Origin of the sequence: Shinella zoogloeoides, assembly GCF_033705735.1 — a bacterium.
GTDB classification, from domain to species: domain Bacteria; phylum Pseudomonadota; class Alphaproteobacteria; order Rhizobiales; family Rhizobiaceae; genus Shinella; species Shinella zoogloeoides_A.
In genome coordinates, this window is sequence record NZ_CP131130.1 from 375001 (window position 1) to 429634 (window position 54634).

Annotated in this window: 49 protein-coding genes, 1 tRNA gene, 2 rRNA genes and 9 pseudogenes (2 of these 61 running past the window's edge); 30 read left to right on the forward strand and 31 right to left on the reverse strand. The window is 64.1% G+C overall.

All coding sequences use genetic code 11. The annotated features are described in order from the left end of the window. The 3 genes from ShzoTeo12_RS01845 to ShzoTeo12_RS01855 all read left to right on the forward strand — a co-directional run. Positions 1-1818 (forward strand): 23S ribosomal RNA (locus ShzoTeo12_RS01845) (it extends 979 nt beyond the left edge of the window). Between the two features lie 120 nt (positions 1819-1938). Beyond that, positions 1939-2053, forward strand: a 5S ribosomal RNA gene (gene rrf, locus ShzoTeo12_RS01850). Positions 2054-2147: 94 nt separating this feature from the next. Then, positions 2148-2224: transfer RNA gene (locus ShzoTeo12_RS01855), tRNA-Met, on the forward strand. A gap of 451 nt (positions 2225-2675) precedes the next feature. Here the strand turns inward: ShzoTeo12_RS01855 and ShzoTeo12_RS01860 are convergent. The 3 genes and pseudogenes from ShzoTeo12_RS01860 to ShzoTeo12_RS01870 all read right to left on the reverse strand — a co-directional run. Continuing rightward, positions 2676-3014, reverse strand: a pseudogene (locus ShzoTeo12_RS01860) (transposase); the annotation flags it as partial. Between the two features lie 47 nt (positions 3015-3061). After that, positions 3062-3256: a hypothetical protein gene (locus ShzoTeo12_RS01865; RefSeq protein WP_318911055.1), complete on the reverse strand. Its 195-nt coding sequence runs from the start codon at positions 3254-3256 to the stop codon at positions 3062-3064. A 35-nt stretch (positions 3257-3291) separates the two neighbouring features. Then, positions 3292-3681, reverse strand: a complete 390-nt coding sequence (locus ShzoTeo12_RS01870; protein WP_318911057.1) for a hypothetical protein — start codon at positions 3679-3681, stop codon at positions 3292-3294. A 204-nt stretch (positions 3682-3885) separates the two neighbouring features. On the opposite strand from ShzoTeo12_RS01870, the gene ShzoTeo12_RS01875 reads away from it, so the two are divergent. Then, positions 3886-4395, forward strand: a complete 510-nt coding sequence (locus ShzoTeo12_RS01875) for a methylated-DNA--[protein]-cysteine S-methyltransferase (protein WP_318911058.1) — start codon at positions 3886-3888, stop codon at positions 4393-4395. Continuing rightward, on the forward strand, positions 4396-5019 hold the full coding sequence (locus ShzoTeo12_RS01880) for a hypothetical protein (RefSeq protein WP_318911059.1): 624 nt from the start codon (positions 4396-4398) through the stop codon (positions 5017-5019). It abuts the gene before it with no gap. 51 nt (positions 5020-5070) lie between these two features. Here ShzoTeo12_RS01880 and ShzoTeo12_RS01885 read toward each other — a convergent pair whose 3' ends face one another. Continuing rightward, positions 5071-5514: a hypothetical protein gene (locus tag ShzoTeo12_RS01885; RefSeq protein WP_318911060.1), complete on the reverse strand. Its 444-nt coding sequence runs from the start codon at positions 5512-5514 to the stop codon at positions 5071-5073. Between the two features lie 196 nt (positions 5515-5710). On the opposite strand from ShzoTeo12_RS01885, the gene ShzoTeo12_RS01890 reads away from it, so the two are divergent. Then, complete coding sequence (locus ShzoTeo12_RS01890) at positions 5711-6166, forward strand: ester cyclase (RefSeq protein WP_318911062.1); 456 nt, start codon at positions 5711-5713, stop codon at positions 6164-6166. A 205-nt stretch (positions 6167-6371) separates the two neighbouring features. Beyond that, entirely contained in the window at positions 6372-6761 is a 390-nt protein-coding gene (locus ShzoTeo12_RS01895) for an adenylyltransferase/cytidyltransferase family protein (RefSeq protein ID WP_318911063.1), read from the forward strand. On the opposite strand, the pseudogene ShzoTeo12_RS01900 reads toward ShzoTeo12_RS01895, so the two are convergent. The 3 genes and pseudogenes from ShzoTeo12_RS01900 to ShzoTeo12_RS01910 form a co-directional block, all read right to left on the reverse strand. Beyond that, positions 6758-7916, reverse strand: a pseudogene (locus ShzoTeo12_RS01900) (IS3 family transposase). The gene ShzoTeo12_RS01895 and the pseudogene ShzoTeo12_RS01900 sit on opposite strands and share 4 nt — an antisense overlap. A 66-nt stretch (positions 7917-7982) precedes the next feature. Continuing rightward, positions 7983-8363, reverse strand: a pseudogene (locus ShzoTeo12_RS01905) (TolC family protein); the annotation flags it as partial. 177 nt (positions 8364-8540) lie between these two features. Continuing rightward, complete coding sequence (locus tag ShzoTeo12_RS01910) at positions 8541-9173, reverse strand: L,D-transpeptidase (protein ID WP_318911065.1); 633 nt, start codon at positions 9171-9173, stop codon at positions 8541-8543. A 333-nt stretch (positions 9174-9506) separates the two neighbouring features. On the opposite strand from ShzoTeo12_RS01910, the pseudogene ShzoTeo12_RS28185 reads away from it, so the two are divergent. From ShzoTeo12_RS28185 to ShzoTeo12_RS01950, 8 genes and pseudogenes are all read left to right on the forward strand, one after another. Then, positions 9507-9821, forward strand: a pseudogene (locus ShzoTeo12_RS28185) (GGDEF domain-containing protein); the annotation flags it as partial. Positions 9822-9840: 19 nt separating this feature from the next. Then, a complete protein-coding gene (locus ShzoTeo12_RS01920) occupies positions 9841-10083 on the forward strand; it encodes a hypothetical protein (RefSeq protein ID WP_318911068.1) in 243 nt (80 codons plus the stop codon). Between the two features lie 194 nt (positions 10084-10277). Continuing rightward, the gene (locus ShzoTeo12_RS01925; RefSeq protein ID WP_318911069.1) at positions 10278-11075 is read left to right on the forward strand and encodes a hypothetical protein; all 798 of its coding nucleotides are present in this window, start codon (positions 10278-10280) and stop codon (positions 11073-11075) included. A 2-nt stretch (positions 11076-11077) separates the two neighbouring features. After that, positions 11078-12430, forward strand: a complete 1353-nt coding sequence (locus tag ShzoTeo12_RS01930; protein ID WP_318911071.1) for a DUF5801 repeats-in-toxin domain-containing protein — start codon at positions 11078-11080, stop codon at positions 12428-12430. Further along, complete coding sequence (locus tag ShzoTeo12_RS01935; RefSeq protein ID WP_318911072.1) at positions 12427-15954, forward strand: type I secretion C-terminal target domain-containing protein; 3528 nt, start codon at positions 12427-12429, stop codon at positions 15952-15954. The genes ShzoTeo12_RS01930 and ShzoTeo12_RS01935 overlap by 4 nt, the downstream gene beginning before the upstream one ends. A 113-nt stretch (positions 15955-16067) precedes the next feature. Then, entirely contained in the window at positions 16068-16418 is a 351-nt protein-coding gene (locus tag ShzoTeo12_RS01940; protein WP_413251134.1) for a hypothetical protein, read from the forward strand. A 3-nt stretch (positions 16419-16421) separates the two neighbouring features. After that, the gene (locus tag ShzoTeo12_RS01945; RefSeq protein ID WP_318911075.1) at positions 16422-17204 is read left to right on the forward strand and encodes a hypothetical protein; all 783 of its coding nucleotides are present in this window, start codon (positions 16422-16424) and stop codon (positions 17202-17204) included. A gap of 36 nt (positions 17205-17240) precedes the next feature. Then, positions 17241-17537, forward strand: coding sequence for a hypothetical protein (locus ShzoTeo12_RS01950; RefSeq protein ID WP_318911077.1), 297 nt, complete (start codon positions 17241-17243; stop codon positions 17535-17537). 151 nt (positions 17538-17688) lie between these two features. Here the strand turns inward: ShzoTeo12_RS01950 and ShzoTeo12_RS01955 are convergent, their stop codons facing one another. The 3 genes and pseudogenes from ShzoTeo12_RS01955 to ShzoTeo12_RS01970 form a co-directional block, all read right to left on the reverse strand. Then, positions 17689-18387 (reverse strand): GntR family transcriptional regulator, encoded by a 699-nt coding sequence (locus tag ShzoTeo12_RS01955; protein WP_318911079.1) that lies wholly within the window; start codon positions 18385-18387, stop codon positions 17689-17691. A gap of 139 nt (positions 18388-18526) precedes the next feature. After that, positions 18527-19575 (reverse strand): annotated as a pseudogene (locus tag ShzoTeo12_RS28190) (Ldh family oxidoreductase). Between the two features lie 157 nt (positions 19576-19732). Then, positions 19733-20650, reverse strand: a complete 918-nt coding sequence (locus ShzoTeo12_RS01970; RefSeq protein ID WP_318911081.1) for a LysR family transcriptional regulator — start codon at positions 20648-20650, stop codon at positions 19733-19735. 131 nt (positions 20651-20781) lie between these two features. Here ShzoTeo12_RS01970 and ShzoTeo12_RS01975 point away from each other — a divergent pair, with 131 nt between their 5' ends. Next, the gene (locus ShzoTeo12_RS01975; protein ID WP_318911083.1) at positions 20782-21423 is read left to right on the forward strand and encodes an NAD(P)H-binding protein; all 642 of its coding nucleotides are present in this window, start codon (positions 20782-20784) and stop codon (positions 21421-21423) included. Between the two features lie 60 nt (positions 21424-21483). Further along, positions 21484-22407, forward strand: a pseudogene (locus ShzoTeo12_RS01980) (alpha/beta hydrolase). Here the strand turns inward: ShzoTeo12_RS01980 and ShzoTeo12_RS01985 are convergent. Continuing rightward, positions 22379-23351 (reverse strand): annotated as a pseudogene (locus ShzoTeo12_RS01985) (LysR family transcriptional regulator). The pseudogenes ShzoTeo12_RS01980 and ShzoTeo12_RS01985 overlap by 29 nt on opposite strands. Before the next feature lie 248 nt (positions 23352-23599). Between ShzoTeo12_RS01985 and ShzoTeo12_RS01990 the strand changes: the two are divergent. Further along, the gene (locus tag ShzoTeo12_RS01990) at positions 23600-24796 is read left to right on the forward strand and encodes an MFS transporter (protein ID WP_318912348.1); all 1197 of its coding nucleotides are present in this window, start codon (positions 23600-23602) and stop codon (positions 24794-24796) included. Between the two features lie 36 nt (positions 24797-24832). Here the strand turns inward: ShzoTeo12_RS01990 and gcvA are convergent, their stop codons facing one another. Further along, positions 24833-25741: a transcriptional regulator GcvA gene (gene gcvA, locus ShzoTeo12_RS01995; RefSeq protein WP_119258221.1), complete on the reverse strand. Its 909-nt coding sequence runs from the start codon at positions 25739-25741 to the stop codon at positions 24833-24835. Between the two features lie 187 nt (positions 25742-25928). On the opposite strand from gcvA, the gene ShzoTeo12_RS02000 reads away from it, so the two are divergent. Continuing rightward, positions 25929-26807: a DMT family transporter gene (locus ShzoTeo12_RS02000; protein ID WP_318911084.1), complete on the forward strand. Its 879-nt coding sequence runs from the start codon at positions 25929-25931 to the stop codon at positions 26805-26807. Between the two features lie 152 nt (positions 26808-26959). Here the strand turns inward: ShzoTeo12_RS02000 and phnX are convergent, their stop codons facing one another. From phnX to ShzoTeo12_RS02090, 17 genes and pseudogenes are all read right to left on the reverse strand, one after another. Then, complete coding sequence (gene phnX, locus ShzoTeo12_RS02005) at positions 26960-27760, reverse strand: phosphonoacetaldehyde hydrolase (protein WP_318911085.1); 801 nt, start codon at positions 27758-27760, stop codon at positions 26960-26962. Positions 27761-27769: 9 nt separating this feature from the next. Next, a complete protein-coding gene (locus ShzoTeo12_RS02010; protein ID WP_318912478.1) occupies positions 27770-28501 on the reverse strand; it encodes an FAD-dependent oxidoreductase in 732 nt (243 codons plus the stop codon). A gap of 137 nt (positions 28502-28638) precedes the next feature. After that, positions 28639-28899, reverse strand: a pseudogene (locus ShzoTeo12_RS02015) (FAD-dependent oxidoreductase); the annotation flags it as partial. A gap of 14 nt (positions 28900-28913) precedes the next feature. After that, positions 28914-30940, reverse strand: a pseudogene (locus tag ShzoTeo12_RS02020) (putative 2-aminoethylphosphonate ABC transporter permease subunit). Between the two features lie 63 nt (positions 30941-31003). After that, on the reverse strand, positions 31004-32092 hold the full coding sequence (locus ShzoTeo12_RS02030) for a putative 2-aminoethylphosphonate ABC transporter ATP-binding protein (protein WP_318911088.1): 1089 nt from the start codon (positions 32090-32092) through the stop codon (positions 31004-31006). Positions 32093-32214: 122 nt separating this feature from the next. Then, a complete protein-coding gene (locus ShzoTeo12_RS02035; RefSeq protein WP_318911089.1) occupies positions 32215-33234 on the reverse strand; it encodes a putative 2-aminoethylphosphonate ABC transporter substrate-binding protein in 1020 nt (339 codons plus the stop codon). A gap of 81 nt (positions 33235-33315) precedes the next feature. Beyond that, complete coding sequence (locus tag ShzoTeo12_RS02040; RefSeq protein ID WP_318911090.1) at positions 33316-34245, reverse strand: LysR family transcriptional regulator; 930 nt, start codon at positions 34243-34245, stop codon at positions 33316-33318. A 76-nt stretch (positions 34246-34321) separates the two neighbouring features. After that, complete coding sequence (locus ShzoTeo12_RS02045) at positions 34322-34816, reverse strand: group III truncated hemoglobin (protein ID WP_318911091.1); 495 nt, start codon at positions 34814-34816, stop codon at positions 34322-34324. Beyond that, positions 34813-35598, reverse strand: coding sequence for a DUF2189 domain-containing protein (locus tag ShzoTeo12_RS02050; RefSeq protein ID WP_318911092.1), 786 nt, complete (start codon positions 35596-35598; stop codon positions 34813-34815). Before ShzoTeo12_RS02050 ends, ShzoTeo12_RS02045 begins: the two co-directional genes overlap by 4 nt. A 14-nt stretch (positions 35599-35612) precedes the next feature. Continuing rightward, on the reverse strand, positions 35613-35810 hold the full coding sequence (locus ShzoTeo12_RS02055; RefSeq protein ID WP_119258081.1) for a hypothetical protein: 198 nt from the start codon (positions 35808-35810) through the stop codon (positions 35613-35615). Beyond that, positions 35807-36685, reverse strand: coding sequence for a cytochrome-c oxidase, cbb3-type subunit III (gene ccoP, locus ShzoTeo12_RS02060; protein ID WP_318911093.1), 879 nt, complete (start codon positions 36683-36685; stop codon positions 35807-35809). The genes ShzoTeo12_RS02055 and ccoP overlap by 4 nt, the downstream gene beginning before the upstream one ends. Before the next feature lie 3 nt (positions 36686-36688). Then, positions 36689-36859, reverse strand: a complete 171-nt coding sequence (locus tag ShzoTeo12_RS02065; RefSeq protein WP_119258083.1) for a cbb3-type cytochrome c oxidase subunit 3 — start codon at positions 36857-36859, stop codon at positions 36689-36691. Between the two features lies 1 nt (position 36860). Beyond that, complete coding sequence (gene ccoO, locus ShzoTeo12_RS02070; RefSeq protein ID WP_318911095.1) at positions 36861-37595, reverse strand: cytochrome-c oxidase, cbb3-type subunit II; 735 nt, start codon at positions 37593-37595, stop codon at positions 36861-36863. Positions 37596-37597: 2 nt separating this feature from the next. Then, on the reverse strand, positions 37598-39241 hold the full coding sequence (ccoN, locus tag ShzoTeo12_RS02075; protein ID WP_318911097.1) for a cytochrome-c oxidase, cbb3-type subunit I: 1644 nt from the start codon (positions 39239-39241) through the stop codon (positions 37598-37600). 141 nt (positions 39242-39382) lie between these two features. Then, a complete protein-coding gene (locus ShzoTeo12_RS02080; protein ID WP_318911098.1) occupies positions 39383-39703 on the reverse strand; it encodes an Rrf2 family transcriptional regulator in 321 nt (106 codons plus the stop codon). Between the two features lie 152 nt (positions 39704-39855). Then, complete coding sequence (locus ShzoTeo12_RS02085; RefSeq protein ID WP_318911100.1) at positions 39856-40017, reverse strand: hypothetical protein; 162 nt, start codon at positions 40015-40017, stop codon at positions 39856-39858. After that, positions 40014-40955: a hypothetical protein gene (locus ShzoTeo12_RS02090; protein ID WP_318911101.1), complete on the reverse strand. Its 942-nt coding sequence runs from the start codon at positions 40953-40955 to the stop codon at positions 40014-40016. The genes ShzoTeo12_RS02085 and ShzoTeo12_RS02090 overlap by 4 nt, the downstream gene beginning before the upstream one ends. Between ShzoTeo12_RS02090 and ShzoTeo12_RS02095 the strand changes: the two genes are divergently transcribed. The 11 genes from ShzoTeo12_RS02095 to ShzoTeo12_RS02145 all read left to right on the forward strand — a co-directional run bounded on the left by ShzoTeo12_RS02095 (position 40942) and on the right by ShzoTeo12_RS02145 (position 52535). Beyond that, positions 40942-41130, forward strand: coding sequence for a hypothetical protein (locus tag ShzoTeo12_RS02095; RefSeq protein ID WP_318911103.1), 189 nt, complete (start codon positions 40942-40944; stop codon positions 41128-41130). The genes ShzoTeo12_RS02090 and ShzoTeo12_RS02095 overlap by 14 nt on opposite strands. Further along, the gene (locus ShzoTeo12_RS02100) at positions 41127-41951 is read left to right on the forward strand and encodes a hypothetical protein (protein ID WP_318911104.1); all 825 of its coding nucleotides are present in this window, start codon (positions 41127-41129) and stop codon (positions 41949-41951) included. The genes ShzoTeo12_RS02095 and ShzoTeo12_RS02100 overlap by 4 nt, the downstream gene beginning before the upstream one ends. Positions 41952-42258: 307 nt before the next feature. Further along, positions 42259-43359, forward strand: a complete 1101-nt coding sequence (locus tag ShzoTeo12_RS02105) for an FMN-binding protein (RefSeq protein WP_318911105.1) — start codon at positions 42259-42261, stop codon at positions 43357-43359. Between the two features lie 8 nt (positions 43360-43367). Next, the gene (locus ShzoTeo12_RS02110; RefSeq protein ID WP_318911106.1) at positions 43368-44255 is read left to right on the forward strand and encodes a 4Fe-4S binding protein; all 888 of its coding nucleotides are present in this window, start codon (positions 43368-43370) and stop codon (positions 44253-44255) included. Between the two features lie 19 nt (positions 44256-44274). Continuing rightward, positions 44275-46203, forward strand: a complete 1929-nt coding sequence (nosZ, locus tag ShzoTeo12_RS02115) for a TAT-dependent nitrous-oxide reductase (RefSeq protein WP_318911108.1) — start codon at positions 44275-44277, stop codon at positions 46201-46203. Positions 46204-46206: 3 nt separating this feature from the next. Next, on the forward strand, positions 46207-47535 hold the full coding sequence (locus tag ShzoTeo12_RS02120; RefSeq protein WP_318911110.1) for a nitrous oxide reductase family maturation protein NosD: 1329 nt from the start codon (positions 46207-46209) through the stop codon (positions 47533-47535). Continuing rightward, on the forward strand, positions 47501-48343 hold the full coding sequence (locus ShzoTeo12_RS02125) for an ABC transporter ATP-binding protein (protein ID WP_318911111.1): 843 nt from the start codon (positions 47501-47503) through the stop codon (positions 48341-48343). Before ShzoTeo12_RS02120 ends, ShzoTeo12_RS02125 begins: the two co-directional genes overlap by 35 nt. Positions 48344-48395: 52 nt before the next feature. Beyond that, a complete protein-coding gene (locus tag ShzoTeo12_RS02130; protein ID WP_318911112.1) occupies positions 48396-49217 on the forward strand; it encodes an ABC transporter permease in 822 nt (273 codons plus the stop codon). Then, positions 49214-49795: a nitrous oxide reductase accessory protein NosL gene (locus ShzoTeo12_RS02135; protein ID WP_318911114.1), complete on the forward strand. Its 582-nt coding sequence runs from the start codon at positions 49214-49216 to the stop codon at positions 49793-49795. Before ShzoTeo12_RS02130 ends, ShzoTeo12_RS02135 begins: the two co-directional genes overlap by 4 nt. A 4-nt stretch (positions 49796-49799) precedes the next feature. Then, entirely contained in the window at positions 49800-50717 is a 918-nt protein-coding gene (locus tag ShzoTeo12_RS02140) for an FAD:protein FMN transferase (RefSeq protein ID WP_318911116.1), read from the forward strand. 309 nt (positions 50718-51026) lie between these two features. Continuing rightward, positions 51027-52535, forward strand: coding sequence for a globin-coupled sensor protein (locus tag ShzoTeo12_RS02145; RefSeq protein WP_318911118.1), 1509 nt, complete (start codon positions 51027-51029; stop codon positions 52533-52535). A 21-nt stretch (positions 52536-52556) separates the two neighbouring features. On the opposite strand, the gene ShzoTeo12_RS02150 is transcribed toward ShzoTeo12_RS02145, so the two are convergent. Together ShzoTeo12_RS02150 and ShzoTeo12_RS02155 are read right to left on the reverse strand one after the other, a co-directional pair. Continuing rightward, a complete protein-coding gene (locus tag ShzoTeo12_RS02150) occupies positions 52557-53225 on the reverse strand; it encodes a hypothetical protein (protein ID WP_318911119.1) in 669 nt (222 codons plus the stop codon). Between the two features lie 157 nt (positions 53226-53382). Next, positions 53383-54634: the 3' portion of a metal-dependent hydrolase family protein gene (locus ShzoTeo12_RS02155; RefSeq protein WP_318911120.1), read on the reverse strand. It continues 200 nt past the right edge of the window; 1252 of the gene's 1452 nt are visible here — the last part of the coding sequence; its start codon lies beyond the right edge, outside the window; it ends in the stop codon at positions 53383-53385.

The window sequence follows — 54634 nt, forward strand, 5'->3', positions numbered from 1 at the left end:
CACACGGCGGGTGCTAACGTCCGTCGTGAAAAGGGCAACAACCCTGACCTCCAGCTAAGGTCCCCAAGTCATGGCTAAGTGGGAAAGGATGTGAGACTCCCAAAACAACCAGGATGTTGGCTTAGAAGCAGCCATCATTTAAAGAAAGCGTAACAGCTCACTGGTCTAATTAAGGGGTTTTGCGCCGAAAATGTAACGGGGCTAAAGCCATGCACCGAAGCTGAGGATTGGACGCAAGTCCAGTGGTAGCGGAGCGTTCCGTAAGCCTGCGAAGGAGGACCCGTGAGGGCCTCTGGAGGTATCGGAAGTGCGAATGTTGACATGAGTAACGATAAAGGGAGTGAGAGACTCCCTCGCCGAAAGACCAAGGGTTCCTGCTTAAAGTTAATCTGAGCAGGGTTAGCCGGCCCCTAAGACGAGGCGGACACGCGTAGTCGATGGGAACCACGTTAATATTCGTGGGCCTGGTGGTAGTGACGGATTGCGTAACTTGTACATTCTTATTGGATTGGGTGTGCAGGGAAGCGGTTCCAGGAAATAGCTCCACCGTATAGACCGTACCCGAAACCGACACAGGTGGTCAGGTAGAGAATACCAAGGCGCTTGAGAGAACTCTGCTGAAGGAACTCGGCAAATTGCACGCGTAACTTCGGAAGAAGCGTGACCCTTTTGCGGGCAACCGTAGAAGGGTGGCACAGACCAGGGGGTAGCGACTGTTTATCAAAAACACAGGGCTCTGCGAAGTCGCAAGACGACGTATAGGGTCTGACGCCTGCCCGGTGCTGGAAGGTTAAGAGGAGAGGTGCAAGCTTTGAATCGAAGCCCCAGTAAACGGCGGCCGTAACTATAACGGTCCTAAGGTAGCGAAATTCCTTGTCGGGTAAGTTCCGACCTGCACGAATGGCGTAACGACTTCCCCGCTGTCTCCAGCAGAGACTCAGTGAAATTGAATTCCCCGTGAAGATGCGGGGTTCCTGCGGTTAGACGGAAAGACCCCGTGCACCTTTACTATAGCTTTACACTGGCATTCGTGTCGGCATGTGTAGGATAGGTGGTAGGCTTTGAAGCAGGGACGCCAGTTTCTGTGGAGCCATCCTTGAAATACCACCCTTATCGTCATGGATGTCTAACCGCGGTCCGTTATCCGGATCCGGGACCGTGTATGGTGGGTAGTTTGACTGGGGCGGTCGCCTCCGAAAGAGTAACGGAGGCGCGCGATGGTGGGCTCAGACCGGTCGGAAATCGGTCGTCGAGTGCAATGGCATAAGCCCGCCTGACTGCGAGACTGACAAGTCGAGCAGAGACGAAAGTCGGTCATAGTGATCCGGTGGTCCCGCGTGGAAGGGCCATCGCTCAACGGATAAAAGGTACGCCGGGGATAACAGGCTGATGACCCCCAAGAGTCCATATCGACGGGGTTGTTTGGCACCTCGATGTCGGCTCATCGCATCCTGGGGCTGGAGCAGGTCCCAAGGGTTTGGCTGTTCGCCAATTAAAGCGGTACGTGAGCTGGGTTCAGAACGTCGTGAGACAGTTCGGTCCCTATCTGCCGTGGGTGTAGGAATATTGACAGGATCTGTCCCTAGTACGAGAGGACCGGGATGGACATATCTCTGGTGGACCTGTTGTCCTGCCAAGGGCATAGCAGGGTAGCTATATATGGAATGGATAACCGCTGAAGGCATCTAAGCGGGAAACCAACCTGAAAACGAGTATTCCCTTGAGAGCCGTGGAAGACGACCACGTTGATAGGCCGGGTGTGGAAGCGCAGCAATGTGTGAAGCTTACCGGTACTAATAGCTCGATTGGCTTGATCGTTCTCATTGTTCATGCTCATCGGCCCTTTAAAAAGGGCGATGAAGCCAGACGTGTTCACAAAAATAAGACAAACGAAGGCTAAGCCTTCTACCAGCTTCTCAAAAGATTGCCCTTAGCCGACCTGGTGGTTATGGCGGGGTGGCTGCACCCGTTCCCATTCCGAACACGGCCGTGAAACGCCCCAGCGCCAATGGTACTTCGTCTTAAGACGCGGGAGAGTAGGTCGCTGCCAGGTCTGCTAAAGGCAATCAAATCTTCTCAAAACAATCCTCGGCCCAAGCCGAAATCGGGCCGCCCTCAAAGCGGCCCTTTTGCATGCAAAAACATAACGCGGGGTGGAGCAGCCCGGTAGCTCGTCAGGCTCATAACCTGAAGGCCGCAGGTTCAAATCCTGCCCCCGCAACCAAATCAAAAGCCCCGATGACAGAAATGTCTCGGGGCTTTTGGCGTTCCTGCTCAACGGAAGTAGCCGCTTCCAGTCCGCCGCCTCCTCCGCGAGGACCGCGCGGAAGCGGGCTACAAAGTCAGCTTCTCCCTCTGTCTCTTCAGTTCACCATCCTTTACACGGCGCGTATAGTCCTCCGCGAAATCCGCACGCATCGCCTTGTGCTCGTGGAACGCCTTCATCGACGCGAGGATCGTCGCCAGCCGGCCGTGGATCGTCAGGTCCGCGGACTTCCCGTCGGGGGAGGGCGCGACAACTACCTTCTAGACGAGCTCTCTCACGATGTTGAAATGTCCCTGCACCGCATCGTGCTCGGACTTGCCGGCGATACTGCTCTGAGTCCAAAGCTTGGACCGCCGGGAGCTGGAGTTTTCCGGCTCCGACCACGATGACGGACTGGTTGCGCCACCTTGCAAGCCCGTCGGATCGATATGCCCCAATCCACCAGCATCCCGTCGATCAGCTTTCGCTGGCGGACAGGCCTCAGAGCTTGCGGCGGATAACATCCTGCAGCATCTCGCGGTCCAGCGTCAGATTTGCGACAATCTTCTTGAGCCCGGAATTCTTGTCCTCCAGAGCTTTCAGACGGCGCTCTCATCGGGCAACAGGCCCGCATACTTCTTGCGCCAATTGAAATAGGCCGCCTGGCTGATACCCGCCTTCCGGCAGATCTCTGCCACGGGCACGCCATCGTCGCCCTGCTTCAAAATAAACGCCTTCTGGGGGCGTCCGAAAACTTCGATGCCTTCATGCTTCCGCTCTTGTTCCCAGCCGGGAAATTACCGCAGAAAACTCCAGTTAAGAGCGGTCCAGTTTTTTGGGGATCAGAACAGCTATCATGATGCACGGCTTCGTATCGTGGCCGCTGGGACGTGGGGCTTGTTCGATATCCACGCTTTCAGGCGCCGATAAAGCCGCTTCAAGCAATTCGGGGCGCAGGCCGTCACCACGCCGAGCGGCAATAGCATGCAAACCACGCAACAACGTCATCATGGATTTTCCTCCCTCGCGTTTTCCCGATCCGATTGTCAAACCGCGTTGATGTGTCTGAGTGCGAAGGAATGACCCCAGATGCGATGTTGGGACGGCTCCCCCTTCTGGTCGTAGAGAGGGTCTGTTTTCGGGAACAGACCTTGCGCCTGCAGCGCCTCTGTTATCCGCTCCGACCTGAGCGCGCGTTCCAGCTCCTCAAGTTGGCCGGATGCCCATTCGATCATTCTCTGGAATTCCGGGGAGGTCGTGTCGCTATCCTGCCGGAGACAAGCGCTTATCCAGGTCTTCAATTCGAGCGCCTGCCTCTGCCTGTCGAGGAGCTGCCGAAGCACTGCTCGGCGTGCGACTTCGCGCTGGCGCCGAACATCGGCCATCTGCTGACGGCGGCCGAGCTCTTGTGGGTTGTAGATATCAGGGGCGTCCATGCGCAACTCCATCTGGATTTGAACGCCGACGATACGGTGACTATTCGGGAGGCCGCGCTCCGAATATTGCCTTCAAATCGAAAATAGCAGCGGGCCTGCAAGGAGATCCGACGACCGATATTCGATTTGAAAGCAAGGTTCGGAGATCGGCGCGCCGCGGCCGCTTCTATGTTCATCCCGCAATGAGCATGGAAGGTAGAAACGATGCGTGAGATTATTCGCTTTGCATGGGGGATCAGCTCCCTTGGCGACTTTATCGTCGCTATGTCCGAGAAGGGTCTTGTCGCCCTCGAATTCAGTTCAGTGCACGCGGCGATGGAAGACGCATTGCGCATCCGTTTTCCGGAAGCTGAACTTGGGCGCAGCGAGGACGGGCTGGCTGCCGTGATGGAGGTTGTGGCCGGCGTCATCGACGATCCGGCCTCCGACTGCGGCCTGCCGCTTGATCTCCGCGGCACATCTTATGAGGTGCAGGTCTGGATGATGCTGCGGGAAATTCCGGCAGGGCAGACGACCAGCTATGGGGCTTTGGCCGCCAAACTGGGGTCACGCGATCCACGAGAAGTGACCGCGGCGATCGCCAACAATCCGATCGCAGTGATCGTGCCGTGCCATCGCGTCATCAAGAAGGATGGCTCGATCTCCGGCTATCGCTGGGGTGTGCGCCGCAAGCGGGCGCTTTTGGCGCGTGAACAGCATGGGGTAGAACGCTAGATGTCGGATATGGACATGTTTTTGAAGGGTACGCTGCGTGAGGAGCAGGCTGCGAACTCGCAGCCGACGGGGCCGGGGGGCGATCTTCCCGAGCCACTGGAGGTCATCCAGTTGTCGCTCGCATCCGTCGAAGCCGCACGCGAACGCTTTCCCGGCTATCGCCTGACGCGGCTGGTGGCGGCGCGGCTCGAACTGGATGAAGCCGATATTGCTCGACTTTCGGGGATCCTCGACGTCGATCTTTTTCGGTCGATCCCCGACGTGAAGAGGCCCTTCGATTTCCATTTGCGGAATGTGATCGCACGATACGATCTGGGCGCGCTTTTCCGTGACGACGGGCATGCACCCTATCATCATTCGATCAGGCCGACCGGCTATGACTTCCACCGCGACGAGGTGATTCCTGTCGGAATGGAGCAGTGGCGCGCCGATTATCGTCACATGCCGGACGAGCGGCAGATAATGGCCGCGTCCATCGTCTGGCTCTACAGGGCGGGGAAAGACAATGTCTGGCTGCGGCGGGTTCCATGCACATGGCATGCTGCCGACGCCATCGCCTGCCTAATCGCCGCTGGCGCTTTTGAGGACTGGACGCGCCTCTATGCACTCTATCCGGGCTGGTAGGTGCTGTGCCGTGAGGTCCGGACACAACCACCGGCAGGAAGCAGGCGAACGTCAGTGCAGCGCCTGTAGCCGATGGTCGACACGGACATCGCGGAGAAAGTCCAGCCAGGTGGCGATATCGTCATCGGTGGGCGTGAATCTGAAGGCCTTCTGCACCAGGACCAGAACGCCGTTGGGTATGGAAAGCTTGAACCAGGTATTTTCCGGCTGGCCCGTTTCCCTGTTGAGCGCGCAGATCTGCGACCAGATCAGCGTCGGCTGTAGACCCTCATGCCCTCGCTCGGTGATTTGCACCGAGCCGCGAGAACACATCTCCATCCACCCCTCTTTCATGCCGGCATAGAAGCTGTCGAGCGTATAACCGTTGACGTTGCGCATCACTTGAACCGTCAGCATTTCGGTCCATGTATCGAGCGTCTCCTCTTCGGGGAGCATCTCGATCATCACGCCGATGCGGAAGGCTACCTTGTAGCCGTATGGGGTCTTTGAAAGCATGACTCCACGTTGCGATCCGGCCTTTCGCCGGCACTCCGTTTCTTGCCTTCGAATTCGAAAAACTGAAAACAAAGGCAGAAAATCGTTTCCGATTCAAAGGCATGAAACGGAGTTTGGCGCTCGGCAAGCTCCAATATCCCTCTCGCCAGGTCATCGAGCGGTTTCGATGGCCCCGATTTGAAGAGAGGACTTTTCCATGAGCAAGGAAGAAGACAACAAGGCCGTCGTTGTGCGCTGGTTCACCGAATTCTGGGGCAAGGACGTCAACCTTGCCGTCATCGACGAGATCGCGCATCCCGACATGCTCCTCCACTATTCGCTGCATGAGCCGCGCCGCGGCCGTGCCGACATCAAGGCGTTCATGACCGACTTCCGCGCCGCGTTCCCCGACCTCAACTTCTGGGGCACCGCCGACCTGATCGCCGAGGGCGACTATGTGGTCGGCCAGTGGGAAGGCGGCGGCACGCAGACCGGCGCTGCCTGGAACGATGTTCTTCCGGGCTATGAGGGGCTTCCCGCCGCAACCGGCCGCAAGATGCATTTCACCGGCAAGACCGTGCTGAAGGTGGTCGATGGCCTGATCGTCGAAGAGAACGGCCTGGACGACGGCCTGACGGCGATGCTGCAGCTCGGGCTGATCAAGAAAGCCTGATCGAACCGGCATCCGCCCGCCCAAGGGCCGGTGCCCTTCGAAGGGAGGATTGAGGCTCGCGCCCCGGCGCGGGCCTCGATTGTTTTGGCTGCCTCTGAGTTCCCGGGAATTGTTGATTTCAGAGCAGGATACGGAGCGCTCAAGGAAACGGGCAGCGGTAAAACCAATGCATTGATCTTCAATGTTGTGACGAGGATGCACCGCCATGATACGCATCGGTTATGCGCCCGGAGCCTACGATCTTTTCCATATCGGCCATCTGAACCTGTTGCGCCGCGCCAGAGAGCAGTGTGACTACCTGATCGCCGGGGTGGTGTCGGACGAGATCCTGGCGAAACATAAGGGCGTCGTACCTGTTATTCCGCTCGAGGAGCGATTGGAGATCGTCCAGAATATCAGCTTTGTCGATGCCGCCTACCCGGCTACGACGAACGACAAGCTCGAAATCTGGCGGGATCTGCGCTTCAACGTGCTCTTCAAGGGGGACGATTGGCGCGGGACCGAGAAAGGTGACGAACTCGAACGCGAACTCGAACGCGAATTCGGAGCAGTCGGGGTGGCCTGCCCCCATTGGGTGATCCGTTTGGAAAGTTAGTGCATGCTCGGTCTTCTGGCCACCGCTGGCGTTGACGCTGGACCGCTTTGGCGAGGCCAGACGGCGGCTTCAGGTGCCGGCGGCTTGTAGCCTAGCGATGAGTGGGGTCGCACGGTGTTGTAATGCTGTCTCCAGTTTTCGATGATGATCTTCGCCTCCTTGAGCGTGTAGAAGATTTCGCCGTTGAGCAGTTCGTCACGGAGTTTCGAGTTGAAGCTCTCGCAGTATCCATTTTCCCACGGGCTGCCAGGCATGATGTAGGCGGTCTTGGTGCCCACCGCCGCGATCCACTCCCGTAGCGCCTTGGCGATGAACTCCGGGCCGTTGTCGGAACGTATGTGCGTCGGGATACCCCGCAGGATGAAGAGGTCGGAAAGCACGTCAATGACATCGACGGCTTTCAGCTTTCTCTCGACCCTGATGGCGATACATTCTCTCGTGAACTCGTCGATCACGTTGAGCATGCGGATTTTCCTGCCGTTGTGCGTGCGATCCTCAACGAAGTCGTAAGACCAGACATGGTTAGGATATTCCGGTCGCAGCCGGACGCACGAACTGTCGTTCAGCCATAGCCGCCCGCGCTTGGGCTGCTTGTGAGGCACTTTAGCCCCTCCCGTCGCCAGATGCGCTCGACCCGCTTGACGTTCACGATCCAGCCAGCCTGGTGCAGCATCGCCGTGATGCGACGATAGCCGTAGCGGCCATACTGGAGAGCGAGCGCCGTGATGTCGGCGGTCAACGCCGCTTCATCATCTGGGGTCTTGGCGATCTTGCGCTGCGTGGAACGATGCTGACCCAAGACTTGGCACGCCCGTCTCTCGGACACACCCAGTTCCTCGGTGACATGATCCACGCAAGCGCGGCGACGGGCGGGGCTCAGAAGTTTCCCTTGGCGGCCTCGGCAAGGATCATCTTGTCCAGGGTGAGATCGGAAACCGCACGCCGCAGCCGTGCGTTCTCTGCCTCCAGTTCCTTCAGGCGTTTCACCTGGTCGCCCTTCAGGCCGCCGTATTCAGACCGCCACCGGTAATATGTAACTTCCGTTACGCCTATCGACCGGATCGCTTCCGCCATCGACTTTCCCTGTGCATTCAGCACGTCAACCTGACGAAGCTTCGTGACGATCTCATCTGCCTTGTGTCTTTTCGCTGCCATTTCAATGTCCTTCTGAGGCTTATAAGCCATACGTCATGAAGGATCACTTTTCAGGGGGCAGGCCAAGGCGCTATCCACGCGGGCGGCCTGACGCTCCAGCTCCGCCCGGCGACCGCCGCCGTCAAAGAGCTTCTGCGTGACGGAGAGGCCGACATCGGCGGGGTAGAGCGGATCATCCTCGATGCTGGTGAGGCGTCGGGAATTATTGTCGAGCCTCTCGATGCCGGCGCCCGCTTCCAGATCGACACTCGGCAGGTAGAGGCCGCGCGCCTGGCGAAGCTCGAACTCGATGGCTTCCCGGTTTTCCAGCGCCTGACCGATCTCAGGGTTGGATTCCAGCGTAACCGCCATCGCTTCCTTCAGGGTCAGCGCATGCGCATTGACCGGCACAAAGGCCGCCCCTACCAACAGAGCAGCCGAAATGGCGCCTAGAAACGACCTGTGCATTATTGCCCCCGACCCCATATGAACCGCGCCGACGCCCAATCGGCAGCGCAGGTTCACTTCCTTCACTCATTCTTAGGCACGTCGCGAGGCGTGCAGCAATCGGACGATTCGCAAACATCCTTAACAAGCAATATTATATGCAACCATGTGGCGATTCCGCCACATTTTCCCTTGGGCTTACCGGACGACGACGAGGCTTCCGACGCTGACCCTGTCGAAAAGCTCGACGACATCGTCATTGGCCATGCGGATGCAGCCGGAAGAGACGGCCTTGCCCAGGGTCCAGGGCTCATTGGTTCCGTGGATGCGATAGAGCGTATCGCCGAGATAGAGCGCGCGTGCGCCGAGCGGGTTTTCAGGTCCGCCTTCCATCGTTGCCGGCAGAATCCTTCCCTTCCGGGCTTCGCGGCTCACCATTTCCGCCGGGGGCGTCCAGCTCGGCCATTCCGCCTTGCGGCTGATCTTCTGCTTGCCCTTCCACGCGAAGCCCTCGCGGCCGACGCCGATCGCATATTGGCGGGCAGTGCCGTCTCCATTGATATAGAGCAGCCGCCGCTTTCCCGTATCCACGATGATCGTGCCGCGCTTGAATTCACCGGCATAGGCGACGGTCTGCGCGGGGATCGGGGAGGCGCTCAGCCGTCCCGAAAGCTTGCGGGTATCGATCCGCTTCACGGTCCATGTGCCGGTTCTGGCGTCGAACTGGCGGACCGCCTGATCGGCAAGGGCCGGGGAGGCGGCGAGCAGGGCGGAGAGAATGGAAAACGCCGCGATGCGGCTGCGTGAAACGATGGGCCGAACTACCCGCATGAAAAGGCTCCCGGTAGGTATGACCGATTTATATCGCCTATTGGTAGAATCTGACAGATGTCGGAAACGGCGATTTTACACGCCTGCTTTATAAGCCTCGTCATACCGGAACTCGGCAGACATGAGGACGATGGGCATGCGGGACACCTTTTTCCTTCGCGGGACGACGAGCGGCTGGCTGGCGGGGGCGGTGCTGCCGCGCTCGGGCTGGGCCTGACGGCCGCGGCCGTCACGAATGCCGTTTCCTCGACCGTATCGGCAGCGGGCAGCGCCGTGCTTGCCGGCGGGGTGGCGCTCGCCGTATCCCTTCCGCTTCTCTACACCTGCAGCCGCATGGCGAAACGGATCGCCGCCTTGCGCAGGGAGGTCCAGCATCTCGGGCAGCGTGACGGGCTGACGGCCTGTCTCAACGAGCCCACATTCTCGGCGCTCGTCGATACCTATGCGGACCGCCGCGCAGCCCCGGACGGCTCCAGCCGCGGAACCGTCCTGCTCATTCATGTCGATGACCTCCCGATCGTCAACGATCGCTTCGGTTATAGCTGGGGCAACGAAGCTCTCGTCCGGATCGCCGCCGCCATTCGCGGGACCGTCCGGCAGGGCGATATCGTGGGCCGTATCTCCGGCAACCAGTTTGGCGTCTTCCTTCCCGGTGCGGACGAGACGAATGCCAAGGGCGTCGCCGACCGCATCCACGAAAGCGTCACCGGCCGATTTCCTGCCCGCCGGCGTCCGTTATCCGCTCTCGATCCGGGCAGGCGCGGTCATTCTCGCCGACCGGGCGAAATTCGACGACCTGCTGAAGGCGGCTGTCGGCACCCTGGAAATGACCAGGGAGCAGGGGGAGGACTGGATCCGCTACACGTCGCTGGGCGGATGGCCGCAGGACGGCGCGGCGAGACTCCAGTAACGCCACCCTTGGATGTGAAGCGCGATCCGACGGCGGGAAAGCCTTCCGCCTGTGGACCGGGACAGTCCGTAAGTTAACCAATCGTAAAAAAGGAACCAGGCCGATATAGCCCGATATATGGCACCCGATGCCCCGCTATTGATCGGCCAAAAATTCCGTGGCTTGACTAGCGCAATTGTAGAAGGGGTTCGGCTATGACTACCGAGGGCTTTATCGAAAATCTGTCTGTTTCCGACGCTTCGCACGGCGCCGGCGAGCGCCCGGCGGCGTTCCCCGCCGAAGCCGTCGGGCTGGCGCACGAGGCGCAGCAGATCGCGCAGGCGGAGACGCAGCAGGGCGCAGCAGCCGTCCCGCAGTCGGGCGAGCAGATTGTTGCCGCCGTGGATAACGTCGTCAAGCTCCCCGCAGGCACGTCCATCGAAAAGGTCGAGATCGACGGCGACAACCTCATCCTCGTCCAGCCCGACGGCAGCCGCATCGTCATCGAGCACGCCGCCCTGCACGTTCCGACCTTCGTTATCGACGATGTCGAGATTCCGCAGGAAGCCCTGGTCGCCGCGCTCGAAGCAAGCAACATCAACGTGGCGGCCGGCCCCGACGGCACGCTGACGGCAGCGGCTGCCGGCAGCGAAAGCGCCGGCGGCAACTTCAGCGAAGCCATTCCCGGCATCGGCGACGCGGGCCCGGCAATCGACCTCCTGCCTCCGACGGCACTGCAGTTCGGCGCGCCCGAGGATCGGCAGCTTCTTGCCGCGTTCGATGCGCCCAATCGCGGCCCGGGGATAGAATTCCCCCGCAGGGAGAAGGCGGCGCCGGCGGCATCGACGTTCTCGATCAGCAGGTCAACGAGGCGTTTCTGGACAATGGAACACAAGAACGTGGGGAGTGGGGGACGGATACCGTCAAGGGTACGTTCCGCATCTCCGATCCCGATGGCTCGAACGATCTTGCCAAGCTCTCCATCACGGTCGGCGGAACCACCACGACGCTGACGATGGCCAAGCTGGCGGCGGGCAACGTCAATCCGATCGTGGGCGCCCATGGCAGCCTGTCCATTACCGGATACGATCCTGCGACAGGCGTCGTGACGTACACCTACACGCTCACCTCGCCGGTTACCGACCACCTGGCCAACGATGGTTTCAATATCGAGCAGGACAAGGATATCTTCACGCTCACGGTCACCGACAAGGGCGGCCTCGGCGCGTCGGCGACGCTGAAAATCGATATCGTCGATGACGTGCCCAAGCTCGGCGTCCAAGGAAATGCCGTTCAGGTCGTTCACGATGAAAGCTTCGGCCCTCAGGGCCAAGGCGCGAACGATATCAGCAAGACCATCCCCAATCTACAAGCGCTGGCGCTGTTTGCACCAATCGCATCCAAGGGCAAGGACCCGCAGTCTCTCGGTCTGCCGCTCGGGTTCGCCCATAGCAAAGGAGCGATCGTAGACGTCACTGTCAATCATGGAGCGGACGGGCAAGGCAAGCCGCTGTCCTATTCGCTTGCGACGGAGGCGGGAACGGATTCCGGCCTGTCGACAACGGAAGGCGGCAGGATCTTTCTCTATGCCGAAACCTATAACGGCATCACCTATATCGTCGGTCGCCTTGGCGAGGGCGATACCGCAAATCCGGAAGGCAAGGCCGCATTCGCGCTGCACATCGACGGAAACGGCGAGGTCACGGTGGCGCAGTGGCTTTCCATCCATAACACCCAGGCAGGCGGTAGCGCGGCCGACTACAACGAAGTGGACCATCTCGCCGCGGGCGCGGTGTCTGTCGTGGTGACTGCTGAGGATGGAGATGGCGACAAGGTCAGCAAGACCGTCGATATTTCCGGACGAATAGGCTTCCGCGACGACGGACCGGATGCCCGGGACGCGAAGGGGCTCTGGACGCTCGACGATGAAAGCTTCCACGACGGCATCGAGGGCGGGCCGGGCGACACTTCTCCTGACTTGGTTCCCAAGCTCGCCGGTGTTCTGCCTTTGAATGGCGGCATGGATGGGGTGAAGCAGGTTTCCGTTTCGGAGGCAGTCAATGTTGTTAATGACAAAGGCGATTCGTCGGCAGTCCTGAAGGCAATCTTTGTCGATGGTCAGGGTGTTGGGCACGCTTGCGATGTGACGGTCGGATGGACCGAGAACGGCAGCGGCGGAGGCACGCTCAAAGGTACGGCAGAATACGGCGGGACTTCCTTTGATGTGTTTACACTCAAGGTGAATGCCGATGGAACTTATACGCTCCAGATGCATGCCCCCCTCGATCACCCGCTGACGAGTGAAAACGGAAGCGATATTGCGACCTCTGGGAAGACAATCTCAAAATCGAGTTCAGCTACACGGTGACCGACGGTGACGGCGATACCGCTTCCGCTAAGCTTTCCGTGACCGTGAATGACGACTCGCCGGAGTTCGCTTCCAGCGGGAGCCGCGACAGCACGGTCCAGGACGATCACGGGACGTGGACGGCGAGTGGCGACGTCCACATAAAATTTGGCTCGGACGGTCAGCATGCGAACGCGGCGGGAGAGGCTGACGGTCTGAAAATCACCGACTACAACCATCACCTGGCTGGGGTTACGGAAACCTTGTCAGATGATGGAAGGACGGTGACTGCAAAAATCGACGGAACAGACAAGCTTCTCTATACGCTGACCTTGAACAATGACGGCAGCTATACCTTCGTACAGCACAACGAGTTGCCGGGTGGCGTTGGAAGTCTGCCGATGGTCTCGACCGGCGGCGGTTTCGGACCGACATATGATCCGAAGAGCTTCGCCGGCTTCACGCTTGCCGGTGTGAGTGGACCGCTGAGCGGTTCCAACGGTGTCGGCGTGAGCGACGGCAACATGGATGCCGGCGACAGTTTCAAGATTTCGTTCGACCACGCGATGGTGTCGGCCGATCTCGGCATCAAGGCGCAGGGGCAGGGCACGCTTTTGCTGCACTGGACTGCCTATGACGCAGATGGCAATCAGGTTGCGGACGGGTATACCAACGCCTTTGGCAAAGATGCTTCGAGCGTGGCGATCACACCGCCGGCGGGCGTCGTGTTCCAGTCCCTCAGTGTCGAGGTTGCTTTGGGGAGTGCCCCCAGCCCGCATGCCCCGAGTTTCAAACTGACGGGCGTCGGCGGCGAGACGCAGACGACGGTTCCCCTCGACAAATTGACCTTTGGCGTCTCCGCAACGGATGGCGATGGCGACACCGTCTCCGCCGATTTCACCGTCGGGATGCATGCTTCCGGGCCGACCATCGCCATCCCTGCCGCAGGTAAGGCTGACGCCGGCACCTTGGTTGATGAAGCGGGCCTCTCGGTGCGTATCATCGACGGACATGAGGAGGCAGCCGGTTCGAAGGCCGGTACGGGTGTGGACACCGCAAAAGGAACGGTCGCCTTCACCTCGCAGGGCGCTCCCGCCGAAGTCACCTTGGAAGGCAAGGCCCTGTCTTCCGACAAGGACAACCCGACGACCGTCAAGGACGACGCCGCCGGCGCGCTGAAAGCCTGGTACGTCTACGACACGACGACGGGTAAGGGTGAAATCCACTACGTCTACACATTAAAGGACAATACGTCCGGTGACGATCGCTCGGTCGCGTTCGACGTGGCTGTGAAGGATGCGGGCGGCGCCGATATATCCGGCAAGCTGGTCATCGACATCCTCGATGATGGCCCGACCGCCCGCACCGACGATGGAAATGTCGTCAAGGGCGCGACGCTCACGGTATCGGCGGACGATGGCGTCTTGCATAACGATTCCGCCGGCGCGGACGGGTATGCATCGGAAGGGGGTGTCGTCGGTGTCCGCGCCGTTCTCAACGGCAACGATATCACGACTGCCGTGCAGATCGGCATCAACACCGCGATTGTGGGATTGTATGGCACGCTGACGCTACAGGCGAACGGCTCTTATGAATACAAGGTTACCGCCAGCCACATCCCTCCGGATGCGCAGGACAAGTTCGTCTATTCCATCATGGATGGGGATGGGGATCTCTCGACGACGACGCTGACGATCAATGTCGCGAACGTCGTCCTCACTCCCGACAATCAGGTCGGGGTCGTCCATGAGGCCGCGCTTGATCTGGTGAAAGATCCGGCTGACCTTGCCGTCGGAACGGTAAAGGGCTCGAACCCTGCGAGCCCGTTGGAAACTGTTACGGGGCAACTCCACGTATCCGGCAGCCAAGGTATTGCCTACGAGGCCTTTACCAAGACCACAGCGCACGGGGTCTTCAAGCTGAAGACAGACGGTTCCTGGACATATACGCTGACGTCACCTTATGACAGCGGCGCTGTCCAGGGCGACAATACGGTGTCGGGCGATCAGTTCGCCTATACGGCCAAGGATGCTTTCGGCAATCTTGTCCAGGGGACGGTGCAGGTTAATGTCGTCGACGACGTTCCGGCCTTCACCCTTGTCAACGACGGCAACCGCAATGGGGTCGTGGAGCTGTCGGCGTCCAACCCGGGGGCGAATGTTACCTATACCGGCCAGTTCGCGGAGTGGCATTATGGGGCGGATGGATACAAAAGTATCACGATGCCGACGCTGCAAACCGGCAATCTGAAGGTGGAGACGGTCTCCTCGGGACCGGACAAGATTGTGCTCGACCTGAAGGAGAACGGCACCGTCGTCGCCAAGCTGACGCTGAATGCCAACGGCACCGATTCACTGGAGGTGATGCACCGGGAAGGCAAGGTCGACTTTACCCCCTTCCCGACGAATAACGGTGGCGGCGGAAAGCCGGTCGACTTCAAGGTCATAGACTTGGCGGACTTCGATGTCGTCGCATCCGCCACCAAGAACGGCTCCAAGGATCAGGTGAATTCCAACAATGGGTGGGGTGTCGACAACGGCAACATCAACAAGAACGAAGCTATCCTGTTCAAGTTTGTCGACAATCTCAGCGACCCCTCGAATCCCGCTGCAGTGAACGCCGCCGCTGGCCATCGTGCTTATGATTTCCAATTCACGACAACAAGTCTCAACGGATTCCCTGGTCCCAAGGACGACGCGGTGGCTTCCGTCATCGTCAGGGTCTACCTTGACGCCGGGATGACGAAATACGATGAGGTCACGGTTTCTGCAAAGCAGGGAGACAGTTTCCAGATCAGCCATCTCGACTGGTCGGCGGCTGCCGGCAATGGAAGTTACCATTCGGGCGATCCGATATTCGGCGTACGGGTTCTCAACGCGACAAATAAGGGTACTTTCCGCCTGGATGACATCGCGGTTGGCGCCGACCATGTCACTCCGCCGGCCGATCTCGACTTCAAGGGCATCGAAATAAAGATCACGGATGGCGATGGCGATACCGCCACGCAGAAATTCGACGTTCATATCGGCGGAGCGTCCGGCGATCATTTGACGGTGGAAGCCGTTGCCGGAACATCGGATAACGACACGCTGCACGGTGCCGCCGGTAGCGATACCCTGATCGGCGGGCTTGGTGATGACATCCTCTACGGAGGGGACGGTAATGACATTCTCATTGGCGGGCTGGGCCATAACACGCTGTATGGCGGCGGAGGCAACGACACGTTCGTAATTGACGCGTCGAAGGCACTGTCGGGGGCGCTGTCGGACATGATCATGGACTATCACAACGGCCAGAGTGGAGAGCATGATGTGGTCGACCTGAGCGAATTGCTGCATGGCATCACCGTGACGGAGGCGGACCCCATCAGCAACTATGTGAAGGTCATCGACCATGGCGCGGACGGGGCCGCCGCGGATGAATTACAGGTCAGCACGACCGGCAATGCCAGCGACTTCCACACAGTCGCGGTTCTGAACACGGATGCAGGCGTCAAGATTCTCTATAATACGGACCATACGGAAACGACTATTCCGCATCCTTGAGGATACGATTGCGCCCGACAGTCCTCTCCGGACTGGCGGGCGTTGAAACAAGTGTAAAATTAGAATAAGCGAAAATGAGGCTTTTCAGTCTTCCGGGGGATTTCATGTTTTCGATGCGAAAGGCTCTTGCCGCGGCGCTTCTGCTGGCGGGAAGCGTGACGGCTCAGGCTGCGGATATCGGTGAAGGGTATGCGCAGTGCGCGCTGGCGACGGGCTCGACCCTTGCTGGCCAGCAGAACAATGCAACGCTTTCCGACGAGGTGGTGCGGCTGATGAACGAGGCCGTGGGGGTCGCCGACGATCCCCGCTGGATCAATTCGCGCCAGCCGGCCTTTACCTGGGCTTCAGAGGCGAAGGTCGCCTGCGGCAAGGCCTATGGTTATCTCAAGGCGAGCTATCGCGACGAGGATTGGCTCAACAAGTGCGAATGTTTCCATTCGCGCATGCTTCAATACATGAACTGATCCATGCGCGTTCTTCTTCGCGGTTGCCGCGTTTTCAGCGCCTGCTCGCTTGCGCTTGCATTGCTGGCCGCCTGTCAGTCGGGCTCGGCGCCTGAGGCATTGGACAGCGCCGCGCACGAAAGCCATGCGGCGGCCGACGTTTCCACGCGTGTCGGATCGGGCAGCGCCCATGTCGATCTCTTCATCGATCGCAGCATGCCGGGCACCGCCGACGACTATCGGGACGGCGCGGCACTGGCAGCCAAGAAACTTGCAGCCGGCAAGCTGGCGCTTTCCGTGCACGATCTGCGTTCGGGCACGGGGGATCTCGCAGGCGAGGTCCGCAAGGCGGCTGCCGGCGGCTCGAAGTTCTTCATCGGACCGCCGTCCCTTTCGGGAGCCGCTGCTGCGGCGGCAAGCGGATCCGCTGTCGTGCTTCTGGCCAGCGAGCCGGTGGCAGGTGGCGGCGCCATCATTTCCGATGAGGTCGATGGCCTCATCGAGGTGGCGGCCTATGCCGCGGGTGCCGGGCGGAAAGACATCATGGCGGTCGCTTCGCGGCACCTGAGCGATGTGGAGGCGCAGCGCCTGCGTAGCGGCCTGAAGGGCTGGTGCCAACCTTCTCGACATCGTCACGGATCCGAGTTCGCCAGCCGGCAAGAAGAGCCTCGCCAAGCTCGCCAGCGTGCAGGCGGTGCTGCTGATCGGCGAGGATGCGCCGAAGGTAATTGCACCCATCCTTCGCCAGGGCGGCGCGCTGCCGGCGGACGTTCCGTTCCTCGGCACGGCGACCTGGCCGGTCAGTAGCTATGCCGAGCCGGCGCTGGAAGGCGCGCGCTGGCCTTGGTGGATCAGACCGCGCTGAAACGCATCTCCAAGCCCTTCCAGGAGGCCTATGGCCGGCCCTTGTCCCTTGACGCCGCCTATGCATTCGATGCTGTCGCCGTTGCGGCAGGCATCGTGCATTCAAAGGGAGATCAGGCGCTGACGGCCGACGCCCTTCATGCCATATCGGGCTTTGCAGGCGCCACTGGCGTCTTTCGCTTCGACGCACAAGGCCGCGTAGAGCGCCGTTTCGCTGTTTACCGTCTGGCACATGGCAAACCGAGCCTGCTGGACGCCGCGCCGATGGGGTTTTGATACCGGGATAGACCCATAGGAGCGCTGGGCGGCGAGATGCAATCGTGCGAGCTGTCAACTGGAAGCAGGGGATTGGCGGTGGCGTTTCGTATTTTCGTGCTGGCGCCGCCGGCCCGGCGAAACGGCACCAGCGGAAGAACGCTGATCTCCATTATTCTGCCGCACGTGTCTCGGTGCCGGCGTCTCGGTCCTTCAGAAGGTCGAGCAGCACGAGGCGGATGTGATCGACGTGCTCGCGCATGAGCGCCGCACCTTGTTCGAACCCGCCTTCGCGGCAAAGCTTCAAGATCGACTTGTGCTCTTCGACCGCCCGGTTTCGATCCGGCGTGATATTCGTCAATTGGATGCGGGTATGCCGGTCGCATTCCGCAAGAAGATTTTGCACCGTCGCCAGGATACGGGGGCTGCGCGCGTGCCGGTACAGCGTCATGTGAAAGTCGGTGTTCAGGTCGTTCCAGCTGTCGACATCGACCGCTTCCATCGCAGCCGTATACCGTTCCAGATTTTCGGCGAGATGCTGGAAGTCTTCGGCCGTGAGCTTCGGGGCGGAGCGGAGGAACAGGAACGGCTCCAGCAGCAGCCGCATGTTGAAGAGCTCTTCGATCTCGTCGACCGACAGTTCGACGACGACGGCTCCGCGGTGGGGCATCATCGTGAGGATGCCTTCCCGCTCGAGAACCAGCAGGGCTTCTCGAATCGGAATCCGGCTCATGCCGAACTCTTCCGCCAGTGCGTCCTGACGCAACCGCATTCCCGGTGGATAGGCGCCGCCGAGGATGCGTTCGCGGATGGCGGACGCAGCGGCCTCGGCCATGGTTTTGTGCATCAACCCTTTGCCGACCGTTGCCATGCCTTGTCGCCCGTCTCTCATGAAATCGATTTGTTGATTTATATGATGCTGAAAGAGGCCTGTCCAATCCGGCAGGGATGGTGCGGGCAGTCGTGGGCGTGCGAACGAAACTCGGGGAGCCAGCGGGCGAGCGCCCCGTTCAGGCGTCGTGGCCGAGCATCTCGATCTTTTGCAGGAGCGCCGAAGAGACTTCCACCCCCTCGGCCTCGCTTCTCTTCCTTGTTTCGTATCGCCGCTGCGACGGCAGCCGGACGCCCGGCTGAGACAAGGCTTCGGCAAAGAAGCCTTCCCCAGCCTCGCGGGCGTCAACGCCGAATACGCCCGGATCGATGACCACAAAAAGCTCGCCGCCCGGCGGAGGTCCCCCATCCGAAATGTCAAGGCGGGCGACCTGGCCGCTTGTGCGTTCACCGATGAGCGGGCCGGCGATCAGCTCGACCATCATCGACAAGGCCGAACCCTTGTGACCGCCGAACGGCAAAAGCGCGCCGCCCAAGGCGCTTCCGGCATGCACGGTCGGGTTCCCTTCGCTGTCGATGGCCCATCCCTCGGGGAGCCGTTCGCCCGCCTGGTTCCGCAGTTCGACCTCACCGCGCGCGGCGGCGCTTGTCGCAAAATCGAAGATGAATGCACCCCCTTCGGGTCGCGGCAGCCGAAGGCCACGGGGTTCGTGCCCAGCAGTCGCCGCACGCCGCCGTGGGGCGCGACGGCGCATTGCCCGACGACATAGCACCATGCCACCAGATCGGCTGCAATCAGCGGTTCGAGATCCGCCCACAGGGCGGAGAAGTGATGCGTGTTTCCGCATGCCAGCGCCGCGATACCGTTTTGCCGCGCGGCGGAGATGAGTGCGGTCCTTGCGGCTTCGAAGGCGGCCGGCGCGAAACCCCTGTCGCCGTCGACATATATGACGCCGGGAGCCCGCATGTTCACTCGAGGTTCCGCGGCCCCGTTGGCTCGTCCCGAGCGCACGGCCGCGACATAGCCTGGCACACGGTACAGTCCATGGGATTGGCAACCGTCCGCTTCCGCCCGGGTGACGACATCCGCAACGGCGCGCGCCTGCTTGTCCGAAAATCCGTTGCGAGTGAGCGCCAGCATCGTAATCGACCGGATTCGATCGAGCGAAAGGTTTATTGACGTCATTGCCATTTCCTTGCCGGGGCGGCTTGCCAGTCGATTGTCCATTGTCGAACTAAATTTGCATAAAATATACAAAATGAACAGAGCTCTTTACGTGGAATGCATGAGAGGCGCGCGAAACGTGCCGCCAGCCTCCGGAAGGGGCAGCCTCGACCTCTGCCGGTATCGGATCGCCTGGGATGGCTGGAGGGAGCAGGAGCGGCTAAGGCACTGAAAGGGCGTCCCTTTTCTCGACGAGGAAATCGACCAGCGCGCGGAGCTTCGCCGGCATCTGCTCGCGAGACGGCAGATAGAGATCGAAGCCGTCGAAAGGCGGACACCAGGCATCGAGCACGCGCAGCAGTGCCCCGCCGGCTATATGCTCGCGCAGGGCGATTTCCATATGCATGACGAGCCCGGCGCCCTGCAGCGCCGCGCGTATCATCATCTCATCGCTGTTGGTGACGAGGCTTCCACGCGGGGCGATCTCGAACTGTCGTCCGGTCGCCGGGTCCGTGAAATCCCAGCGATAGAGGCCGCCGCCTCTGCTGGGCCGAAAGCCCACGCAGTCGAACCGCTCAAGCTCGGACGGCACCTGCGGCGGGGGCTTTCCCGCAAAGAAGGCGGGGGAACCGACCACCGCCATCGCCATGGGCGGGCTGATCGGAATGGCGATCATGCTGTCGTTGACGCTCTCGCGCAGGCGAATGCCCGCGTCGCATCCCTCGCCGATGATGTCGCCGAGGCCGTCGTCGATGATGATTTCCAGATGGACGAGCGGATAACGCCGTCTGAATTCGCCGAGATGCGGCTCCAGGAAATAGCGGGCGGCAAAGCCCGAGGTGTTGATGCGCAGTTCGCCCGTCGGGCGCCTGGCCGAGGCGCCGAGGTTGCCCACCGCATCCGTGATCATCGCGAGGCCCGGATTCATCTCGGCCAGAAGCCTGCGGCCATCCTCGGTGACGGACACCGACCGGGTCGAACGGTTCAGCAGACGGACATCGAGCCGTTTTTCCAGCGTGCGGATGGTCTGCGAAAGCGCGGAAGGCGAAATGCGCATCTGGGCGGCCGCGCGAGTAAAGCTTCCCGCGCGGGCCACTTCCGCAAATGCCGCGAGCGCGGGAAGTAGATTACGGTCCATGGGTTCCTGATTGTGAAGATAGGCTTCAAACTCATTGAAGAATGCCCGGATTTTTCGAAGCCGTCCAGGGGATTATCTTTGTCGACGGATGGTAAGCGGCAGGTGCCGCTTCCCGGGAAATCTGCAAGGAGATGACCGTGACGAAGATATCGATCCTCGGTGCGAGCGGCCAGATCGCCCGCCATGTCGTGAACATGCTGGCGGGGCGGGAGGGCGTCGCGATGACCCTGTTCCTGCGCGATGCGAAGAGGCTCGGCCGGGACATTCCGGGCAATGCCCGCGTGATCGCGGCCGACGTGCTCGACGGCGCCATGCTGAAGGCGGCGGTGACCGGGCAGGACATCGTCTATGCGAATCTTGCAGGCGATATCGATCTGCAGGCAGCCGCGATCATTGCCGCCATGAAGGAGACCGGTACGGAAAAGCTGGTCTTCTGCACGACGCTGGGCATCTACGACGAGGTGCCCGGCAAGTTCGGCGAGTGGAACAACCGCGAAATCGGCGATTATCTTCCGCCCTATCGCAAGGCCGCCGACCTGATCGAGGCCTCCGGGCTGGATTATGCGATCCTGCGCCCGGCATGGCTGACCGATGCGGAAGAGGTGGATTTCGAACTCACTGAACGCAACGAACCGTTCAAGGGAACGGAAGTGTCGCGCAGGAGCGTCGCGGCCGTGGTCGTCCAGCTTGCCGAGGCGTCCGGCCCTCTCGGCAATCGCAATATCGGCATCAACAAGCCCGGAACGGATGGCGGCAAGCCCGCCTTCATGTGACCTCGCCCGAAGCGATCCGGCCACCAGTCAATCGGAATTGACGAAAGAGGAGACTGCATCATGGAAACCGTGAAAATCCGCAACCGCGACATGTCCTGGGACATCGCCGCCGATATCCATTTTCCGCCGGACTTCGACAGGTCGAAGACCTATCCGGCCATCATCAGCGCCCATCCGATCGGGAGCTGCAAGGACCAGACCTCGGGCAATGTCTATGGCATTGCACTGGCAAGGAAGGCTTCGTCGTCATCGCCTTCGATGCCAGCTTCCAGGGGGCGAGCGGGGAGAGCCGCGCTTCATCGAGGACCCGACCCTGCGCGTCGAGGATTTTCGCCACGTCACCGACTATCTGGTGACGCTGCCCTATGTCGATGAGAACCGCATCGGCGTGCTCGGTATCTGCGGCGGCGGCGGCTATTCGATCAATGCCGCGATGACCGAACGGCGCATCAAGGCCGTCGGGACCGTCACGGGCGCAAACTACGGCCGGCTGATGCGTGAAGGCTTCACCGGCTACGATCCGATCGGTGCGCTGGAAGCGATGGCCAGGCAGCGCACGGCCGAGGCCCGCGGCGCGGAGTTCAAGGTCGACGACCTGTTGCCGCCGTCGCCGGCAGAGGCCCGACGCCTCGGCTCACGGATCGGGATCCCCTGGAGGCGACCGAATACTATCGCACGCCGCGCGGCCGGCAGCCGAACGGCCTCAATCGCTCGATGCCCTCGCATCAGGCCGCGGCCGTTGGCTGGGATGCCTTCCACCTGGCCGAAGTCCTCCTGACCCAGCCGCTCTGCGTCGTTGTCGGCGATCAGGTCGGCGCCTTTGGCGCCTATCGCGACGGCTGCGAGATCATCGGCCGTGCCGCCTCGAAGAAGAAGGAACTGGTCGTGATCGAGGGCTGGTCGCATTACGACCTCTATGACAAGCCCGAGCCGGTCGGACAGGCGCTCGCAAAACTCATCCCCTTCTACAGGGAAAACCTCTGATCGGGATCGCCTGGGTCTGCGGCCTTATTCTTATCGCAGGCTCAAGAGGCTCAGGCCCCCTCTCGCGAAGAGCATCCGCGATAACCGAGAACGCCGGCAGGTTCTGCCGGCGGCTCGGATAATAGAGGTAGTAGCCTTGAAATTTCGGCGTCCAGTCCTCGAGGACGAGTGTCAGGCGTCCTTCCCTGACATGCTCCTCGACATAGCTCTCGGGCACAAAGGCAATGCCGTATCCCTGCAACGCGGCATTCACCATCTCGTTGTCGGTGTTGAAGGTGAACCGGCCCTCCACCCGCACCCGCACCTCTTCCTCGTTCTTCTCGAATTCCCATGCGTAGAGGCCGCCCACGCGGTCCAGCCGCCGATTGATGCAATCGTGGCGCATCAGTTCCTGCGGCGTGGCCGGTACGGGATGCGCCGTGAAATAGCCCGGCGAGCCGACGGCGACCAGCCGCCAGTCTGGTCCGATCCGGACGGCGATCATGTCCTTCTCGAGGCTCTCGCCAAGGCGCACGCCCGCGTCGAAACCGTCCTGGACGATATCGCGGAACGAGTTGTCGACGCTGAGCTCAGCTTGATGTCGGGATATTCCCCGAGGATCGGCGCGAGCTTGGGCCAGACCCACTCTCCATTGCGTGGTTCGACAGGGTGATCTTGACCGTGCCCGCAGGCTTGTCACGGTAGGCCATCAGGGCTTCGATGTCGGCCTCGATCTCCGAGATGCGCGGTCCGAGCGATTGCTTGAGACGCTCCCCGGCCTCGGTGGTCGACACACTGCGCGTCGTCCGCGTCAGCAGCCGCAGCCCCATCCGGGCTTCCAGTTCCTTGACCGCATAGCTCAGGGTGGATTGCGCAACGCCGAGCTTGGCGGCCGCCCTGGTGAAGCTCCGCTCCTCGGCGACGGCGAGAAAAAGCAGCAGTTCGTTGAAATTTCCGCGGGCCATGCTGGATTCCCTGGTTGATCGGCTTTCTCCATTAATAGCCGAAATCGATAAGTCCATGCAAATTGCGGCAGCTAATCCGCATTATCGAACGGTGCTACTTGTCTCCCGACGAAGCGAGGCAGGCGCTGCGCCCCGATAGGGGCCGGCCATCGTCGGACATGGCGTCCCGGCGCACGGGAATGCCCCAACGGCAACACGCGGCCCTCGCCGGATTCCATGAACAGCCCCTTTTGAAGCGAAACATCGATATGGACACCGCATACGACATGAAAATCGAAACCCGGACGACGCCGTGGAGCGCCGTCATCTGCATGATGCTGACCTCCTTCACGCTCGTCGCCTCCGAGTTCATGCCTGTCAGCCTTCTCACGCCGATCGCGGATGAACTCGCGATCACCGCCGGCCAGGCGGGGCAGGCGATATCGATTTCCGGCTTCTTCGCGGTCTTCACGGCTCTGTTCAGCAACGTCGTGCTCGGCCGTTTCGACCGTCGTCTGGTCGTCCTCGGCTACACCATCGTGCTCGTTGCTTCCGGTCTGATCGTGACGCTCGCGCCGAACTACCTCGTGTTCATGATCGGCCGTGCGCTCATCGGCATATCGATCGGCGGCTACTGGTCGCTGTCGACGGCGATCATCGCCCGCATCGCCTCCACGTCCGACGTGCCGAAGGCGCTTGCCATGCTTCAGGGCGGCAGTGCGCTCGCGGCCGTGATCGCGGCCCCGCTCGGCAGCTTCCTCGGCGGCCTGATCGGCTGGCGCGGCGCGTTCTTCATCGTGGTGCCGATCGGCGCCGCCGCCTTCCTCTGGCAGCTTGCCGTCCTTCCCCGGATGCCGGGCGCCCGGCATGGATCGCTCGGCCGGACGTTCGCCCTCATGGCGAACCGCACCTTCGCACTCGGCATGACCGCGATGATCCTGTTCTTCATGGGGCAGTTCGCACTATCGACCTATCTGCGGCCGTTTCTCGAAGACATCACGCTCCTCGACGTCAACGCGCTCTCGCTTGTCCTTCTCGGGGTCGGTCTTGCGGGTCTCGGCGGCACCTGGTTGATTCCCGGCATTCTGCGCTCCCATATGGGGCACGTCCTGATCGGCTTTCCCGCGTTTCTGGTGATTGTCGCGCTCGCCCTCGTCGGCCTCGGTTCGTTCGCCTTCGCGACGGCGGGCCTGCTGCTTCTCTGGGGATTGTTCACGACTCCTGTTCCGGCGGCATGGACGACATGGATGACCCGGACGATTCCCGATCGTCTTGAGGAAGGCGGAGCGTGGTTCGTCGCACTCATCCAGTTCGCCATCACGTCGGGCGCATTTGCCGGCGGCCTGCTGTTCGATCACGTCGGCTGGTGGAGCCCCTTTGTCCTGACCGCAGTGACGATGGCAGCTTCCGCCCTTGTCGCGTTGGCGGTAGCGCGCCCGTGGGCGCGTCGCGCGATGTTCGCCTAGGAGCGGCATGGCGGCTCCCCACTGAAAGCGGGCGTGTCACGGCTGCGTGCTTCGCGTGAACTCCCGCACTTCCCGCAGGATCCAGTCCCGGAAAATGCGGACCTTCGGGTGGTCCTGATTGCCGATCCTGTAGATCAGGTCGTAGCCCCATTCGACTTCAAGCGTCGCCTGCGGGAAGAGCGATATCAGGCGGCCGGCGGCAAGGTCCTCCGCGACGAGGACGCTCCGGCCGAGCGCGACACCCGCCCCGCGCACGGCAGCGTCGATGGACATGCTGCCGTGGCTGTATCCGGGGCCGCGCCTGCCCGGATAGGGCAGCGCCATCATCGCGAACCACCGTTCCCATGTCGTGTTCATGCCGATCTCGTGGATGAGCTGACATTTCGCCAGATCGTCCATCGCATGGAACCCGCCCATCCTGTCGCGATAGTCAGGGGAGCAGACCGGCGAGACCGTTTCGTTCATGATGCGCTCGGATGCCGCGAAGGCATACTCGCCGTCGCCATAGCGCAGCGCCACGTCGACATGGCCTGCCGCGAAATCCACCGGTGCGTCGGTCACTTCCAGATGGATATCGAGGTCGGGAGAGGTCGCCATCAGGCGGTGAAGGCGCTGCGTCAGCCACTTGCTGGCAAAGGAGACGCTGCAATTCACGACCAGCCGGGACGTGTCGTTCTTCCGGCGCAGTTCCTCCGCCTCACGCGCCAGTTCCGACAGGAGCCGCGTCACCGTGCTGAAGAAAGCCTGTCCCGCGTCGGTCAGCTCGATCCTGCGGGTGAGGCGGCGAAAGAGCGGCACGCCCAGATGATCCTCCAGCGCCTTGATCTGGCGGCTCACGGCGCCGTGGGTCAGGTGGAGCTCCTGCGCCGCGAGCGTCATGCTCAGGCGCCGCCCCGTCGCCTCGAAGGCCCGGAGTGTCTGAAGCGGGGGAAGCTGGTCGGCCATGGTCATATGCGTGATCTGGCATCACGCGTCCTGTGAGAACAAATGGTTTGTCGGGCGGGTAAATCCCGGCCTACACATGACACAGTCGCAAGCGAGTGCCAATCCGCAAGGCCCCCTGGAAGTGTCTCAGAATTCCCCTGACGTAACCGTCGCGCCGCAATCGCTCACCTCGATAGGTTCCCTCTCGATGAAGAGCTTCGGAGCCATGTTCCTGCTGGCGCTGATGTGGGGGCTGTCGATCCCGATCACCAAGCTTGGCCTCGGCAGCATTCCGCCCATGACCCTGACGGCGCTCCGCTTCATGGTCGCCGTGCCGCTGATGATGTTCCTGGCCCGGCGGGAACTGCGGGTTCCCGCAAAGGCGGTTCTTCCCATCATCGGCCTTGGCGTCATGGGCATCACGCTCGGCAACGTTGCGCAGTCCTTCGGCGTACAGGGCACGTCGGCCTCCGTTGCGACCATCCTTTCGGCAACCATCCCGCTGTTCATCGTCATTCTGGCCGCCATCCGCTTCAGGCAGTCGGTGACGCCGCTGCAATGGAGCGGCCTCCTTGCCGCTTTCCTTGGGATCGCCCTCGTCGCCGTCGGCAGTGGACCGGGCGTCGACGACATGTCGAGAACGACGATCTCCGGGGTGGCCCTGATGCTGATCTCGTCCGCCGGCATCGCGGCCTATTACATCTGGAGCGCCGAACTGGCGGAGAAGTACGGCCTGCTGCCCGTCGCGGCATGGAACATGCTCGTCGGGCTCCTGACGGTCCTGCCGCTCGCGGGCTGGGAAATGTCCCGCCAGCCTGTCGGCATCACCGCACAGGCTTTGGCAGCCATCGTCTATCTCGGCGTCGTGGTCACCGTGATCGGGCTGATCCTGTGGCTCTATCTTCTGAAGGCTGTTCCCGCCCGCATCGCTGCGAGCGTGCAATATCTGCAACCCGTATTCGGCATTGGCGCCAGCGCGTTTCTGTTCGGCGACAGGCTCGGCCTGCTGTTCGCCGCGGGTGTGGCGCTTGTTCTCGGCGGCCTCGCACTTGCGGCTTGGGGTAAGCGTGCCGGCGCCCACACATGAAGTTTCATTTCCCCCGCTCGGTTTTTACTCCCCGAGCGACTTGGCCCGCCCCGGTGGCGGGCCTTTTTTCATGAGCCGGTGAAGGTGGCCGGAGCATGGTGCCGCCCCTGCGGGCGCCATCCGGTGGCCATTTGCCGGCCGCCGCGCGGGTGTCAGGGCCTTTCGCCCCTTGCCATGCGCGCCTCGATCTCCTCGATGATCGGCGGCAGGTCGGCGACCGTGTCGATGATGTAGTGGGGACGGTGGCGGCCGAGGGCGGCGCTTGCCTTTTCGCGCAGCGCCTGGCGTTCCCCGTCGGAGAGGGCGGCGAGTTCGTCCGCGGTGACGCCGGCCTCGTTGCCGGAGAGCGCGAGGCCCACCGTCCAGGTGCCGGCTTCCCGGCCCTCGTCGATGCCGACGCCGGTATCGTCCACCTTCACGACGGCAGAGGCCGGCCAGACGTCGAGGTCGAGGAAGCACCTGTACATGTTCATCGGCGTCGGGCGGCCATGCGGCAGGTCGCCGGCGCAGACGAGGTTGTCGGGGGCGTAGCCCTGCTTTTCGGCGAGCGGCAGCACGCGGGCCATGATCGAGCGCGTATAGCCGGTGGTGGAGCCGATCTTCAGGCCGCGCCTGCGTAGCGCCGCGACGGTCTCGACCGTGCCGGGCACGAGGTCGCAATAGTCGCTGACGACCTCCTCGTTGAGCGGCACGAAGATGTCGTAGACGGCCTGGATGTCCTCGGTCGCCGGCGCGCGGCCGTGCTTTTCCGTCCAGGCGGCGCGGATGCGCGGCTGGGCGAGCGCCTCGATATGGTCCCATTTCGGCCGGCCCATCGGCTCGCGGGCCTCCGCGATGGAAACCTCGATGCCGAAGCGGCGGAAGGCCTCGACGAAAACGCCCATCGGCGCGAAGGACCCGAAATCGATGACCGTGCCGGCCCAATCGAAGACGACAGCCTTGAGATGGCTCATGATGTTCTCCTAAGCATAGATATCGGAAATGACCTCCTCGCCGAGCGCGAAGCCCGTCGAGGCGCCGGTGCCGCCCGTGACCATGACGAGGCGGATGTTGTCGGCGGGCCTGTCGACGAGGACGGTCCGGTCGCTGGCCGAGGCATAGGTGCCGACCCAGCGCGCCGTGACGCGCCGGCCCGGCATGTCGAAGATCTCGTCGAAGCCCTTGAGGATCAGGTCGTCGATGCGCTCCTCGGCGAAGGGCTGCGGGGCGTTGCCGTAGACATGGCTGTCGCCGACGACCAGTGAGCCGTCCGAGGACTGCACGGCGATGACATGGATGCCGGCGGCGCGCATCTCGGCGCTGTCGGCGTCGAGCCGGGCGGCGAGCGCGCGGCCTTCCGGCAGGTCGGCGAAGCCCTCGTAGCGGCCGAAGCTGAGGTCCGACATGACGGCGGCGCCGAAGTGGACGGGCGCCGCCGGGGCGATGCGCAGCATCTGCAAGGTGCAGACCTTCAGGCCGTAGGGCGCGATGCGCCCGGGATAGAGCGTCGAGAAATCGTCGCCGGGGCAGACGGCGACCGCCCCGGCATTCAGCATGCCGCGGCTCGTCTCGATGCGCTCGCCGTCGATGCCGGTGACGGCGGTGCTCCAGTGGAAGGAAACGCCGTGCTTCTCTTCCAGCCAGGCGGCGAGCTTCGGGATGGCGTCCTTCGATTCCACCCGCAATTCGTGCGGGCTGTAGAGGGCGCTACGCATGCCGTTTTCGCGAAGCGCCGGCACGTAGTCCAGCGCGTTGCCCGGTGTGATGCTGTGGCAATCGGCGCCCATCGGGGTTTGAGGAAGGCGTCGAGCACGTCCGCGGCTTCCCTGCGATAGGCCGGCATGACGAGGCCGCGATGCACCACCTCGATGCCGGCCTGTCCGGCGATCTCCGCCCAGACATCGCGGGCGCGGCGGGCCCTTGCCCAATGCTCGCCAGCCTTCTGGCCGGAAACGGTGACGAAGCCGAAATTGCGGATCGAGGCGCCGACGGCCCTGGCGTTGCGCTCGACGACGGCGACCCTCTTGCCCTTGCGGGCCGCGGCGAGCGCCGTGCCGAGCCCGACGATGCCGGCGCCGACGACGACGAGATCGAATCCCTGATTGCTGCGCATGGTGGTTTCCCGGTTCAGCGCGTGCGCCAGGTCTGGAGGCGGCGCACCACGGCATCCGCGCCCCAGCCGTGCAGCACCCGGACGACGACATTGGTGTAGAAGATCATCATGCCCATGGCGGCGGCCGGCGCGATGTCGCCGGCATCGTCCATGTTGAGCACGGCGATGGAGGAGAGGGTGGTGGTGGAGGAATAGATGAAGACCACCGCCGAGACCGTCGTCATGGCATTGACGAAGAGGTAGATCCACACCTCCGCCATGGCGGGGAAGCAGACCGGTATGCTGACGCGGCCGAGCGTGCGCCAGAAGGGCTGCTTCAGCGACATGGAGACCGCCTCGAACTCGCCGTCGAGCTGCTTCAGCGCCGTCGCCGCCGTCAGGTGCGGCACGGTATAGAGATGGCTGATCGTGCAGACGACGAGGATCGCCATCGTGCCGTAGATGAAGTTCAGCGGATTGGAAGGGTTGTTGAAGAAGAAGATATAGGCAAGGCCGAGCACCATGCCGGGCACCGCCATGGGGATCATGGCGAGCATCTGCATGATGAGACGCGGCGTCTCGAAATTGCGCGTCTTCTCGACCAGATAGGCGCCGAGGAAGACGATGCCCGCGCCGATGGTCGCGACCAGCACGGCGAGCTGCAGCGAATTGGCATAGGAACGCCAGCCGCCGCCGTCCATGCGGTTGAAGTCGTAGTGCTGCAGGCCGGGCGTCAGGTCGTAGGGCCAGAACCTGGCGAGCGCGGCGAGCTGGCACATGCCGATGATCGAGAGCAGGAACAGCGAGACAACCGCGCAGAAGGCGAAGAAGACGCGGTCGCGGCGCTTGTCCTCCTTCGGCGTATAGGGCATGGCGCGCGCCGTCATCTGCGCCACCTGGCGGCGGCTGACCATGCGGTCGACGACGAAGGCGACGATGGCGGGCAGCAGCAGGACGAGCGAGACGACCGCGCCCATCTGGAAATTCTGCTGGCCGATCACCTGCTTGTAGATGTCGAGCGCCAGCATCGGGAAATCGCCGCCGATCACCTTCGGCACGCCGAAATCGGTGACGACGAGCGTGAAGACCACGAAGAAGGCGGAGATCAGGCCGTAGCGCGCGCCGGGCAGCGTCACGGTGCGGAAGATGCGGAAGGGCGAGGCGCGCAGCACCTCGGCCGCCTCGTAGAGCCGCTGGTCGCTGGCCGAGAGCGCCACGGTCATGATGACGAGCGCATGCGGCAGGGTGAAGAAGACCGAGGCGAGTACGATGCCGAGCGGCCCGTAGATCGGCACGCCGAGGAGGATCGGCGTCAGCACGCCCTGCTTGCCGAAGAGATAGACGAGGCCGATGGCCGGCAGCAGTGAGGGCACGAGCACCGGAATGGAGGCGATGAGCCGGAAGACGCCCTTGCCGCGCATATGGGTGCGCATCAGCCCGTAGGCGAAGGCGAAGGAGAGCGGCGTGACGATGCCGGCGACGAGCATGGCGACGATCAGCGAGTTGAAGATCGACTGGCGAAGGCTCGCCGTGCGGAAGTAGAAGGCGAAGTTGTCGAGCCCGTAGGCCATGGCCGGCTTCATCTGCACGGCGCCGAAATCGGCCTTCGCCACCTCCACGGTCTTGCCGAGCGTCGGCTTGCCGCCGATGACGATGAGGCCGCCGGCGGGCGAGGTGTCGCTGAGGCGCACGGCCTCGATGTCGCGGCGCTCGCGTTGGGAATGATGGCGGCGGGCTCGATGCGGCTGCGCTCGCTCGGCATAAGGTCGGGGTTCTGCACGAAGCCGGATTTCAGCGCCCAGTCGGCCAGCGTGCCCTGCGGCGTCCAGGCGCCGTCCTTGCGGAACTCGACGCTCACCTGTTGCAGCGGGAAGTGGAAGGTCTGCAGGGCCTTCATGCCGACCAGCGACAGCGGCAGCACCAGCGCGACGACGAGATAGAGCATGACGAGGCCGAGGAGGCCCCGCTGGATCAGCTCGTCGCCGGCGAGCTTCGGCCGGATGCGGGTGCGGCGATAGGCGGGGGGAATGACGATGCCGCGGGCGGCTGCGATATCCGGCATGGGTTTCTCTCTGTTCTGGCGCAGTTCCGGACGGAAAACCGCTTCGCACTTTTCCTGGAGCTGCTAGACCGCCTGCGCATAGACGCGGATGCGCTCGCGCGGGATCGCGACGGGCATTTCCTCGCCGGGGCGGAGCTTCAGATTGCGGATGTCGTGCATGGCGACGTCGGCGCGCAGGCTGTTCTCGCCGAGATCGCCGCCGCCGAAGCGGGCGCGGAAGAAGGAGCCGAGGAACTCGCCCTCCTCGATGCGGGCGCGAAAACTGTTCGGCCGGCCGTCGGCGGTGCTGACGACGACATCCTCCGGCCGCACGGCCGCAAGGACGGAACGCTCGCGCTGGCCGGACGTGTCGGCGTCGAATTCGATGCGGCCGATGCGCACGCGGTTGTCGGCGACGATCTCGGCGGGGATGAAGTTCATCTCGCCGACGAAATCGGCGACGAAGGCGCTGGCCGGGTTCTGGTAGATCTCCTCGGGCGTGCCGACCTGCTCGATCTGGCCGCCGCTCATGACGACGATACGGTCGGCCATGGTCAGCGCCTCGTGCTGGTCGTGTGTGACCATGATGGTGGTGACGCCGAGATTGCGCTGGAGATCCTTCATCTCGCGGCGCAGGTGGTTGCGCACCTTGGCGTCGAGCGCGGAAAGCGGCTCGTCGAGGAGGAGGAGCTTCGGCTCGGTCGCCAGCGCCCGGGCGAGCGCCACGCGCTGCTGCTGGCCGCCGGAAAGTTTCGTCGGATGTTTCCTGCCCTGGTCGGGCAGGCCGACGGTGTCGAGCAGCGAAGCGACGCGCCTGTCCATCTCGGCGCGCTTCAGGCCGCGCCCGACGAGGCCATAGGCGACGTTCTGGTTGACCGTGAGGTTGGGGAACAGCGCATAGGACTGGAAGACGATGCCGAAATCGCGCTGCGAGGGCGGCAGGGCCGAGACGTCGCGGCCGTTCATGAAGATCTGCCCCTCGCTCTGGATGTCGAGGCCGGCAATGGCGCGCAAAAGCGTGGTCTTGCCGCAGCCGGACGGGCCGAGGAAGCAGATGAACTCGCCCGGCCAGATATCGAGCGAGACGTCCCGCAGCGCGGAGAAATCGCCGAAGGATTTCGTGACGTGGTCGATCCGCACATGCGGCTGGTGCTTCAGGTTGTCGATCTGCATGAGTTGCCTCTGCCTGTGGAAATGGAAATACGGGAGAAAACCCGCTGCCTGCTCTTCCTGCGGATTTTCCGCGGAGGGTGCGGCAAGGTAAGCCCCTCCCCTTGTGGGGAGGGGCCTTGCGATCAGCCCTTCGGCTCGTTCTTGCTGCCGTAACGCTTTTCCCATTCGGTCAGGATGCGCTCGCGGTTGGAGGCCGACCACTGGAAGTCGTTCTTGATCATCTTCTTGTCGACGTCGGCCGGGAAGTTCTCCACCGGCTGGGCGATGCCCGGAACGGCAAGGATCGCGTAGTTCTGGTTATAGAGCTTCATCGCGTCCTCGGAGATCGAGAAGTCGAGGAGCTTCTTGGCCGCGTCCAGCTTGTCCGTGTCGGCGACGATGGCTGCGGCTTCCGCATCCCAGCCGATGCCTTCTTCCGGAACCACCACCTCGACCGGTGCGCCGCGGGTCTTTTCCTGCGCGCCGCGGAAGTCGAAGGAGATGCCGATGGTCACTTCACCGCGGGCGGCGTCCTTGCAGGGCTTGGAGCCGGAATGCATGTAGCTGGAGATGTTGGCGTCGAGCGCGTCCATGTAGGACCAGCCCTTCTCCTCGCCCATCATCTGCAGCCAGGCGGCGACATCGAGGAAGCCGGTGCCGGAGGAGGCCGGGTTCGGCATGGCGATCATGCCCTTGTATTCCGGCCTGGTGAGGTCGGCCCAGCTCTTCGGCATGGCGGCGCCGGCCTTTTCAAGCTCGACGGTGTTCACGCAGAGCGCCGCAGACCAGGCATCGAGGCCGACCCAGGCCGGCGGATTGGCTTCGTCCCGGAAGCGCGGGTCCAGCTTGTCGGTACCGGCCGGGGCATAGGCTTCCAGCATGCCTTCCTGCTTGAGCAGCAGCAGCGAGGTGGCGGCAAGGCCCCAGACCACGTCGGCCTGCGGGTTTTCCTTCTCGGCGAGCAGCTTGGCGGTGACGACGCCGGTGGAATCGCGGATCCAGTCGATCTTGATGTCCGGGTTCGCCTTCTCGAAGGCGGCCTTGTAGGCCTCGAGCTGCTCGGCCTCGAAGGCGGTGTAGACGGTCAGCCTCGTCTCGGCGAAAGCCGAGCCGGCGGCAAGCGCGGCCAGCGAAAGCGTGGCGGCGAAAAGGTGGTTCTTCATCGGGAGCCCTCTCGAATGTGGGGATTAAGTTCGAGGGAACAGCTAGCCCTGTTATATGACAGGCATATGAAACGCGCTAAATCATAGATTTTGTCTATGATCGATTGATCCGTCGCCGGGAACCGGGCCGCCGGCCAGCCCGTAATGGGCGCGGGCAATGCCGAAAAACGCTTCGACGGCGGCATGTTCGCGGCATTCCGGCAGGCAGACGAGATAATGGCCGATGGAAAGTTCCGGATCGGCCAGCGGCACAACGTCGATATTGCTGTCCGCCTGCACCTCGCCCTCGATGGCGCAGCCGAGCCCGATGCCCGCGGCCGCCGATGCATAGGCGACGTCGAGCGTGGCGACTTCCAGCACGCAGTTGAGCGTGACGCCCGCCTGCCGCGCGGCGAGGTCGAGCGTCGAGCGCGTGCCGGACATCCGGTTCCACAGGACGAGCTTTTCGGGGGCGAGCTGCTGCTGCAGTGTCAGCGCGCTGCCCTGCAGCGCCGGATGCCCCTTGGGGCCGTAGATGACGATGCGGCTGCGCAGGATCTCCTCGCAGAACAGCCGCTCGTCGGCGAGCGGCATGGAGACGGCGGCAAGGTCGAGATCGCCGTTCAGCACGTCGCCGAGCAGGGAAAGCGAGGGGCCTCCTTGCGTGTTGATGTGGATCGCCGGATAGCGCCGCACGAAGGCGGTCAGTGCCGGCATGATCAGGCGATGGGCGGAAAAGCCGACGCCGAGCGTGCCGCGCTCCATGCGCGCTTCGGAATAGAGTGCCTCGTTGACGTCGGCGAGGCATTTCAGCGTGACGCGGATCTTCGCGATCAGCTCCTGCGCCCCGGCCGCGACCTTCACCGTATGCCCCTTGCGCTGGAAGATACGCCGCTTGCAGAGCTGCTCGAAGGCCTGCACCTGCGAGGATACGGTCGGCTGGCTGATGCCCAGTTCCTCGGCCGCGGCGGAAAACTTCCCCGTGCGCGACAGCGCCTCCACGGCCTTCATCTGGGCAAGGGTGACACTCATGCTGCGGCTCCTGCGAATGCGTCGATCACAATCGCATTAGTCTAGCACCGCTCTGTGACGATTGGCTGATGCCGGTTCAACCCTTGCCGTCCGGCGGCGCATCCTTGGAAAGCATGTCCCGCGAGATCGGCGCGATCGTCATGGAATCCTCGCCGCGGTGGAAGGCGATGGCGAGGCGGAAGGAATGGGCGATGCGCAGCGCCCGGTCGAGGAAGAGATCGGCGACCTCCGGCGGGCAGAGCCGCTCGACCGTCGCCCGGAAGAGCGAGAGCCAGCGGCGGAAATGCGCTTCCTGGAGCTCCGGGATGGCGAGGTGCGGCGGCAGCGGGCGGCCCTCGTAGCGGTCGGTGCGCAGCAGCGTCGCCGACCAGAAATCGCACATCTTCGCAAGGTGCACCGGCCAGTCATCCGGCGCGATATGGCCGTTGAAGATCGGGCCGAGCAGGTCGTCGCTGCGGATCTCGTCGTAGAAGCCATGCACCACGGCATGGACCATCGCCTCGTCCAGCACCTCCGGCAAGGGCTTGCCGTCGATGACGATGGTGCGCTGCGGCGCGGGCCGGCCCCTCATCGGATCGCCCTGTAGCTGTGCCAGGTGCCGTGGCCGAGCAGCGGGAAGATGACGATGAGGCCGAGGAAGCCCGTTGCGATGCCGAGCGCGGTGAGGACGAGCACGATGGCGCCCCAGGCGAGCATGACCGGCAGGTTGCGGAAGACCAGCGAGATGCTGGTGCCCATGGCCGTGAAGGCATCCGTCTTCTCGGCGAGCAGCATGGGGATGGCGAAGGTGCTGATGGCGAAGGAGAAGGCGGCGAAGAGCCCGCCCACCGCCGTGCCGACGACGAGCATGCCGAGCCCCTCGGGTGTCGAGAACAGCATGGCGACGACACCGTCCAGGCCGGGGAAGGGGCGAAGCCCCACGAAGAGCGCGTAGATGATGACCGCGGCGCGCATCCAGACGACCATCAGCAGGCAGAGGATCGCGCCGGTATACCAGACCTGCCCGCCCGATGCGGCCTTGACGAAGATCATGCGCGACAGGCTCGGCGCGATGCCGTCCTCCAGGTCCCGGCTCTTGCGGTAGAGGCCGATCGCCACCAGCGGGCCGACCACCATGAAGCCGGCGAGCGCCGGGAAGAGGATATAGTCCAGCTCCCAGCGGAAGAGGCACCAGACCACCGCGACGGAGATAAGGAAGACGGCGAGCCCGTAGAGGAGGCTCGGCAGCGGCGTGTGCCAGAGGTCGCGCCAGCCGGCGGAAAGCCAGCCGAGGGCGGCGCTGGCGGGAAGGTGGCGACGGCGCTGCTCGGCGAGCGGCAGGGGCGCGTTGCCGGTCTTTTCGGTCGTTCCCATGGGGTCTCCTCCGTTCAGCAGGCCGGGCCGGCGGCGCGGTATGCGCCGTCCCGGCCTTGCGTCTTCAGGTGCTCCACGCAGTCGGGCTGCGAGGAGAGGGCGACATGGACGAGATGCGCATTGGCGCCGATGAAGACCAGCACGCCCGCCCCGACGATCAGGAAGGAGACGAGCCGCCAGTTGAGGCGCGGCTTTTCCGCAAGCGTGTTCATCGGGCGGCCTCCCCGAGCGTGCCGACATAGAGCGCCAGGATCTTGATGTCGACCGGCGAGAGCCGGCCCTCCCAGTGCGGCATGTGGCCCTGCCGCCCGGAATAGATCGTGGTGTAGACGGTCTGCGCGTCGCTGCCGTAGATCCATGTCGCGTCGGTAAGGTTCGGCGCACCGACATCCGTGCTGCCATGCCCGTCCTCGCCGTGGCAGGCGACGCAATTGTCGGCGAAGACCTGCTTGCCGTCCTCGACCAGCGCCTTGTCGCTTGCCCCCATCGGCAGGTCCGAGAGCGAACGCACATAGGCGGCGACGGCGCGGACCTGCACGTCGTCGAGCACGCCGTCGCGGCCGAAGGCCATCATCTGCGAGACGCGCGTCTCCTCGTTGGTGGCGTTGATGCCGATGCGGATCGTTTCGGCGATGGTGTCCGGCTCGCCGCCCCAGAGCCAGGCCTTGGCGGCAAGGTTGGGGAAGCCGGGCCCGCCGGTGCCGCGCGTGCCGTGGCAGGCGGCGCAATTGTCAATGAAGAGCGTGCGGCCCGTCTCGCGCACATGGTTCATCAGGTCGGGATCGGCGGCGATGTCCGCGAGGCTCGCCTCGGCGATGCGGCCGGTCCAGGCCGCGCGGGTGGCGGCGGCGTCCTCGACCTGCTTCGTCACGACGGCGCGCTGGTCGATGCCGAGCAGGCCCTTCGTATAGGTGACGCCGAGCGGCCAGGCCGGCATCAGGATCCAGTAGCCGATGGCAAACAGCGTGGTGACCGTCAGGAAGAAGATGACGACGCGCGGGATCGGCGTCTCCAGCTCCTCGATGCCGTTCCATTCATGTCCGGTAGTCAGCCGCCCGGTGGCGGGATCTTTTCTTTCCGTTGCCATCGTCTAGTCCCCCGGCCGGTCGTCTTTGTCGAGAATGCTCTTCTTCGCGCGGTTGAAGCGCTTCCGGTTGCCCGGCCAGAGGGCGTAGATCAGCACGCCCACGGCCATCGCGATGAGGTAGAACAGGCCCCAGCTCTTGGCGAAGGCGACGATGGTGCCGTGATCCGCGTCCATGTCATTCCTCCTTCACTGCTGCTTCCTGGTGGGCGGCCGCGGTGAGCTGGCCGACGATCTGGAGATAGGCGACGAGCGCGTCCATCTCCGTCAGCAGGCCCGGATTGCCGTCGAAGGCGCGCACATTCGTCTTCTCGCCGTAGCGCTCGCTGACGCCGGCGGCCTCGTTGCCGTCGGGGTTCGCCTGGCCGCGGGCGTCCGCCACCGCATGTTCGATCATCGCGTCCGTATAGGGAACGCCGACCGTGCGCTGGGCGGAAAGGTGCTCGCCGAGATCGTCGATTCTCAGCGCGTTGGTCTTCAGCCAGCCGTAGCGCGGCATCACCGATTCCGGCACCACGTCGCGCGGGTTCATCAGGTGGGCGACGTGCCAGGCGTCGGAATACTTGCCGCCGAGGCGGGCAAGGTCCGGCCCGGTGCGCTTGGAGCCCCAGAGCATCGGGTGGTCGTATTTCGATTCCACGGCCAGCGAATAGGGGCCGTAGCGCTCCACCTCGTCGCGCAGCGTGCGGATCATCTGCGAATGGCAGGCGTAACAGCCCTCGCGGATATAGATATTGCGGCCGGCCAGCTCCAGCGGCGTGTAGAGCCGCATGTCCGGCGCGTCCTCCACCGTCTCGTGGATGGTGAAGAGCGGGGCGATCTCGACGAGGCCGCCGATGGAGGCGACACCGACGATGGCGAGCACGAAGCCGATGGCGTTGCGCTCGATCTTGCGGTGGAAGAATTCCTTCATGGTCATTCTCCCGCCGGTGCGAGCACGGGAACGTCGCCGCCCGCCTCAGCTTTCTGGGCACGGCGCGCCATGCGGATCGTCATGCCGACATTGACGCAGCAGACCACCGCGCCGGCGAGGAAGAGCAGGCCGCCGAAGGCGCGGGCGATATAGTAGGGATGCATGGCCACGAGACTGTCGATGAAGGAATAGGCGAGCGTGCCGCTGTCATTGTAGGTGCGCCACATCAGGCCCTGGATGATGCCCGAATTCCACATGGCGAAGACGTAGACGACGGTGCCGGCCAGCGCGAGCCAGAAGTGGACCTCGATGAGCCTCGGCGAATACATGCGCTCCGTCTTCCACATCCACGGCACGAGGGCGTAGAGCGAGCCGAAGGTGATCATCGCCACCCAGCCGAGCGCGCCGGCATGGACATGGCCGACGGTCCAGTCGGTATAGTGCGAGAGCGAGTTGACGGCGCGGATCGCCATGAACGAACCCTCGAAGGTCGAGAGGCCGTAGAAGACGGCGGCGACCATCATGAAGCGCAACGTCGCGTCGTCGCGCACCTTGTGCCAGGCGCCGTTGAGCGTGGCGAGCGCGTTGCCGGCAGACGCCCAGGACGGCACCAGCAGCACGATGGAGAAGGTCATGCCGAGCGTCTGCACCCATTGCGGCAGGGCGGTGTAGTGCAGGTGGTGGGCGCCCGCCCACATATACATGAAGGTGATGCCCCAGAAGCTGATGATGGAGAGCCGGTAGGAGAAGATCGGCCGCTCCGCGCGTTTCGGCAGGTAATAGTACATCATGCCGAGGAAGCCGGAGGTCAGGAAGAAGGCGACGGCGTTGTGGCCGTACCACCATTGCGTCATGGCGTCCTGCACGCCGGAAAACAGCGAATAGCTTTTCGCATGGCCGAAGGAGACCGGCACGGCGAGGTTGTTGACGATGTGCAGCACCGCGACGACCAGGATGAAGGCCATGTAGTACCAGTTCGCCACGTAGATATGCGGCTCTTTGCGGCGCTGGAGCGTGCGGATGTAGATCAGGAAATAGACAACCCAGACGATGACCAGCCAGATGTCGGCATACCATTCCGGCTCGGCATATTCCTTCGACTGGGTGAGGCCCATCAGGTAGCCGGTCGCGGCGACAAGACAGAAGAGGTTGTAGCCGATCAGCACGAACCACGGGCTGAACTGGTCGGGCAGCCGCGCGCGACAGGTGCGCTGGAGGACATGGAAGGAGGTGGCGATCAGCGCATTGCCGCCGAAGCCGAAGATGACGCCGGACGTGTGCACGGGCCGCAGCCGCCCGAAGCTCGCCCAGGCCGAATCCACGAAGGTCAGCTCCGGCCATGCGAGCAGCGCGGCCACCCAGACGCCGACGAACATGCCGGCGACCGCCCAGGCGAGCGACAGGATGATGCCGACCCGCGTCGGGTCGTCGTAATATTCCGAAAGCCGGCTTTCCGGCGGCTCGGGCGCGAAGAGGACGGACAGGACCGCAAAGCCGAGGGCGAGGCTGAAGGCGAGCACGATATAGCCGTGCACGGCGAGCGGATCGCCCTGGCCGGCCACCGCCATGGCAAGCCCCACCAGCGCCAGCGCGCCGAGCACGAAGAGCGCGGCATGGCGCTCCGAAACCGTCAATCCGGATAGCATTGCGTTCCCCTTTCCTTCACGCCGCCGCGAGATCGATGCCGAGCAGCGGGCCGAGCGAGGCCCTGTCACGTACGATATCCGCAAGCGTGTATTTGTCGAGCACGGACAGGAAGGCGCCGAGCGCTTCGTGCAGCATGCCCTTCAGCCGGCAGGCGGGCGAGATGGCGCAGGCGCGCCCCCGGCCTGCATGCATTCGGCCAGCGAGAATTCCTCTTCCGTCGCCCTGACCAGCGCCCCGACGCCGATCTCGCGCGGCGCCCGCGCAAGGCGGATGCCGCCGGCCCGGCCGCGCGTCGTCTCAACGAGGCCGAGATCGCGCAGCGTCTGCGCGACTTTCAGGAGATGGTTGCGCGAAAGCCCGTAGGCCTCGGCGACGTCGTTCACCGTGCATGCCCCGTCCCGCCGCGTGGCGAGGTAGATCAGCATGCGCAGGGCATAGTCGGTATGAAGCGTCATCCGCATCCGTGATATCCGGTCACCGGTGGATAAAAGGTATTGTGGATACCACTTTTAGCGCAAGGGTTCCCGCGATGAAAGCGCAATAGCGTCGCAGGGGAAAGCGCGCGTCCCTTCGGTATCGGGACGCGCGCCGGATCAGGGTTTCCGCCCCGGAATTACTTCCAGCTCTGGTAGTCCTCGGCCGTGCATCCGAAGGGGGCGAGGCCGTCGCCGAAGCGGGCCTTGAGCTGGTCGCAGCCCCACCGGTTGAGCGCCTCCGGCATCATGTTGTTGATGTCCATGCCCGGCGAATTGTACTGCGAGGGCGCGCTGGTCACGTACCAGAGCCAGTATCCGAAAATGCCGCCGACGATGAGCAGCACGACGAGGAGCGCAAGCCCCAGCCGCCGCGCGAGCGACAGGCCTTTTTTGCTGGCGCGGGGGCGGCTGCCGCCATCCCGTGGCCGGCCGCGGCCGCCGATGCGTAAAGCGGCTCCAGCGCCTGAGTGCGCTCCTCGGGCGTCATCTCGATCCGCTCCAGCCGGTCGTCGAGGAGGACGGGCAGCGACGTGGCGCCGTGCCAGACGGCGAGGGCGACCGGGTGGCTGCCGGCATCGCCGACGATGATCGGCTCGTGCCCGCTCTCGAAATGGGTATGGGCGACCCGCTTGGTCTTCCGCTCGCTCAGCCTGTCCGCATAGGTGACCGCAAGGCGGCCGCGCTTCGTCTCCATGCCGGTGATCTCGACCGGGATGACGGTGAGGGGGGCGGGGTTCTGCAACTGGCCGCGGGCGCGGAAGATGCGAAACGCGAAGAAGATCATCGCAAGGCCGCCGCCGCCGAGAAGGAGAGTGAAGACCGCAAGCGTGATGATCCGGTTCCAGAGCATGTCCAGCCCCAGCGTGATCGTCGCAAGCTCGGGGTGATCGGCCGAAACGACGAGGCCCGTCTCGTAGTCGCCGCTATGGAGGTCGACGAACATGACCTCGACATTCTTGTCGTAGCGCTGGCCGTTCTGCTCGTAGGAAAGGTCCACCTCGCAGGTGGTGAAGAAGGCTTTCCGCGTTTTGCAGCTCCCGTCGATATTGCCTTCCACGATGAGCGGATTCTGGCTGATCGTATAGTCGCGCAGGATGCCGGGCGCTTCCATGAAGATCATCAAGGCGGCGATCGCCAGCAGGATCGGCGTGGAGAAGTAGTAGGCGAGCGGGATCGAGATGGCCCCGCGCTGCAGGGCGAGGGGACGGGCGGGAAGCTTGATCGTGGGAAAGGTCATGGTCTGCCTGAAAATGATTTGGCCTGAAGGTGTCGATGTATCGGAAACGGCGCAGGGCGCCGGTTCATTCGGATTGAAATGCTTTGGCAACGACATCATCGAAAATGCGGCCCGCGCCATTGCGATCCGAAGCCTTGCAAAGCAAGTTCGGGGCAAATGCAGGAGATTTTCATGAGTCGGCAATGGGTTCGCACGTTTTCCCTGGTTGGTTTTCTTCTCGGCGCATTGGCCCCGGCCCGTGCGGTTGAGCTGGAGAAGGTCGCCGGCCACACGGTCGAGATCAGGGAAAAGGACTTCGAGAAGGTGCTCGTCGTCGACGGCCGCGAGCTGCACACGAACCAGATCGTCTTCCTTGATGACGTCTATGCCTTCGGCGATACCGTCGCACTCGTCGGCACCAGCTCGGGTGGCGGCAATGCCTGTGACGGCGCGCCGTTCGTCCTGTCCTTTCCCGGTCGCGGCGCGCCGCGGATAGACGGGCCCATCGACAGTTGCGTCTCCGTATCCTGGGCCGTCGAGGGCGCGGGCCTCGTCTTTTCGACGGTGAGCGTCCCCGGCCGCGAAACGGAGCGCTGGCAATGGACCGCCGAGCGCGGCATCGCGCCCCTCGCTTCCGTCGCCTTCCAGGCGGATGCGGCGAGCGGCTGGGCCAATCTGCGCGAGCGCACCTTCACCCATCCCTCGGAGGCCTTCGGCAACGGCGAGATCGCCGCGAGCCTCAAGATGGTGCTCGGCTCGGATTTCGAGCATTTCCAGACGCTGATGACCGGGGTGGGAAGCGGTGAATTCAAGGGCGACGACTTCGTCGGCACGGCCTGCCGGCCACACGCCTGCCTCGACGAGGCGGGATTGATCTTCCTTTCCTCCGGCGAGCGCCGCGCCTACGCGGCCTGGAAGCCGGACGGCGGAAAGATCGCGGTCTTTCCCGCACCCGTGAAGGACTGGCCGGAAAAGGCAAGGGCGGAGTTGCGGGAATGGGCGAAGCAGTGGCCGTGAGCGCCGCCATGGCGCATGGGGGCGGGGCTTGGGCTCTCGCCATCGGGTACGGATGGGCGGGAACTATTCTCGTCCGTTTGATTTAGCGCAACGACCGTTCGGCATGAACATTCCAATGCTCCGGCAACGATTTGCTGGAACGCCCTGGAATGAAATTCATCCGTCTCGTCCTTCTGCTCTGCATCGGCCTGTGCCTCGCCGTCCCCGCCCATGCGGCCTCGGTCCTGCAGCAGTATCTGCCCGCCGCGACGGCCTCCGATCTGGTTCCCGGGGCGAAGGCTTCGGGCCGATCCGCGAGGACCTGGCTGTGGCGCCGGTGCTCAAGGGCGGCGAGACGGTGGCCTGGGTCTTCATGACCTCGGATTTCGTCGGCACCACCGGCTATTCCGGCAAGCCGATCCACACGCTCGTCGCCGTCGGCAAGGATGCGAAGATCGTCGGCGTGCAACTCGTCAAGCATTCCGAGCCCATCGTCCTCATCGGCATTCCCGAGGCCAAGGTGAAGGCGCTGGTCGCCAGCTATGCCGGCCTCGACCTCGTCGCCGAGGCGAAGTCCGGCGGCACGGCGCATGAGGTGGACATCATCTCCGGTGCGACCGTGACGGTGATGGTGATCGACGATTCCATCGTCCGCTCGGGGTTGAAGGTCGCCCGCGCGCTCGGCCTCGGCGGCCTTGCCCCGGAAACCGAGAGCGCCGGTCCCCGTTTCGAGATCGATCCCGATGCCGCCGCGCCGGCCGACTGGATCGAGGCGGAAGGGGACGGCACGCTGCGCCGGCTGTCGCTCGACGTCGCGCAGGTCAACGCCGCCTTCGCCGAACATCCGGACGTTCGCGCCCGCGACCGGGCGCTGACCGAGGCGCCGCAGACCACCTTCATCGACATGCAGGCGGCGCTGGTCTCCGTGCCGGCCATCGGCAAGGCGCTGCTCGGTCCGGCCGAGGAGGTCAACCTGAAGGGCTGGCTGAAGGAGGGCGAGAACGCCATCGCCGTGGTGGGCCGCGGCCTCTATTCCTTCAAGGGCTCGGGCTATGTGCGCGGCGGCATCTTCGACCGCATCGTGCTGATCCAGGACGACGTCTCGGTGCGCTTCCGCGACCGCGACCATCGCCGCCTCGGCGCCATCGCGCTTGCCGGCGCGCCGGAATTTTCCGAGATGGACCTGTTCCGCATCCCGGCCGGCGTCGGTTTCGATCCCGCAAAGCCCTTCCGCATCCAGCTTCTGGCGCAGCGCGAGGTCGGGCCGATCGAGAAGGTCTTCCACACCTTCGATCTCGGCTACCAGCTGCCGCAGAAATACCTGCGCGCCGTCGCGCCGCCTGCAAGGAGGCCGCCGCCGTCCCCCCGCAGGAGGAAGGCTCGGCGCAGGCAGACCTCTGGAAGCGCATCTGGGGCGATTCGAAGCTGAAGATCGTCGTGCTCGCCGGCATGCTGGCGGTGCTGACCGGGGTGTTCTTCTTCCAGACCTATGCGGTCAGGAACGCCCGCGGCTTCTACATCTTCCGCATCGTCTTCCTGACCGTGACGCTGGTCTTCCTCGGCTGGTACGCCAATGCGCAGCTCTCGGTGGTCAACCTGATGGCGCTGTTCGGCAGCCTCGTCAGCGGCTTCAGCTGGCAGGCCTTCCTGCTCGATCCGCTCACCTTCATCCTGTGGTTCGCCGTCGCCGCCGCGCTGCTCTTCTGGGGGCGGGGGGCCTATTGCGGCTGGCTCTGCCCCTTCGGCGCGCTGCAGGAGCTGACCAACCAGATCGCCCGCAAGCTCCGCATCCCGCAATGGACCCTGCCATGGGGCCTGCACGAGCGGCTCTGGCCGGTGAAATACATGATCTTCCTCGGGCTTTTCGGCGTCTCGCTGATGAGCGTCGAGCAGGCCGAGCATCTTGCCGAGATCGAGCCGTTCAAGACCGCGATCATCCTGAAGTTCATCCGCGCCTGGCCGTTCGTCGCCTATGCCGTCGCGCTTCTCGTCGCCGGGCTCTTCGTCGAGCGGTTCTACTGCCGCTATCTCTGCCCGCTCGGCGCGGCGCTCGCCATCCCCGCGCGCATGCGCATGTTCGACTGGCTGAAGCGCTACCACGAATGCGGAAATCCCTGCCAGACCTGCGCCATCCAGTGTCCGGTGCAGGCGATCCACAGGACCGGCGAGATCAACCCCAACGAGTGCATCAACTGCCTGCACTGCCAGGTCCTCTACCAGTCCGAAACCGTGTGCCCCGTCGTGATCAAGAAGATGAAGTCGCGCGCCAGGCTCGCGGCAAGTCCCGGCGGCGCGCCGATCCACCAACCCGCAGCCAAGGTTTAACCGAAGAAGGAAACCCACCATGGAAACGAAGGAAAACAAGGGACTGAGCCGTCGCGCGCTGTTCAGCGCGACCGCGGGCTCGGCGGTTCTCGCCGGCACGATGGGGCCGGCCGCGCTCGGCCTCGGCGCAGCAAGCCTTGCGACCCCGGCCCATGCCGCCGCAGGAGCCGACGGTTCCGTCGCGCCCGGCAAGCTCGACGACTATTACGGCTTCTGGTCCTCCGGCCAGACCGGCGAGATGCGCATCCTCGGCATCCCGTCGATGCGCGAACTGATGCGCGTGCCGGTGTTCAACCGCTGCTCGGCCACCGGCTGGGGCCAGACGAACGAATCCATCCGCATCCACCAGCGCACGATGTCGGAGAAGACGAAGAAGCAGCTCGCCGCCAACGGCAAGAAGATCCACGACAACGGCGACCTGCACCACGTCCACATGTCCTTCACCGAGGGCAAGTATGACGGCCGCTATCTCTTCATGAACGACAAGGCCAATACCCGCGTCGCCCGCGTTCGCTGCGACGTGATGAAGACCGACGCGATCCTGGAAATCCCCAATGCCAAGGGCATCCATGGCCTGCGCCCGCAGAAATGGCCGCGCTCCAACTACGTCTTCTGCAACGGCGAGGACGAAGCGCCTCTGGTCAACGACGGCTCGACCATGAAGGACGTCTCGACCTATGTGAACATCTTCACCGCGGTCGATGCCGACAAGTGGGAAGTCGCCTGGCAGGTGCAGGTCTCCGGCAACCTCGACAATTGCGATGCCGACTACGAGGGCAAGTGGGCCTTCTCGACCAGCTACAATTCCGAAATGGGCACGACGCTGGAGGAGATGACCAAGTCCGAGATGGACCATGTCGTCGTCTTCAACCTCGCCGAGATCGAGAAGGCCATCGCCGCCGGCAAGTTCGAGGAGATCAATGGCGTCAAGGTTCTGGACGGCCGCAAGGAGGCGAAATCCCTCTTCACCCGCTACATCCCCATCGCCAACAACCCGCACGGCTGCAACATGGCGCCGGACAGGAAGCACCTGTGCATCAACGGCAAGCTCTCGCCGACCGTCACCGTGCTCGACGTCACGAAGTTCGACGCGATCTTCTATGACAATGCCGAGCCGCGCAGCGCCGTGGTGGCCGAGCCGGAACTCGGCCTCGGCCCGCTCCATACCGCCTTCGACGGCCGCGGCAACGCCTATACCTCGCTCTTCCTCGACAGCCAGGTGGTCAAGTGGAACATCGAGGAGGCCATCCGCGCCTATGCCGGCGAGAAGATCGACCCGATCAAGGACAAGCTCGACGTCCAGTACCAGCCCGGCCACCTGAAGACCGTGATGGGCGAGACGCTGGACGCCACCAACGACTGGCTGGTGTGCCTGTGCAAGTTCTCCAAGGACCGCTTCCTCAATGTCGGCCCGCTGAAGCCGGAGAACGACCAGCTCATCGACATTTCCGGCGACAAGATGAAGCTGGTGCACGACGGCCCGACCTTCGCCGAGCCGCATGACGCCATCGCGGTCTCCCCCTCGATCCTGCCGAACATCAAGTCGGTCTGGGACCGCCAGGACCCGCTATGGTCGGAGACGCGCAAGCAGGCCGAGGCCGACGGCGTCAATATCGACGAATGGACCGACGCCGTCATCCGCGACGGCAACAAGGTGCGCGTCTACATGACCTCCGTCGCGCCGAGCTACAGCCAGGAAAGCTTCACGGTGAAGGAGGGCGACGAGGTCACGGTCATCGTCACCAATCTCGACGAGATCGACGACCTGACGCACGGCTTCACCATGGGCAACCATGGCGTGGCCATGGAGGTCGGGCCGCAGCAGACGAGCTCCGTCACCTTCGTCGCCGCCAATCCGGGCGTCTACTGGTACTATTGCCAGTGGTTCTGCCATGCCCTGCACATGGAAATGCGCGGCCGCATGTTCGTGGAACCGAAGGACGCCTGAGAAATGCGGCTGCCCGTCCTCCTGTTCGGCCTTCTGCTCGCCTCGCCGCTCGCCGCGGCGGAGCGCGCCGTCGCGCCGGGCGCGGGCAGCCTCGCGACGGCCATTGCCGGGGCGGCGCCCGGCGATGTGCTGCGGCTTTCCGACGGGGCCTATCCGGGCCCCGTCACCGTCGACAGGCCGCTTACCATTACCGGCCCGCGCGGGGCGGTGGTGGACGGGCTCGGCGAAGGCAGCGTCATGACCATCGCCGCGCCCGACGTGACCCTGACGGGCTTCACCGTCACTGGCTCGGGCCGCGTGAACCAGGACCTCGACGCCGGCGTGAAGATCCTCAAGGGCGCCGACCGCGCCCACATCGAAAAGCTGCTCGTCACCGGCAACATGCACGGCATCGACGTGCATGGCGGCCGCAACGCGACCGTTAGCGGCAACGAGATCGTCGGCACGGACAGCGCGCGCATGAACGAGCGCGGCAACGGCATCTATGTCTGGAACAGCCCCGGCACGCTCCTGGAGAACAACGTCATCCGCTACGGGCGCGACGGCATCTTCTCCAATGCCAGCGCCGACAGCATCTATCGCGGCAACGTGATGCGCGACCTGCGCTTCGCCGTGCATTTCATGTACACCCGCAACACCGAGGTTTCCGGCAACGTCTCCATCGGCAACCATCTCGGCTTCGCCATCATGTTCTCCGACAGGGCGAAGGTCCTCAACAATCTCAGCCTCGGCGACCGCGAGCACGGGCTGATGCTGAACTATGCCAACAATGCCGACGTCACGGGAAACCTGGTGCGCGGCGGCACGAGGAAGTGCCTCTTCATCTACAACGCCCACAAGAACCTCGTCTGGAACAACCGCTTCGAGGGCTGCGGCATCGGCATCCATTTCACCGCCGGCTCGGAGAAGAACGTGCTGACCGGCAACGCCTTCGTCGGCAACCGCGAGCAGGTGAGATATGTCGGCACGCGCAACATGGAATGGAGCCATGAGGGCAGAGGCAATTTCTGGTCCGACCACCCGGCCTTCGACCTCAACGGCGACGGCATCGCCGACAGTTTCTACCGGCCCAACGACCTGATGGACCAGATTCTCTGGTCGCAGCCGGCGGCAAGCCTCCTCATCGGATCGCCCGCCGTGCAGCTCGTGCGCTGGAGCCAGCGGGACTTTCCCGCGACGCTGCCCGGCGGCGTGCGCGACAGCGCGCCGCTGATGCGGCCCCTCACAATATCCGTCCCGCCCGACATTCTCGGCTACGAGGCCGAGGCCGCCGGCCGCTGGGCCGAAGGAAGTTACGATGACACCGACCCTGACAATCTCCCGGCTCACTAAGCGCTTCGGCGACGTCGAGGCGCTGAAGGCCGTTTCGCTGACGCTGGAGGCAGGCAGGCGCGCGGCGCTGCTTGGCCATAACGGGGCGGGCAAGTCGACGATGATGAAGATCATCCTCGGCCTCATTCCCTATGACGGCGGCGAGGTCTCGGTCTGCGGCTCTGCGCCCGGCTCATCCTCCGCGCGGGCCGCAGTCGCCTACCTGCCCGAGAACGTCGCCTTCCATCCGGCGCTGACGGGCGAGGAGCAGCTTCGCTACTATCTTTCGCTGCGCGGCGAGAGCCCGCGACAGGTGATGGAGCTTCTGTCGCGCGTCGGCCTCGGCCATGCCGCGCGGCGGCGCATCGGCACCTATTCCAAGGGCATGCGCCAGCGCGTCGGCCTCGCCCAGACGCTGATCGGCAAGCCGCGCCTGCTCGTCCTCGACGAGCCGACCTCCGGCCTCGACCCCGTCTCGCGCCGCGACTTCTACGACCTGCTCGACGGCCTTTCCGCCGAGGGCACGGCGATCCTGCTCTCCTCGCATGTGCTGACCGAGGTGGAGGCGCGCACCGACCGCATCCTCATCCTTTCCGGCGGGGCGCTGGTGGCGGAAGGCACGCTTGCCGACCTGCGCACCCGTGCCGCGCTGCCCGTCGCCCTGCTGGTGCGGCCCGCGCCCGGCCGCGCGCCGGCGCTTGTCTCGGCTTTCCCGAGGCCTCCGCCGGCGGCGACGGCCTGCTGCGCCTTTCCTGCGCGCAGGCGGAGAAGCTGCCGCTGCTCGCCCGCATATCGGCGCTCGGCGGCGAGGTCGCCGATCTCGACGTGATCCCGCCGAGCCTCGAGGACATCTACAGCCATTTCAGCCGGAGGGACGGGCAATGAACCGCATCCTCGCCACGGCGGTCTCGGAATTCCGCATCGCCTTCCGCAATCGCTGGGTCTCCATCGCAACGGGCATGATGGTGCTGTTCGCGCTGGTGCTCGCCGCCGCCGGCGCCGCGCCGACCGGCGATGTCGGCGTCGACCGGCTGTCGGTGACGGTCGCCTCGCTCACCTCGCTCGCCGTCTATCTGGTGCCGCTGCTGGCGCTCCTCATGAGCTTCGACGCGGTGGCGGGCGAGGTGGAGCGCGGCACGCTGCCGCTGCTTCTCACCTATCCCGTCTCGCGCCTTGAGATCCTGCTCGGCAAGCTCCTGGCGCATCTGGCGATCCTCGCGCTCGCGGTCACGCTCGGCTATGGCGCGGCGGCGCTGGTCGCCGTCTGGTCGGATCCCGGCGCGGTGGCGGGCCTCGCCTCGCTCTGGCGGCTGGTCTGGACGTCCGTCGCGCTCGGCGCGACCTTCCTCGGCGCGGGCTATGCGCTCTCGGCCCTGGCGCGCCGGCCGTCGGGGGCGGCGGGCCTTGCCATCGCGCTCTGGCTGGCGGCCGTGGTGCTTTACGACCTTGCCCTTCTGGCGCTGATCGTCACGGACAGCGGCGGGGCCTTCACCACCCATGCGCTGCCCGTCGCGCTGCTCGCCAATCCCGCCGACGCCTTCCGCGTCTTCAACCTCTCAGCGGCCGAGGCCGTCGCCGCGGCCGGCGGCATCGGCGGGGCGGCGCGGGCGATCCCGCTCTGGCAGTCGGCCGCCTCGCTCCTCGTCTGGCCGCTCGCGGCCATCGCGCTCGCGGTCGCAGCCTTCCGAAAGGTGACGCCATGAAGAACCGTCTCCGCCCCGCCATGCTCCTGGCGGCGCTCCTGCTTCTTTCCGCCTGCAAGGAGGATGTCGCCCAGGCCATCGTGCCGCAGGAAATGACGCCCGAGACGCTCGGCCATTACTGCCAGATGAATCTTCTGGAGCATCCCGGCCCCAAGGCGCAGGTCTTCCTCGAAGGCAATGCCGCCCCGCTCTTCTTCAGCCAGGTGCGCGACGCCATCGCCTATGCCCGCGGTCCCGAGCAGGTCGCGCCCATCGTCGCGGTCTATGTCAACGACATGGGCGCGGCGGGGGCGACCTGGGACGTGCCCGGCAAGGGCAACTGGATCGCCGCCGACAAGGCCTTCTATGTCGTCGGCTCGGCCCGGCAGGGCGGCATGGGCGCGCCGGAGACCGTGCCCTTTTCCAGCCGTGAGCGCGCCGCCGCCTTCGCGCTCGCGGAGGGCGGCCGGGTGCTCGCCCTTGCCGACGTGACCGACGCCATGGTGCTGACGCCGGTGGAGACCGGCGGCCGGCCCGATCCCGACGACGCCGACTATCGCGACCGCCTGAACGCCCTTACCCCGTCCACTGGAGGCTGACCCCATGCTGATGACCCGCCGCCGCCTCATTGCCATTTCCGCGGCCTTCGCCGCCCTGCCGGCCATCGCCCGCGCCGATGGAGGAACCGCGCGCCTGTGGACCGGGCAGGCGCTGGGCGCGCGCGCCTCGATCCGCCTCGACCACCCGGACGGCGAGGCCGTCGCCGCCCGCGTCATGGCCGAGATCGGCCGGCTGGAGGATATCCTCAGCCTCTACCGGCCGGAGAGCGCCCTGTCGCGGCTGAACCGCGAGGGCCGTCTCGCCGCCCCGCCCTTCGAGCTTCTGGAATGCCTGTCGCTGGCCGGCGCGGTGCACCATGCGAGCGGCGGGCGGTTCGATCCGACGGTGCAGCCGCTCTGGGCGCTCTGGGCCGAAGCGGCCGCGAAGGGCGGGCGGCCCGATGCGAAAAGCCTCGAAGGCGCGCTGCGGAAGACCGGCTGGGAGAAGGTGGAGCTCGATGCGGCGGCGATCACGCTGCGGCCCGGCACGGCGCTGACGCTGAACGGTATCGGCCAGGGCTATGTCGCCGACCGGGTGGCCGCGCTGCTGGAGGCCGAGGGCCTCACCGACATCCTGATCGACACGGGTGAATTCCGCGCCCTCGGCGGGCAGCCCCAGGGCGGGGAATGGCCGCTGCGGCTTGAAACGGGCGAGCGCGTGGCGCTGCGCCAGCGCGCACTCGCGACCTCCGCCCCGCTCGGCACGACCTTCGACCAGGGCGGTCGGGACGGCCATATCCTCGATCCCGAAACGGGCATGCCCGCGCGGTCGCAATGGCGGTCGGTCTCGATCTCCGCCCCCTCGGCGGCGATTGCCGACGCCCTGGCGACGGCCGCCTGCCTGATGCCCGACAGGGAGGCCGTCCTTGCCATGATCGGCCGCTTCGACGGCGCGCGGCTGGAAGCCGGGGCGATGGTCTAGGCGCCCCCGGAGCGGGACGGCGGCCCAGCGCAGCGCGTTACATCCACCTTACGTTACGTGAGATATACGTATCGTTGCGTCTGATATATTGGTTTTCAATGGTATTTATTGGTATCATCCGCATCTGTAAGTAATACTTAGCATATAAATCCGAACAGAACTTGCCATTCGTCAATTCCTATCGAAGTATCGTCTTCCGATTTACAGTGTTTGTTTACTGTCCCCTGCGAAAAATCGCTACAGACCGAAGGCCGGGATCCTGATTCGGGACTTGCGTCATTCGCCAACCAAACTGTAGAGGATTTGCCGATGTCGGCGCAGGATGCCAAGACCCAGCAACTGAACGAGCGCCTCCAGTTCGTCGAGTTCGACGCCGGCCAGCGCGCGGCGCTGAAGCGGGCGCTGCCCACCATCTCCGCCTCGCTCGACGGCGCGCTGGACATCTTCTACGGCAAGGCCCGCGCCACGCCAGAGACTGCCCGGTTCTTTTCCAACGAGGCGCATATCCAGAGCGCCAAGGGCCGGCAGATCAAGCATTGGGAAGTGATCGGCTCGGCGAAGTTCGATGCGCACTATGTCGATGCTGTCACCACGATCGGCAAGACCCATGCCCGCCTCGGCCTGGAGCCGCGCTGGTATATCGGCGGCTATGCGCTGATCCTGGAAGCCATCGTCGAAAGCGTCGTCCGCAAGCATCTCGAAGGCTTCCTCTACCGCAGGAAGGCCGATGCGCTGAGCGAGGAGATCACCGCTATCGTCAAGGCCGCGCTGGTCGACATGGACTATGCGATCTCGGTCTATCTCGACGCCCTCCAGGAGGAGCGCGAGAAATCCGAGGCCGCGCGCCAGGCGCTGAACGCCGAGCAGGAAGAGGCGCTCGGCGCGATCGACACCTCGCTCAACCGCCTTGCCGGCGGCGACCTCACCGCCGCGATCGCCACGCCGCTCGCCCCGCAGTTCGAGCGCCTGCGCTCCAATTTCAACGCGGCGATCGAGAAGCTGGACGACACGCTCGGCGCCATCGTGACGGCGGCGGACGATGCGGCCGGCAATTCCGGCGAGCTGGTCCATGCCACCGACGACATGGCCAAGCGCACCGAGCAGCAGGCGGCCTCGCTGGAAGAGACCGCCGCCGCCGTCGAGGAGATCACCACCATTTCCCGCGAGGCCGCGCAGCGCGCCGAGGAAGCCCGCCGCGTCGTCGGCAGCGCGACGGAGGAGGCCAGGCGCTCCGGCGCCATCGTCGAGCAGGCGGTTTCCGCCATGGGCGCCATCCAGGAATCCTCCGGCAAGATCACCCAGATCATCGGTGTCATCGACCAGATCTCCTTCCAGACCAACCTGCTTGCCCTCAATGCCGGCGTCGAGGCGGCACGGGCGGGCGAGGCCGGCAAGGGATTTGCGGTCGTGGCGCAGGAAGTGCGCGAACTGGCGCAGAAATCCGCCGAGGCCGCCAAGGAGATCAAGGCGCTGATCGACAAGTCCTTCGAGGACGTGCAGCTCGGCGTGTCGCTGGTGCACAAGACGGGCGAGGCGCTGCATCACATCGGCGAGCAGGTCGTCAATATCAACGGCCATATCGACGCCATCGCCAGCTCCGCCCGCGAACAGTCGGCCGGCATCGCCGAGATCAACACGGCCGTCGGCAGCATGGACCAGATGACCCAGCAGAACGCCGCGATGGTCGAGCAGACCAACGCCGCCACGCACAATCTCATGCAGATCAGCACGACGCTGAAGGGACTGGTGGACAGCTTCACGGTCTCGGCCGAGCGCAGCCAGCGGGCGGCAAGGGCGGCGCAGCGGCGATACGGCTGAAAGACGGCGGGCGGGCGCTGCTCAGAAGCGCAGCGTCAGGCCCAGCACGGGGCCGCTGAGGCGCGTGTCGAAGACATGGCCGCCACGGTCGTAATCGACATCGAGCACCTTGTAGCCGGCGGAGACGGAAAGGTGATCGGTGAAGGTATAGTTGATGGTGGCGAGCGCGGACCAGGTGATGTCGGATCCCGCGCCGAAGCCGCCGACATCCGCCTGCGCCTGCACGGAAAGCTTGTCCGTCAGGGGAAGGAAGGCGCGCAGGCCCACCACCGGATCGACCCAGCCGAAGCTTTCGCCATAGGTGCGCGACACGCCCAGCGCACTGACCGTCACGTCGTTCGAAATATGCCAGAAGCGCGCGCCGGCAAGGGCATCCAGCGTGAAGTCGGGCGTATCGACGACGCGGTAGCCGCCCTGCAGCGTTGCCATGAACTGCTTGCTGTCGACGCTCCCGTTGATGATGGTGCCGGGTGGCACCGGTAGTGCGGGCAGCGCGCCGAAGGCATGGCTGTCCGTGGTGTCGACATACATCATGTCGCCTGACAGGACGAAGCGGTCGTAGCGCGCCCAGACATTCACGAAGCCGCCGAAGTTGAGGTCGTCCATGACGTCGGAGAAGGATTTCTCCACGCCGATGGTCGGCGCGCGCCGGAACGGCGAGATGTCGCCCTTGAGGCCCGCGGCCCACATATAGGGCGTGATCTGCAGGCCCAGCCGGGGCCTGCATCCGTGACGGTGGCGGGCTCTTCGGACGGTCCGGCGAAGGCGTCGGCGGCTGAGGCCGTCTGTGCGGTGCAGGCGGCGGCGAGGGTGAGCAGGGCGGCGTATCGGATCACGAGATTGTCCTTCAGGCCGAAAGCGTGTTCTTGTGAATGCGGCCATCCTTCATGATGAGCTTCATCGTGCGTTCCGGATCGGCGATCAGGGCGATATCCTCCAGCGGATTGCCGTCGACGACGAGAATGTCCGCATAGGCGCCGGCCTCGATGCGCCCGAGCTTGCCCGGATAGGGATTGCGTGCCCCCGAAAGGCCGGCAAGCTCCGCATTGCCGCTGGTCAGGAGACGCAGGACATCCGCGGGCTCGTACCATCGGGCGAACTTCGCGAGCTGCTTGCCCTGCGTCGCCGTGCCCCTGGGGCTGAACAGGATATCCGTGCCGAGCGCCATGCGGACCTTGTGCTTGCGCCCGAGCTCGACCGCCCGGCCGGTGCCCTCGGCGATGGCCTGCTGCTGCATGCGCTGTTCCGGCGACGGATAGGTGTTGGAATCCTCGTCGGCGAGGAAGGGCTGGATGCTCCACCGCGCGCCCGCATCCGCCATGCGCCGCACGGTCTCCTCGTCGGCAAGCTGGCCGTGCTCGATGGATTTCACGCCGCAGGCAAGGGCGCGCTGCACGCCGGCCGACGTATAGGTGTGGACGCAGACATAGGTTCCCCAGTCGGCGGCGGCGGAGACCGCGGCCTTCATCTCCGCCTCGGAATATTGCAGCGCGTCGATCGGGTCGTAGGCCGAGGCGACACCGCCGCCGCCCATGATCTTGATCTGGCTGGCGCCCAGCATGAGCTGTTCGCGCACCCGGCGCAGCACTTCCGCCTCGCCATCCGCGATGGCCGATATGCCGGCCCGTTCGGCGACGCTGAGGTCGCTCTGCGCGGTGCGGGGCAGGTCGGTGCGCATGCGGAAGTCGCCGTGTCCCGAGGTCTGCGAGATCATGGCGCCGGACGGATAGATGCGCGGCCCCGCGACATGCCCCTCGTCGATGGCGCGCTTCAGCGCGAAGGAAGGGCCGCCGACATCGCGCACCGTCGTGAAGCCGCGCAGCACGGTGCGCTCGGCTTCCTCGGCGGCGAGCAGGTGGACATAGGGGATATCGGCGGTCATCGCCGTGAGCTGGGAAATGCCGGCGAGGATCGAATGCCAGTGGGCGTCGATCATGCCGGGCATCAGTGTGCGCCCGCCGCAGTCGATGGCATCGGCATCGGCGACCGTCTCCCCGGCCGCCACCAGCGCCTTGATGAGCCGGCCCTCGACCAGCACGTCCCGGCCCTCGGCAAGCGTGGCGTTCTCCCCGTCGAAGATCCGGACATTCGTGAGCCGA

What these genes read in the sequence shown, in the direction of transcription:
- ShzoTeo12_RS01940 (WP_413251134.1), top strand. Translation starts at nt 16,068, where the DNA reads ATGCGAAAGGCTCTTGCCGCGGCGCTTCTGCTGGCGGGAAGCGTGACG.
- ShzoTeo12_RS01975 (WP_318911083.1), top strand. Translation starts at nt 20,782, where the DNA reads ATGACCGTGACGAAGATATCGATCCTCGGTGCGAGCGGCCAGATCGCC.
- ShzoTeo12_RS01895 (WP_318911063.1), top strand. Translation starts at nt 6,372, where the DNA reads ATGATACGCATCGGTTATGCGCCCGGAGCCTACGATCTTTTCCATATC.
- ShzoTeo12_RS01885 (WP_318911060.1), bottom strand. Translation starts at nt 5,514, where the DNA reads ATGCTTTCAAAGACCCCATACGGCTACAAGGTAGCCTTCCGCATCGGC.
- ShzoTeo12_RS01925 (WP_318911069.1), top strand. Translation starts at nt 10,278, where the DNA reads ATGACTACCGAGGGCTTTATCGAAAATCTGTCTGTTTCCGACGCTTCG.
- ShzoTeo12_RS01865 (WP_318911055.1), bottom strand. Translation starts at nt 3,256, where the DNA reads ATGATGACGTTGTTGCGTGGTTTGCATGCTATTGCCGCTCGGCGTGGT.
- ccoN (WP_318911097.1), bottom strand. Translation starts at nt 39,241, where the DNA reads ATGCTATCCGGATTGACGGTTTCGGAGCGCCATGCCGCGCTCTTCGTG.
- ShzoTeo12_RS01870 (WP_318911057.1), bottom strand. Translation starts at nt 3,681, where the DNA reads ATGGACGCCCCTGATATCTACAACCCACAAGAGCTCGGCCGCCGTCAG.
- phnX (WP_318911085.1), bottom strand. Translation starts at nt 27,760, where the DNA reads ATGAGCCATCTCAAGGCTGTCGTCTTCGATTGGGCCGGCACGGTCATC.
- nosZ (WP_318911108.1), top strand. Translation starts at nt 44,275, where the DNA reads ATGGAAACGAAGGAAAACAAGGGACTGAGCCGTCGCGCGCTGTTCAGC.
- ShzoTeo12_RS02145 (WP_318911118.1), top strand. Translation starts at nt 51,027, where the DNA reads ATGTCGGCGCAGGATGCCAAGACCCAGCAACTGAACGAGCGCCTCCAG.
- ShzoTeo12_RS01910 (WP_318911065.1), bottom strand. Translation starts at nt 9,173, where the DNA reads ATGCGGGTAGTTCGGCCCATCGTTTCACGCAGCCGCATCGCGGCGTTT.
- ShzoTeo12_RS02140 (WP_318911116.1), top strand. Translation starts at nt 49,800, where the DNA reads ATGCTGATGACCCGCCGCCGCCTCATTGCCATTTCCGCGGCCTTCGCC.
- ShzoTeo12_RS01880 (WP_318911059.1), top strand. Translation starts at nt 4,396, where the DNA reads ATGTCGGATATGGACATGTTTTTGAAGGGTACGCTGCGTGAGGAGCAG.
- ShzoTeo12_RS02000 (WP_318911084.1), top strand. Translation starts at nt 25,929, where the DNA reads ATGAAGAGCTTCGGAGCCATGTTCCTGCTGGCGCTGATGTGGGGGCTG.
- ShzoTeo12_RS02080 (WP_318911098.1), bottom strand. Translation starts at nt 39,703, where the DNA reads ATGCGGATGACGCTTCATACCGACTATGCCCTGCGCATGCTGATCTAC.
- ccoP (WP_318911093.1), bottom strand. Translation starts at nt 36,685, where the DNA reads ATGGCAACGGAAAGAAAAGATCCCGCCACCGGGCGGCTGACTACCGGA.
- ShzoTeo12_RS02030 (WP_318911088.1), bottom strand. Translation starts at nt 32,092, where the DNA reads ATGCAGATCGACAACCTGAAGCACCAGCCGCATGTGCGGATCGACCAC.
- ShzoTeo12_RS02045 (WP_318911091.1), bottom strand. Translation starts at nt 34,816, where the DNA reads ATGAGGGGCCGGCCCGCGCCGCAGCGCACCATCGTCATCGACGGCAAG.
- ShzoTeo12_RS02120 (WP_318911110.1), top strand. Translation starts at nt 46,207, where the DNA reads ATGCGGCTGCCCGTCCTCCTGTTCGGCCTTCTGCTCGCCTCGCCGCTC.
- ShzoTeo12_RS02055 (WP_119258081.1), bottom strand. Translation starts at nt 35,810, where the DNA reads ATGAACACGCTTGCGGAAAAGCCGCGCCTCAACTGGCGGCTCGTCTCC.
- ShzoTeo12_RS01970 (WP_318911081.1), bottom strand. Translation starts at nt 20,650, where the DNA reads ATGGACCGTAATCTACTTCCCGCGCTCGCGGCATTTGCGGAAGTGGCC.
- gcvA (WP_119258221.1), bottom strand. Translation starts at nt 25,741, where the DNA reads ATGGCCGACCAGCTTCCCCCGCTTCAGACACTCCGGGCCTTCGAGGCG.
- ShzoTeo12_RS01890 (WP_318911062.1), top strand. Translation starts at nt 5,711, where the DNA reads ATGAGCAAGGAAGAAGACAACAAGGCCGTCGTTGTGCGCTGGTTCACC.
- ShzoTeo12_RS02090 (WP_318911101.1), bottom strand. Translation starts at nt 40,955, where the DNA reads ATGACCTTTCCCACGATCAAGCTTCCCGCCCGTCCCCTCGCCCTGCAG.
- ShzoTeo12_RS02130 (WP_318911112.1), top strand. Translation starts at nt 48,396, where the DNA reads ATGAACCGCATCCTCGCCACGGCGGTCTCGGAATTCCGCATCGCCTTC.
- ccoO (WP_318911095.1), bottom strand. Translation starts at nt 37,595, where the DNA reads ATGAAGGAATTCTTCCACCGCAAGATCGAGCGCAACGCCATCGGCTTC.
- ShzoTeo12_RS02050 (WP_318911092.1), bottom strand. Translation starts at nt 35,598, where the DNA reads ATGGGAACGACCGAAAAGACCGGCAACGCGCCCCTGCCGCTCGCCGAG.
- ShzoTeo12_RS01955 (WP_318911079.1), bottom strand. Translation starts at nt 18,387, where the DNA reads ATGGCAACGGTCGGCAAAGGGTTGATGCACAAAACCATGGCCGAGGCC.
- ShzoTeo12_RS02100 (WP_318911104.1), top strand. Translation starts at nt 41,127, where the DNA reads ATGAGTCGGCAATGGGTTCGCACGTTTTCCCTGGTTGGTTTTCTTCTC.
- ShzoTeo12_RS02135 (WP_318911114.1), top strand. Translation starts at nt 49,214, where the DNA reads ATGAAGAACCGTCTCCGCCCCGCCATGCTCCTGGCGGCGCTCCTGCTT.
- ShzoTeo12_RS02010 (WP_318912478.1), bottom strand. Translation starts at nt 28,501, where the DNA reads ATGCGTAGCGCCCTCTACAGCCCGCACGAATTGCGGGTGGAATCGAAG.
- ShzoTeo12_RS02150 (WP_318911119.1), bottom strand. Translation starts at nt 53,225, where the DNA reads ATGTGGGCCGCGGGCCTCAAGGGCGACATCTCGCCGTTCCGGCGCGCG.
- ShzoTeo12_RS02040 (WP_318911090.1), bottom strand. Translation starts at nt 34,245, where the DNA reads ATGAGTGTCACCCTTGCCCAGATGAAGGCCGTGGAGGCGCTGTCGCGC.
- ShzoTeo12_RS01930 (WP_318911071.1), top strand. Translation starts at nt 11,078, where the DNA reads ATGGCCAAGCTGGCGGCGGGCAACGTCAATCCGATCGTGGGCGCCCAT.
- ShzoTeo12_RS01945 (WP_318911075.1), top strand. Translation starts at nt 16,422, where the DNA reads ATGCGCGTTCTTCTTCGCGGTTGCCGCGTTTTCAGCGCCTGCTCGCTT.
- ShzoTeo12_RS01920 (WP_318911068.1), top strand. Translation starts at nt 9,841, where the DNA reads ATGCCAAGGGCGTCGCCGACCGCATCCACGAAAGCGTCACCGGCCGAT.
- ShzoTeo12_RS01875 (WP_318911058.1), top strand. Translation starts at nt 3,886, where the DNA reads ATGCGTGAGATTATTCGCTTTGCATGGGGGATCAGCTCCCTTGGCGAC.
- ShzoTeo12_RS02065 (WP_119258083.1), bottom strand. Translation starts at nt 36,859, where the DNA reads ATGGACGCGGATCACGGCACCATCGTCGCCTTCGCCAAGAGCTGGGGC.
- ShzoTeo12_RS02035 (WP_318911089.1), bottom strand. Translation starts at nt 33,234, where the DNA reads ATGAAGAACCACCTTTTCGCCGCCACGCTTTCGCTGGCCGCGCTTGCC.
- ShzoTeo12_RS02125 (WP_318911111.1), top strand. Translation starts at nt 47,501, where the DNA reads ATGACACCGACCCTGACAATCTCCCGGCTCACTAAGCGCTTCGGCGAC.
- ShzoTeo12_RS01990 (WP_318912348.1), top strand. Translation starts at nt 23,600, where the DNA reads ATGGACACCGCATACGACATGAAAATCGAAACCCGGACGACGCCGTGG.